This is a genomic window from Streptosporangium sp. LJ11, from assembly GCF_051918945.1.
Classification (GTDB): domain Bacteria; phylum Actinomycetota; class Actinomycetes; order Streptosporangiales; family Streptosporangiaceae; genus Streptosporangium.
The window spans coordinates 1-57,227 of record NZ_JBPXMB010000034.1; the positions used below are offsets into that span (position 1 = coordinate 1).

Consider the following 57,227-nt stretch of genomic DNA (forward strand, 5'->3'; position numbering starts at 1 on the left):
ACCAACCAGTTCTGGTCCGGCTCCAACGGCTCCCGCTGCTCCTCCTACACCGGCACCCTGAACTGGTCCTTCGCCGCCGACGGCCGCCTCGCCGTGACCTTCGGCGGCACGCCGGTAACGCCGTAACGGCCTTCGCCGCCCAGCCGCTCGTGACGTCCCCCGGTTCCCGCGGAGGTCACGAGCGGCCGGCCGGCTGGTGGGAGGAGAAGACCAGGACGGAGGCGGTGAAGCCGTGGACGTGGTTGTGGCCGCCCACGGGGCCCACCTCTCCGGCGGCGAAGAACCCGGCCACCCCGATGGGGCCCAGGGTGTCGCGGACGGCGACGGCGTCGTGGTCGGCGCTGCCGAACATGGCCGAGCCCCGGCCGTTGCAGGAGAACAGCAGGGCGCCGTCCACCCGGCCGAACTCCTCGCGGTGCGCGTCCAGCAGCTCGTACAGGTCCTCGTCGGCGGTGGCGGCGTCGCGGACCTGGAAGCGGACGGTACGGCCGATCTCCACGACGTCGCCGATGGCCACGGCCTCCCGCTCGGGGTCGATGCCGAGCACGCCGCGGATCAGGAAGTCGCCGTGCTCGTGCTTCTCGGCGTACTCGTCCATGGCGATGCCGATCTGCAGCCCCGAGGCGACCAGGTCGCGGTCGTCCTCGTCCAGGGCACTGACGATCTCCTCAAGCCGCGCCAGGGCGGGCTGTCCGGCCAGCTCGAGCAGGAGGTTGTCCTCGGCGGAGGTGACGGCCATCGTCGGGCCGATCGGGCGGCAGCCCTGGCTGACGACGGTGCTGACGTTGAGGGCGCCGCTGAGCAGCACTCCGACGGCTCCCTCGGTGTGGATCTCCCCGTTGACGAACAGCCGGACCGCCCCGCGGCCCTGGATGGCGTTGGCCAGGCCGCCGATCAGGGGGAGGTTGCCCATGACCTCCTCGGAACGCTCGACGAAGCCGTCGGTGGGGAAGCTGTAGGGGTCGGCGAGCAGGATGGCGGCGTGGTCGTCGGGGGCACGGTCGGGCAGGCCGACCACGACGAACCGGTCGTCGGTCCTCAGCGTGTCGAGCGCGAAGGTCGTCAGCCGGGCCCCGCCCAGGGAGGCGGCCCAGGCGCTCACCGCGGGGGTGACCTCGACCCCCTGCCCGTCGCCGATGACCCCGGTGGCGCTGCACCCGAGGACGGCGGCGCCGGGTGCCATGCTCATCGCGCGCAGCCCGGCGCGGGAGACGTCGTCGGGATCGTCCCCGCAGATGAAGAAGCAGAGCAGGTCGGCCGGTCCGGACAGGCCGGACAGGGCTTGGCGCACCGCGGTCTCGGCCGCGGAGACCAGATCGGACCCCACCGCGAGGCCGTCGGCGAAACGGCTCGTCATCAGCGCCACTCGTCTCGCCTCTCCTTCTTGATCCCTTGTCCGGTGGCTCACCGGGGAGTGTCCGGGTATCACCGGAAGCTCGCCCTGAAGCCCTGAGCCTTGGATCTTGCCGTGAATCCTGTCGCGGAGCCTGTCGTGAAGCCGTGAAGTCCCTCGGTGCCGGGACACCGTGAACTCCGGAGATCCCACGTGACGGCCCCTTCCAAGGTCGTCCCGGCCCCCCTGCCGGGGAGCCGTGCGATGCCTTGTCTTGGAGCGATTCTCCCCACTGGCGACACAAGCACTCACGTTGCCCCTCACGCAATATTGACTTCCTCCCGGCTCTGAAGGGCCGGGATTTCCCTTGCCGCCGGCGCGGCATGCTGCCGCGTGGCGGTTCGGGGTGGTTGACGCTTCACAGACCGCCCGACGGCGAGGTCTCCACGTCCTGAGACCGCCTGCCCGGCGGCCTTGATGTTCTTGGCGGCTTTCACGTCGGCATGCTCGACCTGGCCGCAGGAGGTGCAGGCGAATCGCGCTTGGCTCTCACGCGATGCCGCATCCACCGCCCTGCACACCGAGCACGTCTGAGACGTGTACGCCGCCGGAACTTTAATCACTTTGCTGCCCGTGTACCGGGCTGCGTTGCTCAGCGCGAGTTCGAGCCCGTACCAGCCCCTGTCCAAGATCGCCTTGTTGAGGCCGGACTTCTGCGCGACCCGCGAGCCGGGCTGTTCGATGGTGCCTTTCGCCCTGGCCGTCATGCTCTTCGTTTTGAGGTCTCCCAGGACTACCGCCCTGTATCGGCGGGTGAACGGGAAGGCCGGGGCATGCTCGCACCTTGAAGGGCACTCCCGCTCGGGCTGACCTCGGCCTGAAGGCTGGGCTTGCGCCCTTTGGATTCGGTCAAGATCTGAAAGAGGGATGAGAGTGCCGGATCGGGCGTTGTGGACGTAGGCTCGATCCCGTGCCTCACATCCCAGAGCCACGAACTCTGCGCGAGCTGCGCGCGAGCGGCCATATTCACCGTACGGTAAAGGCCGAGATCCGTGAGAATCTCCTGACCCGCCTGCGGGCAGGAGAGCCGCGGTTCCCCGGCATCGTGGGCTTCGACGACACCGTCCTGCCATACCTGGAGCGAGCGCTGCTCGCCGGGCACGACCTGGTCCTGCTCGGTGAGCGGGGTCAGGGCAAGACCCGGTTGATCCGCACCGTGACCGGGCTCCTCGACGAATGGACCCCCGTCGTCGAGGGTTGTGAGATCAACGACCATCCCTACGAACCCTCGTGCGTCCGCTGCCGCCGCCTGGCCGGCGAGGCGGGCGAGGAGCTGCCGATCTCCTGGAAGCACCGGGACGAGCGGTACGGCGAGAAGCTCGCCACCCCCGACACCTCCGTCGGCGACCTGATCGGCGACATCGACCCGATCAAGATCGCCGAAGGGCGCACGCTCGGCGACCCGGAGACCGTCCACTACGGCCTGGTCCCCAGGAGCAACCGCGGGGTGTTCTCCGTCAACGAGCTGCCCGACCTGGCCGAGCGCATCCAGGTGTCGCTGCTCAACGTGCTGGAGGAGCGCGACATCCAGGTCAGGGGCTACAACCTGCGCCTGCCCCTGGACATCCTGCTGATCGCGAGCGCCAACCCCGAGGACTACACCAACCGCGGCCGGATCATCACCCCGCTGAAGGACCGCTTCGGCGCCGAGATCCGCACCCACTACCCGCTGTCGATCGAGACCGAGCTGGTCCTGATCCGCCAGGAGGCCGCGCTCGGCCAGGTGGGTGCCGACCTGCCCGACCACCTGATCGAGGTGATCGCCCGGTTCACCCGGCTGGTCCGCGAGTCCACCGCGGTGGACGCCCGCTCGGGGGTCTCGGCCCGCTTCTCCATCGCCGCCGCCGAGACCGCGGCGGCCTCCGCCGTACGGCGTGCCGCGCTGACCGGCGAGGACCACGCGGTGGCCAGGGTCGCCGACCTGCCGGGGATCGTGCACACGCTGCGCGGCAAGGTGGAGTTCGAGGTCAGCGAGGAGGGCCGGGAGACCGAGGTGCTCTCGCACCTGCTGCGCAGGGCGGTGGCCGAGACGTTCCGCGGCACGCTCGGCGGCACGGACCTGAACCCGCTGCTGGAGAAGTTCTCCGAGGGCATCCAGGTGGAGTCGGGGGTGACGGTTCCCGCGGCCGAGCTGCTGCGCAGGATCGGCCCGGTTCCGGGTCTGGCAAGGATCATGTCCCAGCTCGGCATCGGCGACGAGTCCCCCGGGCACGCCGCCGCCGCGCTGGAATTCGCCATGGAGGGTCTTTACCTCCTGCGCCGGCTGTCCAAGGACGAGGTGGACGGCACGACGGTTTACCGCACCTGAGGTGTCTGCATGAGCTATCGCTATGGCGAGTACCGGGACGGGCCCGACCCGCTCGCCCCGCCGTACGACGTCCGTTCGGCGCTGGACCGGATGGGCGACGCAATCCTGTCCGGTTCCAATCCCGCGCACGCCCTGCGCGACCTGCTCAAGGAGGGCCTGCCGGGCGCGCAGGACCGTCGCGGCCTTGAGGATCTTCTCCGCGAGGTGCGGCGGCGGCGCCGCGAGCTGCGCGAGCGCGGCCGTCTCGACGGCACGCTGGAGCGGGCCAGGGCGCTGCTGGACAAGGCGATCGGCCAGGAACGGGCCGAGCTGTTCCCCGATCCCTCGGACGAGGCCCGGCTGCGCGAGGCGGAGCTGGCCGCCCTCCCCGACGACACGGCGAGCGCCATCCGGGAGCTGGGCACCTACCGGTGGCGTTCGGCCGCCGCCCAGCGGACCTTCGAGGAGCTGCGCGACCTGCTGCGCAGGGAGGTGCTCGACAGCCAGTTCCGCGGCATGCGGCAGTCTCTGGCCAACCCCGACCCGGCCGCCATGGAGCGGGTCAGGGAGATGATGTCCGATCTGAACGACATGCTCGACCGGGATTCCCGGGGCGAGCACACTCAGGCCGACTTCGAGCAGTTCATGTCGAAATATGGGGACATGTTCCCGGAGTCGCCGCGGAACCTGGAGGAGCTGGTCGACGCCCTGGCCCGGCGGGCCGCGGCCACCCAGCGCCTGCTGGCCTCCCTGACCCCGGCCCAGCGTGAGGAGCTCGACCAGCTGATCGAGCAGACCCTCCAGCAGGCCGGGCTGGACGAGCAGATGCGCCGCCTGGGCGAATCCCTCTACGCCCGCCGCCCCGACCTGGCCTGGAACACCCCGGAGCGGCTGAGCGGCGACGAGCCGATGGGGATGTCCGACGCCGTGGGCGCGCTGGACGAGCTCGCCGACCTGACCCAGCTGGAGGCCGCGCTCCGCCAGGACTACCCCGGCGCCCGCATGGACGACATCGACGAGGCCGCGATCCGGCGTGCCCTGGGCCGGTCGGCCGTCGACGACCTGGAGGCGCTCAAGCAGATCGAGCGCGAGCTGGAGCAGCAGGGCTACCTCCTGCGCCGGCGCGGCAAGCTGGAGCTCACCCCCAAGGCCGTACGGCGGCTGGGAGAGACCGCGCTGCGTCGCGTCTTCGCCTCCCTTGAGAGCGGGCGCCGCGGCGACCACGACCAGGTGGACGCGGGCTCGGCCGGTGAGCTCACCGGCTCCACGCGGCCCTGGCGGTTCGGCGACGAGCAGCCGATCGACGTGGTCCGCACGGTGATCAACGGCGTCCGGCGCGGCGGGAGCGGCGGCACGGTGACCCTGTCGGTCGACGACTTCGAGGTGGCCGAGACCGAGCGGCGCACGGCGGCCGCGGTGTGCCTGCTGGTCGACCTGTCCTACTCGATGGCGCTGCGCGGCACCTGGGCCGCCGCCAAGCAGACGGCGATGGCGCTGCAGGCGCTGGTGGCCTCGAAGTTCCCCCAGGATTCGGTGCAGATCATCGGCTTCTCCAACTACGCCCGGGTGCTGCAGCCCGACGAGCTGGCGGGGCTGGAGTGGGACATGGTGCAGGGGACGAACCTGCACCACGCCCTGCTGATCGCCGGACGCCACCTGGACCGCCACCCCGACTTCGAGCCGGTCGTGCTCGTGGTCACCGACGGTGAGCCCACCGCCCACCTGCGGCGCAACGGCTCGGCGGCCTTCGAGTGGCCGCCCACCCAGGAGACGCTGGAGCTGACCCTCGCCGAGGTCGACAAGATGACCCGGCGCAGGGCGACGCTCAACGTCTTCATGCTCGCCGACGACGAGCGTCTGAAGGATTTCGTGAACGAGGTCGGGCGCCGCAACGGCGGCCGGGTCTTCTCCCCCGGCGCCGACCGCCTGGGAGAGTACGTCGTCAGCGACTTCCTGCGGTCCCGCCGCACCCGCTGAGCTCTATGAGGGATCAGGCGTTGACGTAGGCGACGTAGCCGTCGAGCGCCAGATCGAAGCCGTCGCGGTGGTGGCGGTGGGAGCGGTAGCAGGGCCGCCACGCCGTGCTGTTGCCGACGCCCGCGCGGGCGTCGGCGATCGCGGAGGGGACCCGCTCGGGGGAGAGCAGGAGGCCGCCGCCGAGATAGCGGTCGTCGGTGAGGACCGTGGGGGTCGCGGGGTCGCCGCTCGCGTAGCGGCCACGGCGCCAGCCGCTCTCCTCGTCCCAGACCAGCGCGTCGCCGTCGATCAGGCGGATGGTGACGGTGCGCGGGTCGCAGGGCCCCTGCCACCAGCTCTCGACCTGGTCGCCCAGCGCCTCGACGACGAGGCGGGCGTAGCGGGACGGCTGCTCCCGCCACTCCTCGGTGTACGGCTCAACATGTTTGACACCCACGGCGGGCACTCCCTTGTGCCGTCTTACTCTGTCCGATGGAACGCCCGCCCGGCACGACCACGACTTCACCGCCGCCGGTCTCATCACACGGGTACGAGCTCGCCCACGATCCTACTAACCCCGCGGACGTGCTCCGAGCGGAATGCGAAGATCGAAAATCTCGTACGCCGGACATCGCCCCCTCAACCGTGACCCTTCCGTAACAACCACCTCGAAACAAACGCCGTCTACCCAGTAATGGAAAAACACGGTTCTCGAAAGGGGAGGAAGTGAGCCCGATGCTCGCGGGAATTCTCGTGGCGCTGATGCTCATCGTCTGCGTCTGTTTCGAGTTGTGCATGGTCCCGCCCACGCGCGACAGGAACGACACCGTCGAAGGTGAGTGACCCCGCGCGAGCCGTACCCAGACGAGATCACCGGATACTAATGTCTGGCGCATGACAGACCTGCTGCTCTGGCTGCACATCGGTTTTGCGATCTTCGCTCTGGGGCCGATCACCGCCGCCACGATGTCCACCCCCAGATTCATCCGTGCCAAGAACGTCGGCGTCCTGCGTTATCTGCACAAGACCACGCGTCTCTACGGTTTCGCGTCCGTCGGGGTCTTCCTGTTCGGGCTGCTGCTGGGCCGCGAATTTCTCGGAAAGCCGTACCTGTCGGTGTCCATGACGCTCTTCATCGTCGCCGCGGTACTGCTGATCATGGTGGACCGGGACCAGAGCACCGCCATCCGGGTCCTCGCCAGCGAGAACCCGGACGACGATGCCAAGGTGCAGGTGGGCCGGATCGCCGCGCTCTCCGGTGTGATCGTGCTGATCTGGATGGTCATCCTGGTGCTGATGGTCTGGGGCGACCCGGTCTGAGCCGCCCGGCCGCCCCGCGGCTCGGTCAGCGCCCGTCCCCGGGCCCGCCCGGCCCCGTCGGACACGTGGCCCCGCCCGGCCCCCTCACGGCCCGTGCCAGGCCCGTCGCGACGACCCGGCCGGAGCCCGCGCCCGACTCCCCGTGCCTCCCCTGCGCCTCCCGTGCCCGTCCCTACCCCAGCGCCTGGGTGAGGTCGGCCAGCAGGTCGTCGATCGACTCGATGCCGACCGACAGGCGTACCAGGTCTCCGGGAACCTCCAGCGGCGAGCCCGCCACGGAGGCGTGGGTCATCCGGCCCGGGTGCTCGATCAGCGACTCCACGCCGCCGAGCGACTCGCCCAGGATGAACAGCCTGGTCCGGTCGCACAGCTCGACCGCCTCGGCCTCACCCCCGGCGACGCGGAAGGAGACCATGCCGCCGAAACGCTTCATCTGCTTGGCCGCCACCTCGTGGCCGGGGTGGTCGGCCAGGCCCGGGTAGAGCACCGAGGTCACCCGCGGATGGGCGAGCAGCAGGTCCACCACCCGCTCGGCGTTGTCGCAGTGACGGTCCATCCTCACGCCGAGCGTCTTGAGGCCGCGCAGCGTCAGCCAGGCGTCGAACGGCCCGGCCACCGCGCCCATCGCGTTCTGGTGGTAGGCGAGCTCCTCGCCCAGCCCGGCGTCCCGCGCGACGAGCGCGCCGCCGACCACGTCGGAGTGACCGCCCACGTACTTGGTGGTCGAGTGCACCACGACGTCCGCACCCAGCGCCAGCGGCTGCTGCAGGTACGGGGAGGCGAAGGTGTTGTCCACCACCAGCAGCGCGCCGCACTCGGCCGCGAGCTGGGCCAGGGCCGCGATGTCCGCGATGCCGAGCAGCGGGTTGGTGGGCGTCTCCACCCAAATAATCTTGGTCTTCTGGGTCACGGCGGCCGCCACCGCCGCCAGGTCGCCCAGCGGCACCGGGTCGTAGTGCAGCCCCCAGCGCTCGTGGACCTTCGCGAACAGGCGGTAGGTGCCGCCGTAGGCGTCGTTCGGGATGATCACGTGGTCACCCGGCCTGCAGATCGTACGGAGCACCGTGTCCTCGGCCGCCAGACCCGAGGCGAAGGCCAGGCCACGGCTGCCGCCCTCGACGGCGGCCATGGCCTCCTCCAGCGCGGTCCTGGTCGGGTTGGCCGACCGGCTGTACTCGTATCCGGCGCGCAACCCGCCCACGCCGTCCTGCTTGTAGGTGGACACCGCGTAGATCGGGGGCACCACGGCCCCGGTGTAGGGGTCGGGCTCCTGACCTGCGTGGATGGCCAGCGTCTCGAATCCATGGTTCATGGGGTCAACGCTACTCGCAGCAGCGGGGGCCCCAGGGCCGTGGGAGCCGCTCCCCACGGCCCTCCGCCGCCTACTCGGCCTACTCGGCGCGTTCCCCGCTGATCCGCGAGAGCAGGAGCGGGTCGGCGAGCGTCAGGGCCGCGCCGACCACGAGCCCCGCGACCAGCAGCACGATCCCGATGACGGTCATCTCTTTCCCCCTTCGACCTCTCAAGGATCGGTCACGGGCTCCCGGCGCCGCCTCCGCTGAAGAGCCGGTCCCGGCGGGGGCGGTTCGACCGAACGGCCGATATGACATCTCCTCCTCGAGGCCTAGGCTCGGGGACCGTGGGAGAAACGAGCCGGTTGGTCTACTGGGTCAAACGCCTCAGCGAGATAGCGTTGATCGGCTGGCTTGTCCTGCTCCTGCTGATCGACGTGGTCGCGGCGACGAACGGCCTCAATCCGGCGATACTGCTGAGCCCCGTGTGCGGCCTGGTCGGCGTCGTGGCGGTGGTGCGACGCCGCCGCCGACGGGTCGGCGGGCTCGTCACCCTGCTGACGGTGTCGTTCCTGTCCTCCCTGCTCATCGGGATCACCAACGGCGACGGCAGTCCCGGCGCGGCCGAGATCGGGTCGCTGCTGGTCCTCACCGTCGGCGGGCTGCGCGCGATCGAGCCGGTACGGCGGGCCGCGCTGCTCTCCCTCGCGGCGATGGTCGTGCTCGAAGCCTCCACCGCCCGCATGAACTCCATAGGCCCGGAGCCGGCGATAGCCGTCGGCTTCCTGCTCTTCGTCTGCTGGTCCTTCGCCGCCGGGATCGGCGCCTACCTCCGCTTCCAGCTGGAGCGCCGCCGGGAGGCCGTCAACACGGTGCGGCGGTCCGAGCGCCTGGAACTGGCCAGGGAACTGCACGACCTGGTCGCCCACCACATCACCGGGATCGTGGTGCAGGCGCAGGCCGCCAAGGTCGTCGCAGAGCAGAGGCCGGAGGCCGTGGTCCCCTCCCTGGAGGCGATCGCCAACGCCGGGGCCGACGCGCTGACCTCGATGCGCCGCCTGGTCAGCGTGCTGCGCGCGGAGGACCAGGCGGCCCGCTCACCGGGCAGCACCCTCATGGACATGCGCACGATGGTCGAGCGCTTCTCCGCCGCGGGCCCCCAGGTCACCTTCGACATCGGCCAGGGCATCACCGACGACACCGTGGCCCAGGAGGTGATGACCACCCTCCACCGGGTCCTCCAGGAGTCGCTGACCAACGTCCGCAGGCACGCCCCGGGCACCGGCTGGGTCGAGGCGGACCTGAAGCTCACCGACGGATCCGACCTGCGCGCGTGGGCCGAGAGCGTGCGCGCGAGAACGAGGAACGGCCAGGACCCGCGAAGCCGGCGTGCCGCCTACGCCTCCGCGAGCACCTCGACCGGCGCGGGCGTGGGCGGCGCCTCGGCCACCGGGGGCGCCGTGCGGCTGCGGGTGCGCAACTACGGCTCGACGGCCGACGTCAGGATCTCCCGCCTCGGGGGCGGCTTCGGCCTGGTGGGCATGGCCGAGCGCGTCGAGGCGCTCGGCGGCCGCCTCATGGCCGGGCCCACCCCCTCCGGGGCCTGGGAGGTGATGGCGGAGTTCCCCCTCTGACCTCGGAGGCCTCCGTCCCGGGAGACCCTCGGATCCCCGGACGGCGCGGAGCCGGGAGACCCCCGCGTCCCCCGGAGGGCCGGGGACCCGGCCGGGAGCACGGCTAGCGGCTAGCGGTTGGCGAGGAAGGCCAGCAGGTCCTGACGGGTGATCAGGCCGACGGGCTTGCCGTCGTCGAGGACGACCGCGGCGTCGGCCTTCTCCAGCGCCTCGACGGCGATGGAGACCGGCTCCCCCGCGCCGATCGTCGGCAGCGGCTGCGACATGTGGGCGGCCAGCGGGTCGGTCGGCCGCACCCGGCCCCGGTAGAGGGCGTCGAGCAGGTCGCGCTCCAGGATCGAGCCGACCACCTCGGCGGCCATGACCGGCGGCTCCTCCTTCATCACCGGAAGCTGCGACACGCCGTACTCGCGCATGATCGAGATGGCCGTGTCGACCGACTCGTGCGGGTGGGTGTGCACGAACTCCGGCATGCCGGAGCGCTTCTGGGTCAGCACGTCCTTGACCAGGCCCTCCTCGCTGGAGGTGGTCAGGAAGCCGTAGTCGGCCATCCACTCGTCGTTGAAGATCTTCGACAGGTAGCCCCGGCCGCCGTCGGGCAGCAGCACCACGATCACGTCGTCCGGCCCGGCCCGCTCGGCCACGCGCAGCGCCGCGACCGTCGCCATGCCGCAGGAGCCGCCCACCAGCAGCGCCTCCTCGCGGGCCAGGCGACGGGTCATGTTGAAGGAGTCCCTGTCGGAGATCGCGATGACCTCGTCGCAGATCGTGGTGTCGTAGTTGGCCGGCCAGATGTCCTCGCCGACCCCCTCCACCAGGTACGGGCGCCCGGTGCCCCCGGAGTAGACCGAGCCCTCCGGATCGGCTCCGATGACCTTGACCCGGCCGCCGGATACCTCCTTGAGGTAGCGGCCGGTGCCGCTGATCGTGCCGCCGGTGCCGACACCCGCCACGAAGTGGGTGATCCTGCCCTCGGTCTGCTCCCAGACCTCCGGGCCCGTGGAGTGGTAGTGGCTCTCGGTGTTGTGCGGGTTGGAGTACTGGTCCGGCTTCCAGGCGTTCGGCGTCTCCCTGGCCAGCCGGTCGGAGACGGAGTAGTAGGAGTCGGGGTGATCGGGGGCGACCGCCGTCGGGCAGACCACGACCTCGGCACCGTAGGCGCGCAGAACCGAGATCTTGTCCTGGGCCACCTTGTCCGGCACCACGAACAGGCAACGGTATCCCCGCTGCTGGGCCACGATGGCGAGGCCGATCCCGGTGTTACCCGAGGTGGGCTCCACGATCGTGCCCCCCGGGCGCAGCTCCCCCGAACGCTCGGCGGCGTCGATCATCCGGACCGCGATGCGGTCCTTCACCGATCCCCCCGGGTTGAAGTACTCCACCTTCGCGAGCACCTGGGCGGAGATGCCCTCCGTCACCTTGTGCAGCCGGACGAGAGGGGTGTTGCCCATCAGCTCGACGAGCGAGTCATGTACGCGCACCGGGATATCACCTCGAAATACCAAAGCTTGGTCGGCTTGTTGTTGTGGTCGCCGTGATCCCATGGGGGTGGCGGGGACTCGGCTGTGTTGCCAAGGGCAACGCTACCGCCCTGTACGGAGGGAGCGACGCCACGTGATCTGGACACCGGGAGTGGCGAGGACCGCCCGCCGCATCGCCGCGGCGGCCGCGCTGGGCGGAGGGGGCCTCACCGCGCTCGGCGCGGCGACCTACGGCCTGCTGCTGGCCGAGGCACTGGTGGCCCGCCGCGCCGTCGGCCGCCCGCACGGCATGGAGGGACCGCCGTCGGACGGCGTGTACGGGGCGTTCGGCGGCGAGCCGCTCAGGATGGCCATGCTCGGCGATTCCATCTCCGTCGGCCTGGGCACCTCCGACCCGGCGGAGACGCCCGCCGTGCTGATCGCCCACGGGCTGTCCGTGATCGCCGAGCGGCCGGTGCGGCTGACCGTGGCGGGCAGGTCGGGAGCGACCTCCGCGGAGCTGGGCGAGCAGGTGGACACGGCGCTGAGGGCCCGTCCCGATATCGCGGTCATCTTCGTCGGGGCCAACGACGTCACCTCGCAGAGCAGGCCCGCCCACGCCGTACGGCATCTGCAGAAGGCGGTCAGGCGGCTGCGGGAGGCGGGGGCGGAGGTGGTCGTGGGCACCTGCCCCGACCTCGGCACGGTCCGGCCGATCGCGCAGCCGCTCCGCTGGGTGACACGGCGGTGGAGCCGCCAGCTGGCCGCCGCGCAGACCGTCGCCGTGGTCGAGGCGGGCGGGCGGACGGTGGCCTTCGCGGACCTGCTGGGGCAGGAGTTCGACACCAACCCCGCGGAGATGTTCGGCCTTGATCGTTATCACCCATCTGCTCAAGGTTATCTCCAGATTGCTTACGCGGTGCTACCTTCCGTATGCAGTGCGTTGGAACTCTGGCCCGAGCCCCGGGCCCGGCGCGCTGAGTCGATCTACCTCGCGGCGGCCAAGGCCGCGGAGGAGCCCGGCGCCGAGGTCTCCGCGACCCGTGTCGCCGGACGAGCGACCGGACCTCACGGACGGTGGGTGACCATGCTCGGCCGCAGGCCGGGGATGCGGCCCAACGACGCCTGAACACGGTCACCCTCCGCTGCGAAGCCGTAACGCCTCGCCCGCATTGGAGTGGAATACCCGTGATCCGGCCCCTCGCGAAACCGGCCCTGGTGCTCGCCGGAGCTCTGGCCCTGGGCGGCTGCTCCGGCACAGAAGCGGCCACCCCGGACCATCCCACCTGGCACAACACCGAGATGAACGCGGTCAGCCGCACCACCACCGCCGGTGGCGTCGCCACGACGACCTCCATGAAGCCCGACGGCACGCTGGAGACGGTGGCCCTCGACCTGGCCACCGGCAGGAGGCTGTGGGCCCATCCCTCGACCATGGCGGGCCGCCTGCCGGGGATGGGGGTGCCCGCCCCCGCGATCGTCGAGACCTCCGCGGGACAGGCCGTCGCGGTGACGATCGACCCCGCCAGGCGGGGCCGCTGGAAGGCCACGCTCGTCGGCCTCGACGGCAGGACCGGGACGCGTAAGTGGAGCCGCCCGGTGCACTCCACCTTCGGCCCGCAGCGGTGCGGGGCGTTCGTGTGCGTGCCCGAGAACACCGCGCTCGCGAGCGCCCGCGTCGTCGTCCTCGATCCGATGACCGGCAAGGTCATGTGGAAGATCCCCGGCATCGCCGAGGCCGAGTGGTCCGACGCCTCGCGCGTGGTGTTCCTCCGCCTGGCCCGCCACCCCGTCCTGGAGGCGCGCGACCTGAAGACGGGCAAGGCCGTCTGGCGGGTTCCCGTCGAGCAGCCCCTCGGCGCCGGGGTGGACCTGTCGGGAGGCTGGTCCTTCGGCGCGACCGCGGGGAACCTCGTCGGATACGTCGCCCCCTACACCAATCCGAAGACGAGCAAGGTCTCCGCCTTCGGCCTGTTCTCCGTCAAGCTCGCCGACGGCACGGTCAACTGGATGCGCCCGTCGGTGGTCCGCGTCTACCCCAGTGGCAGCCCCGGCTTCGCGCCGGTGGTCCGCCCGGTCGACCAGGAGGGCCGCTACGGCGGGTTCGCCCGGCTGGAGGCCGACAGCGGCCGGGTCCTCGGCCAGATCTCCGCCGAGCAGGTTCCCGAGTCGGGCTGGTGGCTGGCCTTCCCGACCCGGATGGAGAAGGTCGGCTTCCTGCGGCACGGCAAGCCGGGCAACGTCTTCGACCTGCCCACCGGCCGCAACGCCGACGTCAAGGACGAGCGGGCCTGGTCCTTCTGCGTGACCGATCCCAAGCCGCTCGCGCTCAAGGGCCAGAACTCCGGCTTCTACTCGGTGGCCTCGCTGTGCCAGTTCAGGCTCGCCGACGGCACGCGGGTGTCCGGCGCGGGCGCCCCGCCCCTGTGGTTCACCGGCAGCCAGAACGGCTGGCGGATGTGGCGTGACGAGAAGGGCGGCCTCCACGGGATCAAGGACGGCGACGGCACCTCCCCCGGCATGTACGGCTGATTCGTGGCCGAGCCCCCTCCCGCCGGGCGGGAGGGGGCCTTGTGCTTCCCGTACAAAGTTCTGTTACACCGCCCCCGGGGCGTGGCTTCGGGCATACCGCGCGGTACGCTCCGCTGGAGGAGCAGACACGAACCCAGGAGAGCCACATGCCCGAGGCAGTCATCGTCGCGACCGCGCGCTCGCCCATCGGACGCGCCTTCAAGGGGTCCCTCAAGGACATCCGCCCCGACGACCTGACCGTACAGATCATCCAGGCCGCGCTTGCCAAGGTCCCCCAGCTCGACCCGACCACGATCGACGACCTCATGCTGGGCTGCGGCCTGCCGGGCGGCGAGCAGGGCTTCAACATGGGCCGGGTGGTCGCCACCCTGCTCGGCCTGGACGGCGTGCCGGGCACCACCGTGACCCGCTACTGCTCGTCCTCGCTGCAGACCACCCGGATGGCCCTGCACGCGATCAGGGCCGGCGAGGGCGACGTGTTCGTCTCCGCGGGCGTGGAGTGCGTCTCCCGCTTCGCCAAGGGCAGTTCCGACTCGCTGCCCGACACGATGAACCCGCTGTTCGGCGACGCCCACGCCCGCTCGCTCAGTGCCGCCGAGGGCGGCAAGGGAGTCTGGCACGACCCGCGCGAGGACGGCCAGGTGCCCGACGTCTACGTGGCGATGGGCCAGACGGCGGAGAACCTCGCCGGGCTGAAGGGCGTCTCCCGGCAGGAGCAGGACGAGTTCGGCGTCCGCTCCCAGAACCTGGCGGAGAAGGCCCTCGCCAACGGCTTCTGGGAGAGGGACATCACCCCGGTGACCCTGCCCGACGGGACCGTGGTGAGCAAGGACGACGGCCCCCGCGCGGGGACCACCTACGAGGCGGTCTCCCAGCTCAAGCCGGTATTCCGGCCGGACGGCACGGTCACCGCGGGCAACTGCTGCCCGCTGAACGACGGCGCCGCCGCCGTGATCGTGATGAGCGACACCAGAGCCGCCGAGCTCGGCATCACCCCGCTCGCCCGGATCGTCTCCACCGGGGTGACCGGCCTGTCCCCCGAGATCATGGGCCTGGGCCCGGTCGAGGCCTCGAAGCAGGCCCTGGCCAGGGCGGGCATGGCCATCGGCGACGTGGACCTCGTCGAGATCAACGAGGCGTTCGCCGCCCAGGTCATCCCGTCCTACCAGGACCTCGGGATCGACATCGACCGGCTCAACGTCAACGGCGGCGCCATCGCGGTCGGCCACCCCTTCGGGATGACCGGTGCCCGCATCACCTCCACGCTGATCAACAGCCTCGCCTTCCACGACAGGTCGATCGGCCTGGAGACCATGTGCGTCGGTGGCGGCCAGGGCATGGCGATGGTCCTGGAACGCCTCAGCTGAGACGGCTGGACCCGGCCGGGCGATCGGAGACCCCGATGCCCGGCCGCGGTGTCTCCGCGCCGGGGACGGCCGGTCAGCCGTGCACGTCGGGGCCGGCGCGGGTGATCGCGATCTTCAGGATCACCCGCCGGTCCCGCTCCATGGCGGCCCGGTAGTCGTCCCAGTCGGGGTGCTCGCCGGAGATGTCACGGTAGTAGCCGACCAGGAGATCCATCGCCTCGGGCAGGGAAACGATCTCCGCCACGCCGTCGATCTGGATCCACTCGCCGAAGAATTCGTCGGTCGTCACGCAGAGCGACACCTGCGGGTTCCTGCGGAGGTTGCGCACCTTCGCCGCGGTCTCCCGGGTGCTGACGATCGCGTTCCCCTCCGCGTCGAGCCCCACGGTGACCGGGGAGAGTTGCGGGCGCCCGTCGGCGTGCGAGGTCAGCATGACCGCGCGGTGGTTGGCGCGGATGAACCCGCGCGCCTTGTCATGATCCATGCGCTCATCATCGCGCACATCAAAGCCCGCACCACCGGAAGTGGCGCGGGCTTCACGGCGATAGGCGACTTACAGGTAACGGGTACGGCGATGCCGCTCGTGCTCGTGCACAATGGCGGCGGCGTAGCCGTGGGTCAGCCCGTGCTCATCGGCGAGCCAGGTGGCTCGCTCATCGCAGCGAAGGAACGACGGGCCGTTGTCGATTGCTTGGAACCACTCTGGGAGTGCGCGTCCCGTGATGTCCGGGACCCTTGCGATCAGCTTGCTCTGCGTCTCCAGTGAGTGGTTCAACGACATGGGCACCTCCACGGATAGGCTCCTTTGCTCGACAGTGCATCACGAAAGCCCAGATAGCAAGCCCCGAGATGCTCTCTTCCGTCGCGGTTCGTCTATCCCCCGTTGCCTTCCGTTCACTCACGTGTCCGCCAAGAAAAACGGAAGGCCCCGCCGGAACGTGTCCGGCGGGGCCTCCCTGCGCTGTTCGTCAGTCGCTACTCGAGAAGTAGCTCAGCAGGCGCAGGATCTCCAGGTAGATCCAGACCAGGGTGACGGTCAGGCCGAAGGCCATCAGCCAGGAGTACTTCTCCGGGGCACCGTTCTTCACCCCGCGCTCGACCTCGTCGAAGTCGAGGAGCAGGAAGAAGCAGCCGATGAGGATCGTGGCGATGCTGAACACGTAGGCCAGCGGGCCGCCCGACCGGATGCCGATGCCGTCTTCGATGAAGAAACCGGCGACCAGGTTGATGAGCATGAGGCCCATCAGGCCCAGCCCCGCGGCCACGACGAACTTGGTGAACTTCGGCGTCACGCGGATGATGCGCAGCGAGTAGACGGTGAGCATGGCGGCGAACGCCAGGGCCGTACCGACCACCGCCTGGAAGACGATGCCGCTGTACAGATCGTTGTAGACGTGGCTGATCACGCCGACGGCGACGCCGTAGGCGACCGAGTAGCCGAGGATCAGCACGGGGTTGGTGCTGGACTTGAACGAGATGACCAGGGCGAGGATCAGGCCGACGATGACACCGGCGATCGCCGCGACCATGCCGAGATTGAGCACCCAGGCGACCGCCGCCGAGACGACGAGCGTGCCAAGTGTGATGAAACCACGCACGACCACGTCGTCGATCGTCATCGTCCGCTGTGCGGGCGGCGCGTATGACGGCGTGTTGTACATGCCCTGAAGCTGCTCAGGGGTGGGGGTCGGCGCGCCCCAGCCTTGCTGCTGGCCCTTGGCCTGCCGACTGAATACGGGGTTCTTGCTCTCCATCGCTGCCTCCACGCTGCGACCTACGCGATCAGCGTATTAGATCGGTTGTCACACGGCCGTATCGTGCCGATATCTATGTTGTCCAAGTGACCGTACGGCTACCGCCGATGTTGTCAACGAACGGGTAGCACGTCCGGTTCCCGAGCCTCACATCTGTTTCGCCGATCGCTCGTCGAAAAGCCGCTGCGACGCCTCGACCTCGTCGAGATTGCGGCGCGCCCACTCGCAGATGCCGGTCACGGCCACCGACAGGTCCCGCCCCATCCGGGTGAGCACGTATTCCACCGTGGGCGGCGAGGTCGGATAGACGTTGCGCTCGACGATGCCGTCGCGCTCCAGTGCCCTGAGCGTCCGGGTGAGCATGCGCTGGTTGATCCCCTCGATCCGCGTCTTGAGCCGGGAGAACCGCTGGGCCCCGTGCCCCAGCGCCGCGATCACCAGCAGGGACCACTTGTCCCCGATGTGACCGATCACCTGGCGGGCGATCCCGTTGGCCCGGAGCATGGGCTCCAGGTTCGCCTCGTCCCTCATGGTTACTATTTTATACCTGGGACCCTTCCGAATCCCAGGCCGTGCGGCACATCGAACCGTGATCACATCCGCGCCGATCACCGGCCGATCGTCGGACGGGCGACGCGGTGCCCGCCCAGGGACGCGCGCCCTTTCACGGGAGGCGGGTCGCCCCCTACCCCTCTCGCCGTTCGTCGCCGGCCGGGCGGGTCCCCTCAACTCCGGCGAGCCTTCTCAGCGCGTCGAAAGCGCGTTCCGAGGTGGCGTCCGGGTCGGGCTGGCCGACGACGAGCTGCTGGCCCGCGAGACCGCCGACGCGGAACACCTCATAGTTGAGAGTCATCTCCCCGATCTCGCCGTGGCGATACGGAACGGACCTGTACGTCCTGCTACGGACGTCGTAGCGGGCCCACAGCCGCCGGAAGGCCTCGCTCCCCCGTGAGAGATCCTTGACCAGTTCCAGCACGAACGGGTCCGCGTGGCCCGTTCCCCCGATGGCGCGGAGATGGGCCACCAGGTCACGGGCCTGCTGTTCCCAGTTCAGGTAGAACTCGCGTGCGACGGGGTTGAGGAAGGCCAGCCGCAGCGCGTTGTCGCAGCCGCCCACTCCTCGGTAAAGGGCGGTGGCCAGTGGATTCCGGGCGATGAGGTCGAGCCGGCGGTTCAGCACGAACGTGACCGCGTGATCACACCCCTCCACGAACCGCCGCACCGCCGGACGCAACCGGTCGGTACCGCCGACCGGCTCGTGGTCGGGGCCCCTGCGGTGCGCGAGATCGTGAAGGTGTTCGGCCGCCTCGGGGCCGAGCTGGAAGACCCGTGCCAGGGCCTCGAGCACCCGGACCGACGGATTGCGCTCCCGCCCCTGTTCCAGCCGGATGTAGTAGTCGGTACTCACGTCGGCCAGCATCGCGACCTCGTCCCGGCGCAGTCCGGGTGTCCGGCGACGGGTCCGCGGCAGCCCCACCTGGTCGACGGTCGTGACCTCGCGTCGAGCACGGAGAAACTCCCCGAGGGGATTTTTACCGTCCATATTTCCAATTTACGGTCAGACTGGCCAGGAGGTGAAGCGCGGTGGGTGTCCGGCCCCCGCCGGTGCGCCCGCCGCCGAGACCGCCGAGCGGGCGGGCCACGGCGGCGCCGTGGCCCGCCCGCCCACATCCCTCCACGCGAAGGGCGCCGAGATGCGGGGCTCCGCGCCCGGCGGCGAATCCCGAACGCGCCCGGGAAAACTGATCACATTTGGGTAACCGCAAAAGTTTCGCGGACGCATTTGGGATGGACGGCCGTGGCCGTTCGGCACCGGTCATGGACGTCCGGATAAACGAGGAAAGGCCCACGACCCAGTTTTCACTGGTCATGGGCCTTGTCCGGCAGATCGTCATGAGTGCCCCCGGAGGGACTCGAACCCTCACTCGAACCCTTTTAAGGGGTTTGCCTCTGCCATTGGGCTACGGGGGCGCCGTAATCATACGTAACGGACCACTCATGCGTAACTGCTCAAGGCAACCGTCGCATCACTTTCATTGGAAACCCACGGATCGCCTCGGCTTCGGAGGGGCCCGGTCAAGGAATAGCACACCGCGGGGAACGGCGAACCCGGAGGTGGGCCTCGTCGCCCACCTCCGGGTTCGGGAGTCGGTTCCGCCCTCCGGGGCGGGGGTTCAGTTCGTCGCCGCGGCGCGGAACTCCGTGCGCGGCTCCTCGATCTCCCCCAGGGAGACGGTCTCGCGCTTGAAGAAGAGCGCCAGGGTCCAGTCGGCCGTCACGCGGACCTTGCGGTTGACGGTGGGCACCCGCGACAGGTGGTAGGTGCGGTGCATGAACCACGCGGCGAGCCCGCGGAGCTTGATCCCGTAGACGTTGGCGACGCCCTTGTGCAGGCCCAGACCGGCGACGGAGCCGACGTACCTGTGCCGGTAGTCGGCGAGCTCCCGCCCGCGCAGGCTCCGGGTGATGTTGTCCGCCAGGACCTTGGCCTGCCGCACGGCGTGCTGCGCGTTGGGCGCGCAGTACTGGCCGGGGTTGGTCAGGTCGGGCACCCCCGCCACGTCTCCGGCCGAGTAGGCGTCCTCGACGCCGACCACGGTCAGGCGGGAGGTCGTCTTGATCCGGCCGCGCTCGTCGAGCGGCAGGTCCCCGGCGTTGACCACCGGGCTGGGCTTCACCCCCGCGGTCCACACGATGGTGGCGGCCTCGAACTCCTCTCCGTCGGAGAGCTTGACCAGGCCGCCCTCGCAGGACTCGAGGCGGGTGTTCATCTTGACCTCGATGCCGCGCTCGCGCAGCTGCTCGGCGGTCCACGCGCCCATCTCGGGGCCGACCTCGGGAAGGATGCGGTCGGTGGCCTCGACGAGGATCCAGCGCATGTCCTCGCGGGAGATGTTCCGGTAGTAGCGGGTGGCGTCGACCGCCATGTCCTCCAGCTCGGCGAGCGCCTCGACGCCCGCGAAACCCCCGCCGATCACGACGAAGGTCAGGGCACGCCTGCGCAGGGCCTCGTTCTCGTCGCTCTCGGCCCGGTCGAGGAGCTCGAGCACCCGGTTGCGCAGCGCGATCGCCTCGCCGACCGTCTTGAAACCGATCGCGGCGTCGGCCAGGCCGGGGATGGGAAGCGTACGGGAGATCGATCCGGCGGCCATGACCACGATGTCGTAGTCGATCTCGTGCGGCGTGCCGACGTTGGGGGCGAAGGTGACGGTCTTGGCCGCGTGGTTGACCTTGGAGACCTTGCCGTTGAGGATCGTCGCCTTCGAGAGCACGCGGCGGAGCGGGACGACCACGTGCCGGGGCGAGAGGTTCCCCGCGGCGGCCTCGGGGAGGAAGGGCTGGTAGGTCATGTGGGATTCGGGGGTCAGGACGGTGATGCGCACGCTTCCTTCGCGGAGTTCCTTGCGGAGGGTGTGCTGCAGGCGCAGCACGGTGTAGAGGCCGACGTAGCCTCCACCGACGACCACGATGTGCTTGGAGTTGCGGTTCACTTCGACGCCATCCTTAAGTTTCATAGCTTGTGAAACCTTTCACAAGCATACGCTCGGGCCTCCGATCGCGCCAGCCGCCCATGTGGCAACCTGACCAGAATTTCCGCTACCGGCTAGAAACACCTGCTCTTCTCGACAGAATTCCCACCGATCTTCTCTTTGTGATCGAGTTCACAAGCCGCGAAGCGCGTTCGCCCTGGTGAAGAGGTCGTCGAGCATCCGCGCGGTCACCCGGCCGGTGAAGGTGTTCTGCTGGCTGGGGTGATAGCAGCCGAGAAGATGCGCGGAACTTCCCCGGGGAGAGGTGATCTCCACCTCGGCGCCGTGCCCGAAGGGCGGTCTCGGCCGCGGCAGGGCGTACCCGGCGTCCTTCAGCGCGGGCCAGATCGCCTGCCAGGCGAAACCTCCCAGCGCGACGACCACCCGTACGTCAGCCGAGACCAGGGCGACCTCGCGGGACAGCCAGGGGAAGCAGGCGGACCGCTCGGCGGGCTCGGGCTTGTTGGCGGGGGGAGCGCACCGGACCGCCGCCACCATCCGCGCGCCGACGAGCCGCTGGCCGTCCCCCGCGCGAAGGCTGGTCTCCTGTACGGCCAGGCCCGTCCGGTACAGCGAGGCGAACAGCCAGTCGCCGCTGCGGTCGCCGGTGAAGATCCTCCCGGTCCTGTTGCCGCCGTGCGCCGCCGGCGCCAGCCCGACGATGAGGATCTCGGGCCTCTCGTCGCCCCACCCGGCGATGGGCCGGCCCCAGTAGGTCTCCTCGGCGAACGCCCGCCGCCTGACCCTCGCCACCTCCTCACGCCACTCCACCAGGCGCGGGCAGGCCCGGCAGACCGACTGCGCGGCCGTGAGCTCCGCGAGGGTACGGCTCTCCCCCGCGAGTTTCCGCACCTCTGCGGGGTCGTGCGCGACCGGGGTGTCGGGACGGGCGGGATCGTCGGGCCAGCCGGATCCGGGAGGAACGTGGGTCATCCTTCGATGGTGCCCGACGCGGGAGACCACGAGGTCCCCACCCCGCCACCCGCGCCGCACGGCCTCCGGAACCCGGGCGCCGGAAGACGGGCGCGGAAACGCGAGAGGCGGCGCCCGCTGGATGCGGGCGCCGCCTCTCGTCTCACTCGGGACGCGGCCCGGCGTCAGCCGCCGGGCGCGCTACCTCGACCTACCGTGCCGTCAGGCGGTGGTGGTCGGGGTGGGGGTGGGAGTGGGAGTGGGGGGAACCGGGCTGGGGGTCGGCGTGGGGGTCGGAGCGACCTTGCAGACGACCTTGGCCACCACGCTGCCGGTGGTCGGGCCACCGGCGATGTCGATCGCGCGCTTGGACTCGCCGGAGACCGAGGTGGTCCAGCTGTCGAACACCCGCTCACGCTGCGGGCCGTGACCGCTGAAGTAGGCGTGCTTCCAGTCGCCCGCCACACCGTCACGGATCCAGCGGTACTTCACGGTGGTGCGACCACTCGCACTGAGCACGGCGCTGAACGTACGGGTCGTCGGGCAGGCGCCCTCGTAGGCGGCCGGAGCGTCGACGGAGGCCCAGACCTTCGGCGACGTGTCCTTGCACCAGATCTTGAAGTAGGCGCGGTTGGAGGAGGCCTCCACCGGGCCGACGATCTGCAGCGAGGCCCAGCCCCTGAAGTCGTCACGGGGCCTGATCACGTGGAAGACCTTGCGCGAGCCGTCGACGCGGACGGAGTCACGGTCGACGACGCGGCCGTTGACGACCCAGCGGTAGTGCACCCAGCGGACGCCGGAGGCGTGGATGCGACCGACCAGGACGGCCTTGCAGTTGCCCTCGTCGACCCACACCTGAGCGCCGACGCGGGGGTTGATGATCTCGTGCTTGTCCTCGTCAGAGCCACAGGCGACCGAGAAGTAGCCCTTCGAGGACTTCACGCCGCGCGGGGCCAGGACCTGGATGGCCTGCCAGCCCTTGACGTTGCCCTTGAAGGTGGCCTTCTCCTTGACGATGAAGCTCTTGACGCCCTTGCCGCGGAAGGTGAAGGACTTCACCTTGCCCTTGGAGCCGTCTCCACGCAGCCACCGGTAGGCGACCGTGGTCTTGCTCTTGACGGCCTTCACCTTGATCTTCGAGGAGAAGGTCACGTTGACGGGGCACTCACCCGCGTACTTCGCGGGGGAGGCCTTGGGGGTGCCGGCAGAGACGGCGGGCCTCGGCTTGGCGGCGACCGAGGCCACCTTCCCCGCCTGGCTCGATCCACTGGCCGCCGCCGCGGGCGTGGCCAGCATGCCTACTGCCATGGTTGCCAGCATGGCCGCGCTGGCTCCTGCTGCGGCTAGCTTGCTTGCTAGTCCGGACTTCATGAGGGGATGCTCCGTTCGTTGGGAGGCAAGATCGCTCAGGAGACGGTTGCCGCCCCGACAACAGCTGTGCCGGGCCCCACGGCAAAGCCTCACTAAAGCTTCTTTACCTAACCATAAACGGGAAGCTTTCCTCAATACTCCCTAAACAGGTGAATTGTCTAGGTGTTGTTATGAATCGGCGAGCGACCACGCGATGCCGTCGAGGATGTCGTGCTCACTGGCGACGACATCGCCGAAGCCGTACCGGGTCACTATCCGGTCCAGGATGAGCGCGCCCGCCCCGATCACGTCGACCCTTCCGGGATGCATGAGGGGAATCGCCGCCCGGCGTTCAACGGTCATTCCAAGCAACCGCTCGGCGATGTCATGCACGTGACCTGCGGAAATTCGCGAATGGTGAATTTTCCCCGGATCGTATTCCGGCAGGTCGAGCGCTATTCCGGCGACGGTGGTGACGGATCCGGCGAGCCCGACCATCGTCAGCGCCCGCTCCACGGGCACCTCGGCCGCGACCCGGTCGAGCGCGTCGTCGATGTCGGCGGTCATCGCCTCGATCGCCTCCGCCGACGGAGGGTCACCCGCGTCGCGCAGGTGGCGTTCGGTCAGCCGGACGCACCCGATGTCGACCGACAGCGCGGCCTCCACGTGCGTCGAACCCAGCACGAACTCGGTCGAGCCGCCGCCGATGTCGACCACGAGATACGGCGGGCGGGTGCCGTCGGGGGCGGGCATGCCCGTCTCGTACGAGAACCGCACCAGGTCGCGGGTGGCCCCGGCGAACGACAGCTCCGCCTCCTCCGCGCCGGTGATCACCTCGGGCTCGACCCCGAAGATGTCGCGTACGCCGTCGACGAAGTCCTGCCGGTTGGCGGCGTCCCTCGTCGCGCTGGTGGCGACCACGCGGACCGCGGAGGCCCCGTGCCGGTCGATGAGACCGGCGTAGCCGCGCATCGCGGCGAACGTGCGCTCCAGGGCCTCGGGCGCGAGCCTGCCGGTCTCGTCGACCCCCTGGCCCAACCGGACGATCTCCATCCGGCGTTCCAGGTCGATCAGCCTGTCCCTGCCGATGTCGGTGACGAGCAGGCGGACGGAGTTGGTGCCACAGTCGATCGCGGCGACGCGGATCACTCGGTCTCCTTCGTGGTCGGTGCCGCGGCTCGGGCACACGGTGTTACGTCCCGGGCGACGCACGGCCCGGCGGACCACCAGTCGCCGAGCGCGTCGAGGGCCTCGCGGCCGAAGGGGTTGCTCCCCGGAACCGCCAGCTCGTGCCCGACCAGGGCGTGCAGGCACTTCACCCGGGTGGGCATGCCCCCGGTGCTCTGCATGTCACGGGGCAGCGGCTCCAGGCCGTCCTCGGCGGCCGCCCTGTCGCGGCGCGCCACGTAGTCGTCGTGGGCGGCCCGGTACGCCTCGGCCAGCTCCGGATCGTCGGCGAGCCTGGCCTGCATGTCCCGCATCAGCCCCGAGGTCTCCAGCGTGCCGATGGCCGAGGCGGCCCGGGGGCAGGTCAGGTAGAACAGGGTCGGGAAGGGCGATCCGTCGGGCAGTCTCGGGGCGGTCTCGACGACGTCGGGAAGCCCGCACGGGCAGCGGTGCGCCACCTCGCGCAGTCCTCGTGGCGCCCGGCCGAGCTGTCGCTCCACCGCCGCCACGTCGCGATCATCAACCATTCGTGACACCCCCTGAAAGACGACACCCAGGGTATCGGCGTCATCCGGCGGCCTTGGCCGCCTTCTGCCCCCTGCCGCTGTCGGCGGCCTTGACCGAGTCCCACAGCGTCTCGTACCACGGTGGCCTGGCGACGGCCTTCCGCTCGCCGGCCGTGCCCTTACCCGGCGAGGGAGAGCCTCCCATGACGACGTAGCACTTCTGCCCGGGGTCGCAGTAGAAAAGGCGCTCCCTGCCCTGCCGCTTGATGAAGCCGGGGTCGAGAAGCTGCTTGGCGCGGTCGTCCAGGGCTTTGATCGCGGCGATCTCCCTGGCCTTCTCCTGCTCCAGCTGGGCGATCTGGCGACGCTGGGCGACGTACTCCCTGATGGGGTAGGCGAGGCTCATCGCGATCGCGCACACCACGATCGCGAGCACCGCGGCCCGTCCCGTCAGCTGCGGCCGTGTCGCCATGCGCCCTCCTCCGTCTCCACGCTCTCGTGGCGTCGGCCACCGTGCCCCGCACGGTGGACGCGACACCGGCGGGGACCGATCTCCCCGCGTCGATCCGGTATCGATCTTCTGTGCCGGCCTCTCCGCGCCGGTCCCCTCGTCGGGATCGGGGCGGGGGATCGGCACTCGCGCACGGTGCGGCCGGCGGTGCGGCTCGCGCCCGAGCGGGCGCGAGCCGCCAGACGAAACTACCGCCGGAAGCGCGGGAAGGCGGCGCGACCCGCGTAACGGGCCGCGTCGTCCAGAAGCTCCTCGATGCGGAGCAACTGGTTGTACTTGGCCACCCGGTCGGAGCGGGCCGGGGCGCCGGTCTTGATCTGGCCGCAGTTGGTGGCCACGGCGAGGTCGGCGATCGTGGTGTCCTCGGTCTCGCCGGAACGGTGGCTCATCATGCAGCGGTACCCGCTGCGGTGGGCCAGGTCCACGGCGTCGAGGGTCTCGGTCAGGGTGCCGATCTGGTTGACCTTGACCAGCAGCGCGTTGGCGGTGCCCTCGGCGATGCCGCGGCCCAGGCGCTCCGGGTTCGTCACGAACAGGTCGTCGCCGACCAGCTGGACCTTGTCGCCCAGGGCGCGGGTGATGGCGTTCCAGCCCTCCCAGTCGCTCTCGTCCAGCGGGTCCTCGATGGAGACCAGCGGGTAGTTCGCGACCAGGTCCTCGTAGAAGGCGATCAGCTCGGCGGCGGACAGGCCCTTGCCGTCGATGGTGTAGACGCCGTCGGAGTGGAACTCGGAGGCGGCCACGTCGAGGGCGAGCCCGATGTCCTCTCCCGCGACGTACCCGGCCTTCTCGATGGCGACCAGGATCAGGTCGAGCGCGTCGCGGTTGGAGGGCAGGCTCGGCGCGAAGCCGCCCTCGTCGCCGAGGCCGGTGGCGTAGCCCTTCTCCTTCAGCACGGACTTGAGGGCGTGGTAGACCTCGGTGCCCATGCGTACGGCCTCGCGGAACGTCTCCGCCCCGATCGGGGCGATCATGAACTCCTGGATGTCGACGTTGCTGTCGGCGTGCGCGCCGCCGTTCAGGATGTTCATCATCGGCACCGGCAGCACGTGCGCGTTCGGCCCGCCGAGGTAGCGGAAGAGCGGCAGCTCGGCGCTCTCCGCGGCGGCCTTGGCCACGGCGAGCGAGACGCCCAGGATCGCGTTGGCGCCCAGGCGGGCCTTGTTGGGGGTGCCGTCCAGGTCGATCATGACCTGGTCGATGCTGCGCTGCTCGGCGGCGTCGAACCCGAGGATCTCGTCGGCGATCTCGTCGGTCACGCCGAGAACGGCCTTCTCGACCCCCTTGCCGCCGTAACGCTCGTCGCCGTCACGCAGCTCGACGGCCTCGAACTGGCCGGTGGACGCGCCGCTGGGAACCGCGGCACGCCCCTGGCTGCCGTCGTCCAGGAGGATGTCGACCTCGACCGTCGGGTTGCCCCGGGAGTCAAGGATCTCTCGGGCGGTGACGCCCTCGATGGAAGCCACGAAGCGCTCCTAAAGTCGCAGGACAGTTTGCCTCAGAAGCCTACCGAGACCTACTTACCGGTACGGCGGCCGGGACGTTTCCGAACGATGATCGCAAAGGGTCCGGAAGGCGTCGCCCGGCGGGGGCGGGGAGACGACCCGGCCGCGCACCGCTCCAGGACCCGCGGAGCGCCCGGCCTCGCCTCGGGGTCCTCCGGAGCCCCGCGAACCCCCGGAGCGGCCTCAGGGCGGCCTCAGAGCGGCTGGGCGCGGACCTGGTCGCGGTAGGCGCGGGCCACCGCGCGCAGCTCGGCCTCCGGGTCGAGCCCGGCCTCCCCCGCCTGCCGTACGAGCTCGAAGAGCCTGGCCCCCAGCCCGTCGGCGGGAACCCCTTCGGGGAGGGTCGCGGGGGCTCCGGCGCGCTCGGCGCGGCGCAGGAGCTGCGCGGCCAGGGAGAGCGCGGGCTGGCCCATCGGGACGCCGTCGACGGCCGAGCCCGGGTCGCCGCCGTTCTTGGCCGCCCGCTCGGCGGCCTTGATGGTCTCCCAGTTGGCGCTGACCTCGCCCGCCCCCTCCACCCGGGTGTCGGCGAAGACGTGCGGGTGGCGGCGGACGAGCTTGGCGACGATCCCCTCGGCCACGTCGTCGACGTCGAACCCGTCGGGCCGATCGCTCGCGACCCGCGCGTGGAAGGCCACCTGCAGCAGCAGGTCGCCCAGCTCCTCGCGCAGCGCGGTGTGGTCGCCCTCCTCGATGGTCTCCAGCACCTCGTAGGCCTCCTCGATGAGGTACGGGGCGAGGGACTCGTGGGTCTGGCGGGCGTCCCAGGGGCACTCGACCCGGAGGCGGTCCATCACCGAGACCAGGTCGAGCAGCCGCGCGCCCGGCAGGTCGTACGAGCCCGGCACGACCTCGATCACCGGCGGGTCGTCGAGCGCCACGGCGGCGTAGCCGATGGAGCGCATCAGCGCCTCGTCGGCCTCCAGCCACACGACGGTCGCCGCCCCGGCCTCGCGGACCAGCGCGGCCGGGTCGGGGACGACCACCTCGACGTCGACCCCGGCCTCCGCCAGGTAGGGCAGGTGCGGGTGGTCCGCGGACCCGGTGCGCACCGGGCCCTCCTCGAGGACCCGCCACGCGCGGCGGCTGAGCAGCCCCGGGGCGACCCGGGGCGAGGTGGTGACGACGATCAGCGGCATGCCCGGAGGCTACTGCTGCGGCGGCGCGGGCGGCGCGTCGGCGGGGCCGGGAGCGGCGGGGGCGCCGAAACGGCCGGCGTCGACGAAGACGCTCGGCTGCTGCTCGCTCCGCTGCTGGTTCGGCGTGCCGTACCGGGGGTTCCAGGTGATCGGCACGGCCTGCAGGTCCTTGATCGCCTGCTCCTGGCCGCGCTGCAGGGCGGCCTCGTCCGTGCCGCCGCCGTACTGGGTGATCAGCTTGCGGAACAGGAGCTGCGCCCGGATGAAGGGACGCATCTGCGAGGGGGCCACGGCGTTCTGGAGCAGCTGCTGTTCCAGCTTCTGCTGGCCGCCCTGGCCGGCGACCAGCTGGTCGATCTCGCCCTCGGTGACCGTCATGCCCTTTCTCTCCGCGACCTTCGCGAACTGCTTGGCGTTGGCCAGCTGGAAGAGCACGAGCTGCGGGACGCTGTCCTTGAACTGCAGGTCCGCGGGGGTGACCTTGGCCTTGGCCAGCGCCGCCTCGTACTCGCGCACGTTCCTGTCCAGCTCACCGGAGCTGATGCGCTCCCCGCCCACGACGGCGGCGGCGCCGGCCTGGTTCGGAGAGCAGGCGGTCAGCGCGACACCGGCGGCGGCGACCGCCAGGATGACGCGAATTCGAGTCGACTTCACATGCGTTCCCTTCACGACAAACGCCGCTTACTCTACCCGCACCGCTTCGAGGAACATCGCCTCGACGAGATCACCGCACCACTTGAGCAGGTCCAGATCGCGCAGCGGCTGGCCGCCGAGGGGCCTGGTCTTGGGCACCGGCACCAGCAACGTACCGGCCGCCTGCTTCAGCAGCGCCTTCGGGTAGAGCCTTTGCAGCCTGACCTGCTGGGAGTCCTTCAGGTCCACCGGCGCGAACTTGATGTTCTGCCCCTGCAGGGTGACGTCGGTGAGCCCGGCGCGGCGGGCGCGGATGCGGAAGCGGGCGACCTCCAGCAGGTTCTCCACCTGCTGGGGCGGCCGTCCGTACCGGTCGACGAGCTCGTCGCGCACCGCACTGATGTCGGCGTCGGAGCCGATCGCGGCGATCCGCTTGTACGCCTCCAGCCGCAGCCGCTCGGAGGTGACGTAGTCGTGCGGGATGTGGGCGTTGATCGGCAGCTCGACCTTGACGTCGGGCCGCTCGTCCTCCTGGTAGGTGCCCGCCAGCTTGGCCTTCTGCTCCTGCACGGCCTCGGCCATCATCCGGACGTACAGGTCGAAGCCGACGCCCGCGATGAAGCCCGACTGCTCGGCGCCCAGGATGTTGCCCGCGCCGCGGATCTCCAGGTCCTTCATCGCGACGTACATGCCCGCGCCCATCTCGGTGTGCTGGGAGATGGTGGCCAGGCGCTCGTGGGCGGTCTCGGTGAGCGGCTTCTCCGGCGGGTACAGGAAGTAGGCGTAGCCGCGCTCGCGGCCCCGGCCGACCCGGCCGCGCAGCTGGTGGAGCTGCGACAGGCCGTAGTTGTCGGCCCGGTCGACGATCAGGGTGTTGGCGTTGGGCACGTCCAGTCCGGACTCGACGATCGTGGTACAGACGAGCACGTCGAAGTCGCGCTCCCAGAAGCCCACCATGATCTTCTCCAGCTGGTGCTCCTGCATCTGGCCGTGCGCGACGGCGATCCTGGCCTCGGGCACGAGCTCGCGCAGCATGGCCGAGACCTTGTTGATGCTGGCCACCCGGTTGTGGACGAAGAAGACCTGGCCGTCGCGCATCAGCTCGCGCCGGATCGCGGCGCCGATCTGCTTCTCGTCGTACGGGCCGACGAAGGTGAGGATCGGGTGCCGCTCCTCGGGCGGGGTGAGGATCGTGGACATCTCCCTGATGCCCGTGAGGCCCATCTCCAGCGTGCGGGGGATCGGGGTGGCCGACATGGCCAGCACGTCGACCTGGGTGCGCAGGTGCTTCATGGCCTCCTTGTGCTCGACGCCGAACCGCTGCTCCTCGTCGATGATGATCAGGCCGAGTTGCTTGAACCTGACCTCGGGCGAGAACAGCCGGTGCGTGCCGATCACGATGTCGACCGAGCCCTCGCGCAGACCCTCCATGGTCGCCTTGACCTCGCCGTCGCTCTGGAACCGCGACAGCGGCCTGACGTTCAGCGGGAACCCGGAGAACCGCTCGGCGAAGGTCGACATGTGCTGCTGCACCAGCAGCGTGGTCGGCACCAGGACGGCCACCTGCTTGCCGTCCTGCACCGCCTTGAACGCCGCCCGCACCGCGATCTCCGTCTTGCCGTAGCCCACGTCGCCGCAGATCAGCCGGTCCATCGGGATCGGGCGCTCCATGTCGCGCTTGACCTCGTCGATGGCCTCCAGCTGGTCGCCCGTCTCGGCGTACGGGAAGGCGTCCTCCATCTCCCGCTGCCAGGGGCTGTCGGGCGCGAAGGCGTGTCCCGGCGAGGCCATCCGGGCGGAGTACAGGCGGATCAGCTCTCCGGCGATCTCCTTGACAGCCTTCTTGGCCTTGGTCTTGGCCTTGGCCCAGTCGGCGCCGCCCATCCGGTTGAGGGTGGGCGACTCGCCGCCGACGTAGCGGGTGACCTCGTCGAGCTGGTCGGTCGGCACGTAGAGCCGGTCGCCCTTGGCGTACTCGATCACCAGGTACTCGCGGGTGGCGCCCTGCACGGTCCGCTGCACCATCTCGACGTAGCGGCCCACGCCGTGCTGCTCGTGCACGACGTGGTCGCCGACCTTGAGCTGCAGCGGGTCGACCATGTTGCGGCGCCGGGAGGGCAGCCGCCGCATGTCCTTGGTCGACGCCTTCTGGCCGACCAGGTCGAGGTGGGTCAGCACGGCCAGCGTCGGGGTCACGAACCCGTGCTCGACCAGGCCCGTGGTGACGTGGACGACCTTCCTTTCGGGCACGGTGTCGAGACCCGGCTCCAGGCGCGCGGGCAGGTCGACGCCCTTGAGCAACTCGACCATGCGCTCGGCGGGACCGTGGCCCTCGCTCAGCAGGACGACGACCCGGTCGGAGTCGAGCCAGCCCTTGATGTCGGCCAGCGCCCGCTGGGTGTCACCCCGGTAGGACTCCACCTCGCGCGCCCTCAGCGCCTGCCCGCCGCCCGGGGCGATGTCATCGGTGTCGGCGCCGAACGGCGCGAGCGACCACCAGGGCTGGCCGAGTCCCCGCGCGTGGTCGCGGACCTCCTCCAGATCGCGGAACGCCGCCGCGCCCAGGTCGATCGGCGCCTCGCCGCCGGACGCCGCGTTGATCCAGGACGCCTCCAGGAACTCCTGGCTGGTCCGCACCAGCTCGTCGGCGCGCCCCCGGATGCGCTCCGGGTCGCACACGAAGATCGCCGCCTGTCCCGGCAGGTGGTCGACGAGCAGGTCCATCTCCCCGGCGAGCACCGGCGCGAACGCCTCCATGCCCTCCACCGGCACGCCCTCGGCCAGTTGCTCCAGGATCTCGGCCAGCGAGGGGTGCGCCTCGGCGAGCTCCCTCGCCCGTTCCCTGACGTCGGCGGTCAGCAGCAGCTCCCGGCAGGGGGCGGCGAACAGCCCGTCCTCGGCCACCTCCAGCGAACGCTGGTCGGCGACCTTGAACCAGCGGATCTCCTCGACGGTGTCGCCCCAGAACTCCAGCCGCAGCGGGTGCTCCTCCGTAGGCGGGAAGACGTCCAGCAGACCGCCCCTGACCGCGACCTCACCGCGCTTCTCCACCATGTCGACCCGGTGGTAGCCGTTCTCCACGAGGCTGTGGACGACGGTGTCGAGATCGGCGTCGTCCCCGGCGCGCAGCCGCACCGGCCGCAGGTCGCCCAGCCCCTGGACGATCGGCTGGAGCAGCGCCCTGACCGGCGCGACGACCACGTGCAGCGGTCCCGCCGAGTGGTCGCCCTCGACCGGGTGCGCCAGCCTGCGCAGCACCGCCAGCCGCTGCCCCACGGTGTCGCTGCGCGGCGACAGGCGCTCGTGCGGGAGCGTCTCCCAGGCGGGGAAGACCGCGACGGTGCTCTCGTCCAGGAGGCTGGTGAGGGCCGAGGCGAGATCCTCGGCCTCGCGCCCGGTGGCGGTCACCGCGAGAACGGTCCTGGCCGCCCCCTTGGCCCCCTCCCTGGCCAGCGCGGCCACCGCGAAGGGGCGCAGCGCCGGCGGCGCGACCAGCGACACGTCGGACGAGTCGCCCCCGCGCACGTCCTGAAGAAGGGAAGCCAGCTCAGGCTCCCCGGCGACAAGGTCCAGAAGTCCGGAAAGACTCATCAGATTCGCCCACAGCCCCACGACGGCAACACGACAACCCCGGGCCGGGAAGACACGGGGGGTACCTGCTCAAGGCTACTTGCCCGGGCACCCGCTCTCGCAAAGAGTGGTAAATGCGCGACGAATCGTGCTGAGTTGACTACTCTCGGTTACATGTCAGAGGTGAGGTCGGTCGTCGCTCGCGACGACTTGTTGAGTCAGCGGATCAGGGAGCAGTGGAGCAGCCAGCTCGGCCGGCGGCTCGACATCCTGATCGCCGGGTGCGGATGGCCGGAACCGCTCGATCTGGCGCAGACGGAGTCCAGGGTCATCGGGATCGACGAGGACCTGCCCGTGTTGCGCAGGAGCACGTCCGCCCGCAAGGACCTGGACTCCTGGGCGCTGGGCGACCTGCGCTCGGTGCCGGTGCCCCCGCGGGCGTTCGACATCGTCTACGTGTCGTTCCTGCTGGAGCGGATCGAGCACTCCGAGCTGGTGCTCGACCGGTTGCTGACCGGTCTGCGCCCCGGCGGGCTGCTGCTCGTCAGGATGCGCGACCGGGCCTCGGCGTACGGGGCGTGCGACCGGCTGGCGCCGGCGAGGCTGCGGCGGGCGGTGTGGCGCAGGTTCGCCCCCGCCGGGACCGTGGGCCCGCTGCCCGCCGTCTACGAGCAGATCGCCTCGCGCGAGGGGATGCACTCCTTCTGCCTGGTGCGCGGGCTGATGGTGACCGAGGACATCTCCGCCAGCAGCGGGTCCGCGCTCCACGGGCCTCTCGGTAAGCTTGCCCGCGCCGCCTGCTCGGTGGTGGAGGCCCTCTCCAGGGGAAGCCGGCCCGCGTCTCACGACGAGATAACCATGGTGATCCGCAAGCCCCAGAGCCATTTCGCCCGGTTGATCTGAGATCCACCGGGCCGGGGCGCCCGGGATTCACCGGACCGGTGAATCCCAGGCTCGCCGGACAGGGGCCCATCGTGAGCGGGCGAGGCAGGAAAGTCCGACGATCACGATGGTGGAGCAGATGACGGCGCCTTTCGAGTGGACCCCCGACGCCCGCGAGCTGGCCGATCTCGAGCTGCTGCTCTCCGGCGCCTTCAGACCGCTGGCGGGCTTCCTGAGCTCGGCGGACGCGCACGCCGTGGACGAGCGCGGCACGCTCGCCGACGGCACCCCGTGGCCCGCGCCGGTCACGCTCACCCTTCCGGACGACCACCCGGCCGCCCCCGGTGACCGGATCACCCTGCGCGACCCCGAGGGCGCGGCGCTCGCCGTGCTGACCGTCACCGGGCGCGAGGACGGCTTCGTCGCCGGCCCCGTCGAGCCGCTGGACGCCCCCGAGCACGGGCCGTTCGCCCGGCTGCGCCGTACCCCGGCGCGGGTCCGCGAGGAGCTGGGCGGGCGGGAGTCGGTCCTGGCCGTCACCATGCGCGGGCCGCTGGGCGACCTCGGCGAGATCATCGCGACCGCGCAGGAGCTGGAGGCGTCGATCCTGCTGCTCCCCCTGGCGTACGGCGAGGGCGGGCCCGCGGTGGTCCGCGCCGCGCTCAAGGCGCGCGACGGGCTGCCCGAGGACACGCTCGTGGCGGTGGTGCCGCTGGCGCCCAGGGAGCCCGCCATCGACCTGGAGCTGCGCGAGCGCGTGGCCGAGGCCTACGGCGCGACCGAGCATCTGGCGGGCCCCGAGCCCGTGACGCTCCCCGGCCCCCCGCACCGCCGCGGGCTGGTGGTCTTCTTCACCGGCCTGTCCGGCTCCGGCAAGTCGACCGTCGCCCGGGGGCTGCGCGACGCGCTGCTGGAACGCGGCAGCCGCACGGTGACCTACCTCGACGGTGACGTGGTCCGCCACCTGCTGTCGGCGGGGCTGACCTTCTCCAAGGAGGACCGCGACCTCAACATCCGCCGCATCGGCTTCGTCGCCGCCGAGGCCGCCAGGCACGGCGGACTGGCGATCTGCGCGCCCATCGCGCCCTACGCGGCCACCCGCGAGGAGGTGCGGGAGATGGTCGAGGCCGTCGGCGCCGACTTCCTGCTGGTCCACGTGTCCACCCCCCTGGAGGAGTGCGAGCGCCGCGACCGCAAGGGGCTCTACGCCAAGGCCCGCGCGGGGCTCATCCCCGGGTTCACCGGCATCTCCGACCCGTACGAGGAGCCGGACGACGCCGATCTGGAGATCGACACCACCGGCATCAGCGTGGACCGGGCGGTGCACCAGGTGCTCGACCCGCTGATCCAGGGCGGCTGGATCCGATGACCCGAGTCCGGCGGCCCGGGGTGCGGCGGTTCGGGCCTGCCGGTTCGAGCCCGTCGGTTCGGGCTCGATGACCCAGCGTTGACGCCCCGCCGGTCCCCCGCCGCTCGCCGGTCCCCCGCCGTCGTACGGGGCGGCCCGGATCCGCGCCCGCGGTGGGGCCCGGTGGCCGTGGCCGGCCGGTGCGGCGGGGGACCGGCGGGGCTCAGCCCGCGGGGACGGCGGCGTTGAGGCGCGCGTCGCGGGCGAGCTCGCCGAAGGCCCTCCGGCCGCCGGGCGTGGTGTCGAACCGGGTGTCGCCCCGGGGTGCGCGCGGCGAGTCGAAGTAGATCAGGGCCTTGATCTGCGGGTACTCGCCGATCTCCCGGCGTACCGAGGTGAAGAACGACTCCTTGAACCCGGGCCTGTCGTGACGCTCGAAGACGCCCCACTCGGCGAGCATGACGGGTTTGTCCGGGAAGCGTTCCCGCATCCACCGGTAGAACCCGTGCCACCGGGGAAACTCCGGGCGGGTCTTGTTGACCAGCCCGTCGAAGCTGTGGACCCGGTGGTCGACGTAGGGGTCCATCGCCACCCAGTCGACCACGTCGTCACCGGGGTGGAGCTTCTCGAACCAGGGTTCGGACGCCCAGTTGGGCGCGCCCATGTAGGTCATCACCGTGACCGCGTTGGTCACGCCCCCGTGCCGCAGGCGCGTCACCACGTGCCGGAACATGGCGGCGTAGTCGGCCGCCGTCATCCCCTTGCCGCGGGCCTCCCGCACGTCGTCCTCCGGCTCGTGGTGGACGGTGAGGAAGAACTTCTCGGGGAAGGTCCTCACGATGTGGGCGGCCAGCCGGTCGATCCGCGCGTCCAGCGCCCCGTGGGCGATCTGCTCCCAGGTGTGGTCGAGGGACGGCTTCCAGTTGACCAGCAGGAGCCTGCGGCCGTCCGGGTCGCGGGCGATGGCGCGCTCCGCGGGGGTCGGGAAGAGCTCGTCGCCCCGGTGGTAGACGTGCATGACGTCGGCCGTCCGGCCCATGCGCTTCTCCGCCCTCTCCAGGGCCCGCCCGGGAGGCCTCCCCGTGAAGATCTCCGGCGCGATGCCCCACCAGGCGCCGCAGGAGGGGACGAGCTTGCCGCTGACCTCGCAGGCCACCCGGGACGGCTCGGCGGACGGGTCCGGCGCACCTGCGACTCCCGGCGCGTCCGAGGTTTTCCCGGCGCCCGCGGCGTTCGAGGCCCGACCGCCCCCGCTCAGCCCCGCGATCCCCAGCGCGAGGGTGCCCAGCCCCAGCGCCAGGACGAGGCCGGAACCGGCGATTCTTACTACTCGCGGAATTACGTCTATAGCGGCATTTGTCTGATGCACCGGTTCCTCACAGCTGTCGCGCGTACGCATTCGTGGACGGTCCTCGACCATCACGGGGGAACACCTTCCCATCGCCCGGACGTGCCTCGTCCCAGACTTTGCCGGTCCGTGCCGTAGCTGCCTGGCGGACGACAGGAAATATCGGATAAACAGCTGTTATCTACCTGTGATCAGCGGGAGCAACGCAAAGAAAATCTTGTGTATTCGTTCGGGGAAATGGAAACCCGACCTATAGTTCCTAAGGTTCCCAGCGTCTGTTCGCCGGAGAGGCACCAGCGATATATGAGCCCGTCACCGGACGCTCCCGTCCGCCGCGGACACGAGGATCTGGCGGACTACGCGTCGCTTCTCCGTCGGCGGTGGCCGATCGTCCTCTCCTTGTTCCTGGCCGGAGCCGGTTGCGGCCTCGCCCTGCTGTGGCTCACCCCGGCCTCCTACACCGCCTCAGGGCAGGTCCTGGTGACCGCGACCGGCTCGCAGGAACAGACCAACCAGGTCACCGCCCGCCAGCGCGAACCCCTCAACCTCGACACCGAGGCACAGGTGGCCCGCTCCGCGGTGGTCGCGGCGAAGGCCCGCCGGCTGTTCGGCGGCCTTCCCTGTGCCGCGGAGGTCTCGGTGCCGCCCAACACCTCGGTCCTGGAGATCTCCTGCAGCGCCGCCGACCCGAAGGCCGCGGCCTCGGGCGCGAGCGCCTACGCCCTCGCCTACCTGGCCCAGCGCCGCGAGTCCGCCACCCAGATGCTCTCGGCCCAGCTCAAGGCCGTGTTGCTCAAGCTGAGACAGGCCAACGCGGGTCTCACCAAGGTCGCCACCGAGCTTCCCGATCTCGGCAGGGGGACCACCGAGCGGGCCCTCGCCCTCCAGCGGCAGAACGTCCTCGCCCGCCAGGTTCACAGCCTCACCGCCAGGTACGACGCCCTCAAGACCGTCGCCGTCACCCCCGGCTCCGTGATCAGCCAGGCGGTGGCGCCGACCGGGCCCGCCACCCCCCGGCCGCCCCTCTACCTGGGCAGCGGCCTCATGGCGGGGCTGCTGTGCGGGGTCGGGGTCGCCTGGCTCCGCGACCGCCTCGACACCGCCCTGCGAACCGCCGCCGACGTCAGGCGCCTGACCGGCCTCGACGCCGTCAACAGCGGGGAGACGCACGACCTGGCGGGCGCGGTGCTCGTGGTCGCCGTACCCGGCACCTCCTCGCGCGAGGTGAAGGACGCCGTACGGGCCCTGAACGAACGCGGGGTTCCCGTGGTCGGCGCGTTCGTCATCGGCGACGAGGCCCCGTCGTTCACCGTGTCTCCGTCTCCCCCCGCGCGGGTCCCGGGCGTCTCGCAGGCGCCGCAGATCCCCCACCTCCCGCAGGCTCCGCAGGGCTCACAGGCTTCCCGCCTCTCGCAGACCCCGCACGTCTCGCAGACCCCGCACGTCTCGCCCGCGCCGCGGTCCGGAGGGGCGCGAGACCGCGAGAGCCTCCCGAGGAGAGCCGGGCGGCCTCTCGCCGGCCTGGCGAGCAGCGTGCCGGGCGGCGGCACGGCCGTCCCCGAGCCGCCCTGCGAGAAACCGGAGGCACCCGCCCGCCCGGGAGCGCACGGGATGAGCGGGACCGGGACGAGCGACGCGAGCGGCGACGGAGCACGCGGGGCGAACGGGGCGCACGGATCAGCCGGTGCTTCGGAGGCGCTGCTCGCGCCCCGGGTGTACGGGAACGTTCCACCCGCCCGGCAGACGGCGGGCGGGCGGAGGGGGCGCAGGTCGTGAGGGGTCCGCGTCCGGCCGTCTGGCCGATCGCCGCGCTCCTGGTGGGGTACCCGGCCTGGTGGGCGCTCGGTTTCGGGGGCCTGTCGGTGATCGTGGTGGCCCCGGCGATGGCGCTGGTCCTGTGGCGGAGACGGCCGATCAGGGCGCCGCGCGGCTTCGGCCTCTGGCTGCTGCTCCTGGCGGGTTACCTGATCAGCGCGCTCATGCTCGGCGAGATGCCGCCCGGCACCTACGGCGAGTTCGGCGCCGGACGGCTGATCGGCTACCTGATGCGCCTGTGCCTCTACGTCTCACTGTTGATCATGGTGCTCTATCTGGGGAACCTGACGGAGGAGGAGCTGCCGCAGCTCACCCTGGTGCGGATGCTCGGCGCGCTGTTCCTCACGACCGTCGCGGGCGGCCTGCTGGGCGTGTTCGCCCCGCGCGCCGAGTTCACCTCGCCGGTCGAGATGGTCCTCCCGGGCTGGATCAGCGGCAACCCCTTCGTCCACAACCTGATCCACCCCACCGCCGCCCAGATGCAGCGGGTCCTCGGCCACGCCTCGCCGCGCCCCGAGGCGCCGTTCGAGTGGGCCAACGCCTGGGGTGGCAACCTCTCGGTGCTGCTCGTCTGGTTCGTGGTCGGCTGGTGGGTGTACGGCGGGCCGCGCAGGCGCCTGGCCGTGGTGCCGCTGGTCGCGCTGGCCGCGATCCCCGTCGTCTACTCGCTCAACCGCGGCCTGTGGATCGGGCTCGGGGTCGCCGCCGCGTACGTCCTGCTGCGCCTGGGCGCGCGGGCCCGCGTCGCGACCTGCGCGGCCCTGACCGCCGGGGCGCTGGCGTTCACCCTCAGCCCGCTGCAGGCGGTGGTGGCCCAGCGGCTCGACAGCCCGCACAGCAACGACATCCGCGCCTTCACCGTCTCGGCGACCCTCGCCGCCGCGGGCACCGCGCCGCTCGTCGGGTACGGCAACACCCGCAACGCCACGGGCAACCACCGGACGATCACCACCGGCAAGAGCGGGTGGTGCCCCACCTGCGGCCACCCGCCGCTGGGCGGGGACGGCCAGCTCTGGCACCTGATGATCACGCAGGGTTTCGCGGGGGCCGCGCTCTACGTGGCGTTCTTCGCGGGGGCCGTCCGCCGCCACTGGCGTGACCGGAGCCCGATCGGCCTGGCCGGGGTCCTCGTGATGATCCTCACCCTCCTCTACATGTTCGTCTACGACGGGCTGGTCACCCCGCTCAGCCTGTACCTCGTCTCGTTCGCGCTGCTCTGGAGGAACTCGATGGCGAGCACGGCTTCATGAACGACGCCCGCGCCCGTCTGCGCTACCTGGACCAGACTCTCGACCTGCTGTTCCCCGGCCCCGGCGACCCGAGCCCGTACACCCTGCTCCCGCACCGCCTGCTCCCCCGCAGGCTGGTCCCCCGCGCGTGGTGGCACCCGGGCGGGCGGGTCACCGTGCCGTCGGGCCGGGACGGCATCGAGAGCCACCTGAGCGAGGTGTTCGGCACACCCGTCCGCGTCACGCTGCGCGTGCGACCGGCCAGGCGGGCCAACCGCAAGCCGATCCTGGAGGCGCGCGCCGCCGACGGGCCGATCGCCTTCGTGAAGATCGGCGACACCGACCTGACCCGGGAGCTCGTCGCCCACGAGGCGCGGACGCTCGGCCTGCTCGCCGGGGTTCCGCTGAAGACCGTCGTCCCGCCCGCCGTGCTGCACCACGGATCCTGGCGTGGCCTGTCCGTGCTGGCGCTGACCCCGCTTCCGGTACGGCGGGGACGGATACCGGGCGAGGTCCTCACCGACGCGATCGCCGAGATCGCCCGCATTCCCGGGGAGCATGCCCCGGAGCGCGCTCCGCTCGACGGCCGGGCGCGGGGGAACCCGGCTCCGGAAAGCTCGCCTCCCGAAGCCGCCGCCCGCACCGGACAGGCCCCCGAAGCCTCCCGCACCGGACAGACCCCCGGAGACCTCGCCCGCACCGGACAGACCCCCGGAGGCCCGGCTCCGGGGGACCCGCTTCCCGGAGACACGAGCCGGGGGCCCGGGGAACCGTCCTGCGGGCGAGGGTTCTCCTGGCACGGCGACCTGACGCCGTGGAACATCTCGCGCGGGCCCGACGGGCGGCTGCTGGTCTGGGACTGGGAGCGGTTCGGCACCGGGGTCCCGCTGGGCTTCGACGCCGTCCACCACTTCTTCCAGCGGGCGCTACGCCGCGACGACCCGGCCACAGCGGCCAGGGCCTGCGTGGCGCGGGCCCTGCGGATCCTGGCACCGTTCGGGCTGTCGGCCGCCGAGTCCCGGCTGACCGCGCTCCGCTACCTGATCGCCCTCGCCGACCGTCACGCGGCCGACGGCCACGCGCCCCTCGGACCGCCCGAGGTCTGGCTCACCCCCCTCGCCGACTCCCAGGAGACGCTGCTGTGAAGCCCGCGTTGAAGCGTTCGGTCCACGCGGCGTCGGGGGCCATAGGTCGCCTCACCTCGGGAAGCCGGGTGCTGCCCTCCTTCCTCATCATCGGGGCGCAGCGCTGCGGCACCACCTCCCTGTACCGCGTCCTGTCCCAGCACCCGCTCGTCCTGAAACCCGTCCTGCGCAAGGGCGTGCACTACTTCGACACGGCGTACGACCGGGGCCTGTCCTGGTACCGGGCGCACTTTCCGCTGCGGGCGTCGGCCTCCCGGCTGGCCCGCAGGTACGGCTGCCGGCCCCAGGCGTTCGAGTCGTCGCCCTATTATCTGTTCCACCCACTGGCCGGCCCCAGAATCGCCCACGACCTGCCGGGCGCGAAACTGATCGTGCTGGTCCGCGACCCCGTCGAGCGGGCCTTCTCCGCGCACGCCCACGAGCTGGCCAGGGGCTTCGAGACGGAGCGGTCCTTCGCCAGGGCCGTACGGCTGGAGGAGGAGCGGCTGGCCGGGGCCGAGGAGGCCCTGATCGCCTCGCCGCACTCGACGAACCTGGCCCACCGCCACCACGCCTACCTCGCCAGGGGCCGTTACGCCGAGCAGCTCGCCCGGCTGGAACCGCTGGTAGGCCGCGACCGGCTGCTCGTCCTCGACAGCGGCCGGTTCTTCGCCGAACCCGACCTCGTCTACGACCGCGTGCTGGCGTTCCTCGGGTTGCCGCACCTCGGCGACCCGGTTTTCGAGCGGCACAACAACCGGGCCAGGCCGGGCCCCATGTCCCGCAAACTCCGCCGCGAGCTGACGGCCCACTTCGCGGAGCAGGACACCCTGCTGACCTCGTGGCTGGGCGCGGAGCCGTCGTGGCGCCGCTGACCACCACCCGCCTGGCGGACCTGACGGGCTTGAGGGGGGCCGCGCGGGGCGGGGTGGCGGGGCTGGCGGGAGCGGGGGCGGGGGCCGCCGCGCAGTTCCTGACGGTCGTGCTGGTCACCAGGGGGGTGGGGCAGGAGACGGCAGGTCTCTTCTTCTCGGGAACCGCCCTGTGCCTGATGGTCGCCGCTGTCCTGCGGCTGGACGCCGGGAACGGGCTGGTCTACTTCATCGCCAGGTCCAGGTCCTTCGGCTACCGCCGCGCCTGCGGTCACGTCCGAGCCGCGCTCGTCCCGGTCGCCTCGCTCTCGCTGGCGGCCGGCGCGGCGGTCATCCTCACCACCTCCGACCCGGTGCCGCGGGTGCTGGCGGTGGCCCTGCCCGCGGTGGCGTGCTCGGGCGTCGTGGTGGGCGCGACCCGCGGGTTCGGCTCGATGCGGCCGACCGTGCTGCTGGACGGGGTGCTGCAGCCGGTGACCCAGCTGCTCCTGGTCGGGGCGGTGGTGCTTGCGGACCGCGACTCCGTGCCGCTGCTCGCCGCGGCGTGGGCGCTGCCGTACCTGCCGGTGCTGCTGCTGGCCTCGATCTGGCTGCGCCGGCGGTTGCCCCGGACCCCCTGCCCGCCGGGTACCGCGCGCGACCTGTGGCGCCACACCTGGCCCCGGTCGATGGCTGCCGGGATCCAGGCGGTGTTCCAGCGGCTGGACGTCGTGATCGTGGCGCTGCTGGCCGGGCCGGCCGAGGCGGCCGTCTACACCGCCGCCACCCGTTTCAAGATCGTGGGCCAGCTGGCCGGTCAGGGGCTGGCGCAGGCCACGCAGCCGAGGCTGGTGCGGGCCCTGGCCGGGGGCGACCTGCCGCGCGCCCGCGAGCTGTACCAGTCGGCCACCCTCTGGCTGGTCCTGCTGACCTGGCCGGTCTGGCTGGGGTACGCCGCGCTCGCGCCCTGGCTGCTCGGCGCCGTCTTCGGGGACGGCTACACCGGCGGCGCGCCGGTGGCGTTCGTGCTGGCCGCCACGATGATGCTCGCCACGGCGTGCGGGATGGCCGACGTGGTGCTGACCTCCGCCGGGCACACCGGGTCCAGCCTGGCCAATCTGGTCGCCGCCGTCGCGACGGCGGTGGCGCTGGACCTGCTGCTGATCCCCTCGATGGGCTCGCTCGGGGCCGCCCTCGGCTGGGCGGGGGGCACGGTGGTCAAGAACCTGCTGCCGCTGTGGCGCATCCACCGCCTGTACGGCCTGCGCCCCTTCGGCACGCACAGCCTGACCGCCCTGAACCCCCGGCGGACCCCGTGACCGTGCGGCCCGGCCGCTCTCAACCCCCGGCGGACCCGGTGACCGCGCGGCCCGGCCGTCCCGGACGCCGTGCCCGCACGCGGCCCGGCCGTTCCAGGAAGCTGGACGGGCGGTGGGGGCCGTGACGCCCGTGCTGGTCACCGGGCTGCCCAGGACCGGGACGAGCTGGACGGGCAGGATGCTCGCGGCGAGCGGGGAGCTGGTCTACGTCAACGAGCCGCTCAACCCCGAACACCCGCCGGGCCGCTCCCCCGGCGTCCTCGACGCCGTGGTCGGCCACCGCTTCCAGTACATCTGCCCGGACAACGAGCGGGCCTGGCTGCCCGCCTTCGCCCGTACGGTCGCGCTGCGCTACGGGTTCCTGGCGGAGCTGCGCCGCAACCGGTCACCGTACGACCTGGCGCGGATGGTCCGGTACGGCACCGCGTTCACGCTGGGGCGGCTGGGCGGGCGCCGGGCGCTGCTGGACGACCCGTTCGCGCTGTTCTCCGCCGGATGGTTCGCCGACCGGCTGGGCTGCCGGGTGATCGTCCTGTTGCGCGACCCGGTGGCGTTCGTCGGCAGCTGGCAGCGGCTCGGCTGGACGGTCTACTTCCACGAGCTGCTCGAACAGCCGCTGCTGGTGCGTGACCAGCCGCACCTGGAGGCGTTGCGCCCGTTGATCGGCTCCCAGGACCGCGTCGCCAAGGCCGTGGCCCTGTGGCGGGTGGCCGGGATCACCGCCGCCGACCTGGCCGACCGGCACCCGGGGATCATGCTTGCCCGCTACGAGGACCTGGCCCGTGACCCCCTGACGGGCTTTCGCCACCTGTACGAGTGGGCGGGCCTGACCTGGTCGGCCCGAGCCGAGGAGCGCGTCCGCCGTGCGTGCACGACCAGGTCGGGCGTGACCGCGTCGGGCACGGGCCCCGGCGGCTTCGCCTGGAGCGGCCTGTCCCGCACGGCCTACCGGCCGATGGACTCGCGCCGCGCCCTCGCCGAGGCCGGTGCCCGACTGAGCCCCGAGGAGGCCCTCCGGGTCAGGGAGCTGATCTCCGCGAAACGCTGACGGCCGATCAGGACGATGACGGTCGGGAAGCTCGGCGAAGCCCCCGGCACCGGCGCCTCAAAGCTTCACGGCTCAGAGCTCAGGACTCAGGAGAAGAGGCCTCGTACGAGGGAGACCGTGAGGAGCCGGAGCGCGTACGGCAGGTCGTCGACCAGGTAGCGGCGGGCGAGCCTGCCCGGTTCCCGCGTCAGCCGGAAGATCCACTCCAGGCCACCGCGGCGCATCCATGCCGGCGCCCGCCGGACGGTGCCCGCGGCGAAGGAGATCGCCGAACCGCAGCCGACGAACCAGGTGCCCGGCAGGTCCCGGCGAAGCGAGGCGATGAGCCGCTCCTGCCGGGGGAAGCCGAGCCCGACGAAGACCAGCCGGGGTGCTGCGGCGATCACGGCGTCGCGCACCCGGGCGTAACTCTCAGGATCGTCCTCGAACCCGTACGGCGGGGCGTCGACCCCGGCGATCATCAGCGTCGGATGGCGGTTCACCAACTCGCGGGCCGCCTGCGCGGCCGTGCCCCGGGGACCGCCCAGCAGGTATACGGGATGGCGGTAGAAGGCGGCGGCCTCCGACAGGGACCAGATCAGGTCGGCGCCGGTGACCCTGCCGGGGATGGGGGTGCCGAGCAGTCTCGCCGCCCACACCAGCGGCATGCCGTCGGCCACCGCCAGGTCGGCGCGCTCGACGAACCGGCGGGCCCGGGGGTCTCGGGCGACGGTCCGGCTGATGTCGACGTTCGGGGTGACGAGGTGGCCGCCCTCACCGCGTTTCAGGGCGGCGACCACGTGGTCGACGACCTCGCTCTCGGTCATCGGGTCGATCGCGACCCCCGCCACGTGCACGCGCCTGCGCAGACGCCTGCGGGTGGCCTTGTCGGGCCGGGGCCTCCGGCGGGGGACGCCCGGGGTCGTCCCCCGCCTGGCGACCGGCGTTCCGGCCCGCCCTGCGACGGCGGGCAGGCCGGGCACCGGATCGCGACCGGTGGTCGCGGACCGGTGGTCGGTGAGGGGCGGGGCCGGCGTCACGGTGTCACGGGTGGCCGGGACCGCGGCCCGCCTCACCACGGACGACATGACCTGCGAGTCGTGGCGCATGACCGCCAGCGGCGGCTCGGCGGCGCGCCCCGGCGCGGGCGGAAGGACCGGCAGGCCGTAGCGAGCGGTCGCGCGCGGGCGCTCGACGGCCTGCCCCGCCGCGGACGGAGCGAGCACCAGACCGTGAGCGAGCACCAGACCGTGGCGGGGGAACACCGGCGGGCGCTCGACGGGCTGTCCCGTCAGGAGCGAGGCGACCGGCGGGCCGTGGCGCGCGGGTACCGGCGGGTGCTCGGCGGCCTGGTCCGTCATGGACGGCACGATCCAGGCACCGTGGCGGAGGGTCACCCGTGGCTGCTCGGTGATGGGCGCCATCAGATGCCGTGCCCTCGGTGGTTCAGGACACTGAGCATGATCCTCGCGGGGATCAGGCCCGCCGCCACCGCGAGCGCGATGGGCGCGCGGGGCTCGCCGTGGCGGGCGGTGAACGCCCGCCAGGCCCAGCGGCCCGCCTCCCGCCGCTGGCCGAGGGCCGCGTGGTGGAAGGCGAGCTGACCGTAGACCCGCGCCGCGCCGCGCGGATCCACGGCCAGATCAGGGTGCCGGGCGAGCATCCACTGCAGCCCGGCGATCCGGTCGGCCCAACGGGCCACGTACGAGGAGCCACCCCAGCGCACCCGGACCAGGGGCCGGTCGACGTGCACGATGGGGTGTTGGGCGGCGGCGCGCAGCGCCAGGTCCCAGTCCTCGTTCTGGCCCTTGGGGGCGCTCTCGTCCACCCAGAGCCCGCCGCGCCGGAACAGGAAGGTCGAGGAGTGCACCATCACCATCCGCGAGCGCACCAGGTGGCGGTAGGTGACGCGGCTGGTCCCGGCCAGCCGGGGGATGCGCCGCGAGCCGTACTCGACCTCGATGGCGCAGCTGCAGAAGCGCGCGTCCGGCTCCGCCTCCAGGGCGGCGACCTGGGCCTCGATCTTGCCGGGCAGCCACTGGTCGTCGTCGTCGCAGAAGGCGACCATGTCGGTGCCGAGGGCCGCGATGCCGGTGTTGCGGGCCCCGGGCAGGCCCGGGGTGAGCCGGTTGGCCATCACGCGCACGCCGCGTGGGGGCGCCTCGCGCCGGCCGGGCGCCAGTGCCCGGCCGGCCAGGAGGTCGGCCACCTGGTCGGCGACCCAGGCCGGATCACCGCCGTCCACGACGACGACGACCTCGACGGGGCCGGGGTGGTCCTGACCGAGCACGGCGAGCGTGGCCGCGCGCAACTGGTCAGGCCGGTGTCCCCGGGTGGGGATGACGACACCCACCGATGTGTTCACCAGGACCTCCCGAGGATGCTCTGGCCTTCAGGCCGGTGAGGAATCGGGAGCGACAGAGCCGTCATGGCCCGAGCGTGCTCTGAACGTTCAGTCATTTCGATCGGCTTCTTTCTGAGTCGCGTAGCCGTAGCCGTCCGCGCGCTGAAGATGACGGACATGCCGGTGGTTGATTCCGGTGACGCGACCGTGCCGGGTGGTGATGTCGAATGAGCCGGAGGAGCGGACCAGGACTCGCCCGGCGTGAAGCCCGGCCTTCTTGCCTGCCGGGACGTTCGCCCGGACCAGGTCGCCGGTCTGGAAGCCGTGGTGCAGCTTGATCCGTGGCCGGACAAGACGGGGGAACCCGTATCGATCAGGGGTGGTGCGGGCGTAGGTGCCGCGCCCGGCCGCCAGCAGGCGACGGGCACGGGCGGGGTGGCAGGGGTCGAGCGGGTGGCCGTGCCTGTCCAGGACGAACACGACGGGGTGAACCTCACGGTTCGCTCCCTCGGGCGCCGAAGCGTCCTCGGGGTGACGCCGAACGGGCCAGGTGCCGGTCCGCTCGATCTCCCCTCGCCCAGGTTGAACACCAGGGACCGCCGCGAGGCGGTGTCCGTGAGCCGTTTCGTGCCCACCCTCGGGCGTGTCTGCTCCCACGGATTCCGGAGCGGCAGGCTGAGGAAGCACCCGCCGGTGGGTCTGCGATCTCGTGTTCAACATAGCCATCAAAACGCACCTCCTTGAACTGACGGCCAGGGCTGGTCAACACGGGGCTTCAAAGCGCATCGTCGCGCCTCAAGCCCTCTCCTTCAGGAGGGGGCCGTTGACGCGAGTCTCCTGTGATAGCCATACTTGATCATGAGGGGCCAGGTCAGCGCGGTGACCAGGCGCGACTGCCGGGACGACGCGACGGCGCGCCAGCTGTCGTCCCTGGTCAGCTCCGTGCGGCCGACCGTGAAGCGCACGGGGTTGCCCGAGGCCGTGTGCGCCGTCGAGAGCTCCGCCCAGTTGCCCGACAGGAAGTCGAGGCGGCACGGGAGTCCGATCCTGGCGACCACGCGCCTGAGCGTGTCGGCGGGGGCGTCGAGCAGGTCCTCGTAGCGGATCCGGGTGACCGGTACGCCCCTGCGGGCGAGGAGTTCGAGGCTCAGATTCTCGCTCAGCCAGTGCAGCGAGGTGCGAGAGGGCGACCAGTGGGTCATCGGGCGCCCGTCCTCGGGACGCGCGACCCTCCTGCGCCAGGAGTGCGCGACCGCGCGGGGGTCGCGGACCACGTGGACGACCTGGACGTCGACCCCGGCCGCCGCGAGGCAGAAGGCCAGCGAGGCGTGCTTGCTGGAGTCGATCACGACCGGGCAGTCGGCGACCTCGCCCGCCGCGTTGTACAGGTCACGGTGGACCGCGGCGTACTCGTCCAGCTCGGCGGTGCCGGGCGTCGGCCACCTGCCGGTGCCCGCCTGCTCCTCGGCCAGCAGCCTGGCCAGGGTCGGGATGCGCCGGGTGCGGTCGACGCGGGACCTGAGCGCGATCATCCGGTGCGCCAGACCCTCGGACCAGCCGCCGAACGCGCGCTCGCCGACCTTCTCCCAGAAGGGGCACGACCCGAAGGGCTCGCCGCACCCGCAGGACTCGTCCGCGAGCGCGCTCCTGGCCCAGAGGTGGACGACCTCGCCGAGCGGTGCGATGCCGGGGACCTCCCCCAGCAGGCGCTCGAGCAGCGTGGTCCCGCTGCGGCCGAGGCCGCCCAGGAATACCACCCGAGCAGGTGACGGACTATCAGACACAGGCACGAATCCTTACCCGACGGATACGGAACGTGCCGAGGCTAGCGCGGAGCGTAACGGAGGAGTCAGAGAACGGACAAAGGATCTACCCAGCGGGTGTAACGCCGCCCGTCTCCTGAACGGGAAAGGGCCGGAACCTCGCAACCCGGTGCCGGGCGGGCCCATGGCCGGGTCACGGGCGCGAGGGGATGCGCGGTTCCACGAACGACGACCGGCACCTCGGGAAGGGCTCCGCACCGCCGGACGGGCTTACCCGGAAGGGTTCGGAAAGAACGATCCGACCGGCACCGTGGACGGCTTCAGGGACGGCTCCGGGAACGGCGAACCGCCCGCGGTCCGGCGTGGCCCTCCCGTCGCGCACGGGGAGGGGCCACGGCGGCCCGCGGGCGGGCAGGCGGGGCGTGCCTACCGGGCGTCGACGATCATCCCGGCGCCGACCGTGTTGTTGGTGGACTCGTCCACGAGGATGAATCCGCCGGTGAGGCGGTTGCGGGCGTAGTCGTCGACGAACAGGGGCTGGGTGACGCGGAGCGACACCCGCCCGATCTCGTTGAGGCCGAGCGACTGGGCCGTCTCGTCCCGGTGCAGGGTGTTGACGTCCAGCCGGTAGTGCAGGTCCTTGACCAGGGCACGGGCCGTGCGGGTGGTGTGCTTGATGGTCAGCTTGGTGCGCGGGGACAGCTTGGCGGTGTCGGCCATCCAGCAGATCATCGCCTCCAGCTCCTGGGAGACCTGCGGCTGGTTGTTCGGGCGGCAGATCATGTCGCCGCGCGAGATGTCGATGTCGTCCTCCAGTCGCAGGGTGACCGACATCGGCGGGAACGCCTCGTCGACCGGCCCGTCGAAGGTGTCGATCGACGCGATCCGCGTGGCCAGGCCCGAGGGCAGGTGCATGACCTCGTCGCCCGGCTTGAGCACCCCTCCGGCGACCTGGCCCGCGTAGCCGCGGTAGTCGTGCAGGGAGGGGTCGGTGGCCCGCTGCGGGCGGATGACGTACTGCACGGGGAAGCGTACGTCGACCAGGTTGCGGTCGGAGGCGATGTGCACGTGCTCCAGGTGGTGGAGCAGGGAGGACCCGTTGTACCAGGGCGTGTTCTCCGAGCGTGACACCACGTTGTCGCCGTGCAGCGCCGACATCGGGATGAACGTGAGGTCCGGGGCGTTCAGCTTGGAGGCGAACGCGGTGAACTCCTCGCGGATCTCCTCGAACCGTTCCTGGGAGTAGTCGACCAGGTCCATCTTGTTGACGGCCAGCACCAGGTGCGGCACCCGCAGCAGGGTGGTGAGGAACGCGTGCCGCCGCGACTGCTCCAGCACGCCCTTGCGGGCGTCGATCAGGACGATCGCCAGGTCGGCGGTGGAGGCGCCGGTGACCATGTTGCGGGTGTACTGGATGTGCCCGGGGGTGTCGGCGATGATGAACTTGCGCTTGGGAGTGGCGAAGTAGCGGTAGGCCACGTCGATCGTGATGCCCTGCTCCCGCTCGGCCCGCAGGCCGTCGGTGAGGAGCGACAGGTCGGTGTACTCGGTGCCGCGGTCGCGGGAGGTGCGCTCGACGGCCTCCAGCTGGTCCTCGAAGATCGCCTTGGAGTCGAAGAGCAGCCGCCCGATGAGGGTCGACTTTCCGTCGTCGACACTTCCCGCCGTGGCGAAGCGAAGAATGTCCATTAGCGCTGCTCTCCAGAGGTCGTACGGCGTGCGCGGCGGGACCGCGCGGGAAGGGGCTCGCGGGAGGCCGGGTGGGCCGGGTGGCACGGGGAGCCGGGGAGACGGACGCTCACTAGAAGTACCCCTCCCGCTTGCGGTCCTCCATGGAGGCCTCCGAGGCGCGGTCGTCGGCGCGGGTGGCGCCGCGCTCGGTGATCCGGGTCACCGCGATCTCGTCGATGATCGCCTCGACCGTCGCGGCACTCGACTGGACGGCGCCGGTGCAGGTCACGTCGCCGACCGTCCGGTAGCGGACCGTCATGTCCAGGAGCGATTCGTCGTCGTCGCGGGTGATGAACTCGCTGTCGGCCAGCAGCATGCCGTCGCGCTCGAACACCTTGCGGGTGTGGGCGAAGTAGATCGAGGGAATCTCGATCCCCTCGCGCCGGATGTAGTCCCAGATGTCGAGTTCGGTCCAGTTGGACAGGGGGAACACCCGGATGTGCTCGCCCTTGCGGATCCTGGCGTTGTAGAGGTTCCACAGCTCGGGGCGCTGGTTCTTGGGATCCCACTGGCCGAAGTCGTCGCGGAAGGAGAACACGCGCTCCTTCGCGCGGGCCTTCTCCTCGTCGCGGCGGGCGCCGCCGAACACCGCGTCGTACTCGTTCTCCTCGATCGCGTCCAGCAGCGTCGTGGTCTGCAGCCGGTTGCGCGAGGCTCTGCGGCCGGTCTCCTCGACGACGCGACCGGCGTCGATGGAGTCCTGGACGCTGGCGACGACCAGGCGGGCGCCCAGCTCGGCGGCGCGGCGGTCGCGGAACTCGATGACCTCGGTGAAGTTGTGCCCGGTGTCGACGTGCATCAGCGGGAAGGGAATCGGCGCCGGCCAGAACGCCTTCTCCGCGATGCGAAGCATGACGATGGAGTCCTTGCCCCCCGAGAAGAGCAGACAGGGACGCTCGAACTCCGCCGCGACCTCGCGCATGATGTGAACAGCCTCTGCCTCGAGGACGTCGAGCTGCGACGTGGTGTAGTCGCGCTGAAGCATCAGACTCTCCTAGCGGGGATTAGCGGTGCAGATCCCGGATTCCAGCGAGCAACGTTGGCGCCAGTCCCGGTAGGGATACAAGAATATCCGGCAGCGAGGGGTCAGGCTGGTTGTAGACCAGCGGCGAGCCGTCGATACGGCTCGCGTGGACCCCGGAGGCGAGGGCCACCGCGACGGGCGCGGCGGAGTCCCACTCGTACTGGCCTCCGGCGTGCACGTAGGCCTCGACCTGGCCGGTGAGCACGGCGGAGATCTTGGCGCCCGCCGAACCGATCGGTACCAGGTCGGCGCCGGCGAGGCGGGCCAGGTTCTGCACGAACTCCGGCGGGCGGGTCCTGCTGACCGCGATCCGCGGCCTGGCGCCCGCCTCGGGAGCGGGCGGCACGGGGGGTTCGAGGGTGGAGAGCGTACGGCCCTGGGCGGGCAGCGCGACGGCTCCGGCCGTCAGCGTGCCGCGCTCCCAGAGCGCCACGTGGACCGCCCAGTCCGCGCGGCCCTCCTCGGCGAACTCGCGGGTGCCGTCCAGCGGGTCGACGATCCAGACCCGATCGGCGCGCAGCCTGCGCGGGTCGAGACGCTCCTCGCTGGTCGCCTCCTCGGACAGCACGCTGTCATCCGGGCGCAACCGGGACAGCGCATCCATCAGGAACACGTGGGAGGCGGCGTCACCCTCCCTGCGAAGCTCGGACGGGTCGCCGAAGCCCCGCTCCGCGCGCAGGGCGGCCAGCTTCTCGCCTGCCGTCGTCGCCAGCTCCGCGGCGAGTACGTGATCGTCGCGAACGGTCATCAGTATGCTCCAGCTCCTCGCGCGACAGCCGACCAAGTCTTCCACAGGATCTGCAGGTCCAGCATGAGGGACCAGCTCTCCACGTAACGCAGGTCCAACCGTACGGATTCCTCCCAGGAAAGGTCGGAACGACCACTTACCTGCCAGAGGCCGGTCATCCCGGGCTTGACCAGTAATCGGCGGCGGACGTCGTCACCGTACCTGGCGACCTCCTCGGGCAGTGGCGGCCGAGGGCCGACCAGGGACATGTGTCCCAGGACCACGTTGATCAGCTGGGGCAGCTCGTCCAGCGAGTGGCGGCGCAGCCAGGTGCCCAGCGGGGTCACCCTCGGATCGTCGCGGATCTTGAAGAGCATGCCGTGCCCGTCACCGGCCAGGGCGATCTTCCGGCGCTCGGCGTCGGCGTGCATCGTCCGGAACTTGTAGATCGTGAACTCGGCGCCGTCGCGGCCCACCCTCGTCTGCCGGAAGAACACCGGTCCCGGCCCCGAGGCCCGTACGGCCACCGCCACCCCCGCCAGCAGCGGCAGCAGGGCCGCCAGCAGCAGCCAGGCGCCCACCCGGTCGAACAGGTTCTTGAGCACCTGACGCAGGCCGGAGATCTCGGGGTGGTCCACGTGCAGCAGCGGCAATCCCGCCGCCGGGCGAATGGTGATCCGCGGCCCGGCCACCTCCATCAGCGCGGGGGCGACGATCAGGTCCGTGTGGGTCTTCTCCAGCTGCCAGGCCAGCCGCCGCAGCGCCACCCCGTCCATCTCCGGGCAGGCGAGCACGGCCACGGTGTCGGCCGAGACCTGCCCGACCACGAGCGCGACATCGGTGAAGTCGCCCAGCACCGGCACGCCCTCCACGTCGCCCGTCCCGTCGTGCGGGGCACACGCCGCGACGACCTCCATGCCGTGGTAGCGCTCCCGGCGGAACCTGCGGACCAGCTCGGCGACCGCCGCCCGGTGGCCCACGGCCACCACCCGCCGCATGCACCCGCCCCGCGCCCGTCTGCGGTGCAGGGAACGGCGCAGGGCGTAGCGCGAGAGGAGGGTGAGCAGCGTCGTCAGCGGGAGCGCCAGCACCACGTAGCCCCGGGCCACCTCGATCTTGGTGAGGTAGGCGCAGACGGCGAGGGCGGCGGTGAGCATGAAGCCGCACTGCAGGATCCGCTGGAACTCCTCCGAGCCCAGGCCGATCAGCCGGGGCTCATAGGCACGGTTCAGCGCGACCACGCAGACCCAGACGGCGGGCAGGGCCGCGCTCAGCATGACGTACGGGAAGACGTAGGCGGTAACCTCGCCGAATCGAACGAACAGCGCGAGGGCTCCGGCCAGGGCGGCGCAGGCGGTGTCGGCGGCGACGGCCGTCGCGCGGTGCTCCCGCACCCAGGCCGGCATGCGCCGGCGCGCGGCCGGAACGGCTCCGGGCCCGGTTTCCTGTGCGGTCTGGACTGCGGTCACGTCGCGCACGCGCTCCCCCTGCGTAACCGTTCACGGACAGACAGTTATGGAATGGTAGCGGCGGCGGGAGAGGCCCGAAGGTTGAAGACCGAAACGTACATCTCTGTGGATGTCGAAGCCGATGGTCCCATTCCGGGGGCATATTCAATGGTCAGCTTGGGGATGACCGTTGCCGGGCGGATGACCGGAAAGGTCTTCGAACCGGTGGATCCGCAGACTCACACGCACTACGTGGAGCTGCGGCCGATCAGCGACGACCACGTTCCCGAGGCGCTCGCGGTGAGCGGGCTGGACCGGGAGACGTTGCTTCGCGAGGGCCGGGACCCGGCCGAGGCGATGCGGGAGGCCGCCGCGTGGATCCGCGAGGTGTGCGGGAACAGCTCGCCGGTGCTGGCGGCCTACCCGCTCTCCTACGACTGGATGTGGATCTACTGGTATTTCATGCGCTTCACCGGCGTCTCGCCGTTCGGACACTCGCGCTGCGTCGACCTCAAGACGCTGTACGCGGCCAAGGCGGGCGTGCCGATCGGCTGGGCGACCAAGCGGCAGATGCCCGAGCACCTGCGGTCCCGGCGGCCGCACACCCACAACGCGCTGGACGACGCGATCGAGCAGGCCGAGCTGCTGCAGAACCTGATGGCGTTCGACCCGCCGCGCCCCTGAGCGGGCCGATGCCCGAACGGGCCGGCGGCCGAGCGGGCCGATGCCCGAACGAGGGCCGGATCACCCGGGCGTGACCGGCTATCTGGGCGGGCCGGAGACGTTCAGGTCGCCGGTGTGGAAGGCGTTCTGGGTCGGCTCCAGGCCGACCCTGATCAGCGACTCCACCACGTCCGAGGCGCGGTCGACCAGGAACGCGAGGTCCTTGCGCTCGGCGGTGGCGAAGTCGCGCAGGACGTAGGCCGCGGCGTCCATCCGGCCGGGCGGGCGGCCGATGCCGAACCGCACCCGCAGGTAGTCCTTGGTCGCCAGCGACTTGGTGATCGACTTCAGCCCGTTGTGGCCGTTGTCGCCGCCGCCCAGCTTCGCCCTCAGCGCGCCGTACGGGATGTCCAGCTCGTCGTGGACGACGACCACGCGGGCCGGGTCGACCTTGTAGAAGTCGGCCAGGGCCTTGACCGGCCCGCCGGAGAGGTTCATGAAGGACAGCGGCTTGGCCAGCACGGCGGGGACGCCCGCCAGGCGGCCCTCCAGCACCTCCGCCCGCGACCGGTGCGCCTTGAACCGTCCCCCGGCTCGCGCGGCGAGCTCGTCCAGGACCATGAACCCCGCGTTGTGCCGGTTCCCGGCGTACTCCGGCCCGGGGTTTCCCAGGCCCACGACCAACCAGCGGTCCACGATCGGCATCCCTTCACACGCGCGTCAGGGCGGCCCGGTCCCGGGCCGCCCTGACAGATCTAGCAGAGAAAACTACTCGGCGCTCTCGGAGCTCTCGCCCTCGGCGGCCGGAGCGGCCTCGGCGGCCTCGCCCTCCGGCTCGGCGGCCGTCATCCCGGCGACGATGAGGACCAGCGCCTCGGGGTCGGCGGCGAGCGTCGTGCCCTTGGGCAGCTTCAGGTCGGCGGCGGTGATCTGGGTGCCGACCTCCAGGCCCTCGACGTCGACCTCGACGCCCTCGGGGATGTGGGTGGCCTCGGTCTCGACGGAGATGGAGACGAGCTGCTGGTCGAGGATGCCGTCGGCGACCTCGCCCACCACGGTGACGGGGATGTCGACGGTGACCTTCTCGCCGCGACGGACGAGGATGAGGTCGACGTGCTCCAGGAAGCCCTTGATCGGGTCGCGCTGGACGCCTTTGGGCAGGGCCAGCTCGGCCACCGCGCCCTCGAGGCGGATCAGCACGTTCGGCGTACGCAGGGCGAGCAGCAGGTCGTGACCCGGCAGGGACAGGTGCTGGGGGTCGGTGCCGTGCCCGTAGAGGACGACGGGCACCTTGTTCTCACGACGGATCTTGCGGGCGGCGCCCTTGCCGAACTTGTCACGGAGTTCGGTGGTGATGACCACTTCGGACATGGCTGATCTCCTAGGGATCTTGGGAATCGGAAAGGTGCGCTCCCCCTCACCCGCCCTAGCGGAAGGCGTTACGAGCGCACGCAATCCCACAACCCTACCGTGTCAACGGTGACGCCGACGCGCCGCGGCTCCGGCCGCCCCCGGGAACGCGTCGGCGACGGGTTCCCGGGGGCGGGGCGGGATGTCAGCTGTCGCCCTCGAAGAGGCTGGTCACCGAGCCGTCGCTGAAGACCTCGTTGATCGCGCGGGCGATCAGGGGGGCGATCGACAGCACGGTGAGCTTGTCGAACCGCTTGTCCTCGGGGAGCGGCACCGTGTTGGTGACGATGACCTCGGAGATCCTGGAGTTCTTCAGCCGGTCGACCGCGGGGTCGGAGAACACCGCGTGGGTGGCGGCCACGACCACGTTGGTGGCGCCCTGCTCGTACAGCGCGTCGGCCGCCTTGCAGATCGTTCCCGCGGTGTCGATCATGTCGTCGATCAGCACGCAGGTCCGGCCCCTGACCCGGCCGACGACCTCGCTCACCTTCACCTGGTTGGCCACGTCGAGGTCGCGGCGCTTGTGGATGAAGGCCAGCGGGGTGCCCAGCGTGTCGGCCCAGCGCTCCGAGAGCCGCACCCGGCCGGTGTCGGGCGAGACGACCGTGGTCGTGGCCAGGTCGAGCTTGTCCTTGAGGTAGTTGACCAGGACGGGCATGGCGAACAGGTGGTCCACCGGGCCGTCGAAGAAGCCCTGGATCTGGGAGGTGTGCAGGTCGATCGACATCAGCCGGTCGGCCCCTGCCGTCTTGAACATGTCGGCCATCAGGCGGGCGGTGATGGGCTCGCGGCCCCGGCCCTTCTTGTCCTGGCGGGCGTAGCCGTAGAACGGCATGATCACGGTGATCCTCTTGGCGGAGGCGCGCTTGAGGGCGTCCACCATGATCAGCTGTTCCATGATCCATTGGTTGATCGGCCAGGTGTGGCTCTGCATGACGAACGCGTCACAGCCGCGGACCGACTCCTGGTAGCGGGCGTAGATCTCCCCGTTGGCGAAGTCGCGCAGCGTGGTCGGTGCCGCGTCGACCCCCAGGTGGCTCGCCACCTCGTCCGCCAGCTCCGGGTGCGCGCGCCCGGAGAAGAACATCAGGTTCTTCTCACCGGTCTTCTTGATGCCGCTCATGCCGTCCCCCTCGCCTGACGGCACACCGATGTCCGCGCGACGCTGCCGTGCCCGCCGGGCCGCTCGCTTCGCTCACTCACGTCTGGCTCCCCTGCTGTTTCCCGGTCTCGGCGGCCCGTAGCGCCGCCTCGGCCGATCTGGTGCCCGCGCGCCTGCGCGCGACCCACCCTTCGATGTTGCGCTGCCGTCCGCGGGCCACCCCGATGGCCCCTGGGGGGACATCCGCGTCGATGACCGAGCCCGCGGCCGTGTACGCGCCGTCGCCGATGGTGACCGGCGCGACGAGCATGGTGTCGCACCCGACGAAGGCGTGCTCGCCCACCGTCGTGTGGTGCTTGTCGACCCCGTCGTAGTTGACGAAGATCGCCGAAGCGCCGATGTTGGCGCCCGCGCCGATCGTGGCGTCGCCCACGTAGCTCAGGTGGGGCACCTTCGCACCCTCTCCGACCTGCGCGTTCTTCATCTCAACGTACGTCCCCGCCTTGGCCTTGCGCGCCAGGACCGTGCCGGGGCGCAGGTAGGCGTACGGCCCGACCAGGGCCTCGGGGCCGATCACGGCGTCGACGCAGACCGCGTTGCGCACCAGCGCCCCCTCGGCGACGATCGTGTCGGTCAGGGTGCTGGCGGGCCCGACCTCGGCGCCCTCGGCGACCGTCGTGCAGCCGAGCAGCTGGGTTCCCGGGTGGATCACCACGTCCGCTTCGAGGATGACGTCGACGTCGACCCACGTGGTGGCCGGGTCGATCACGGTCACCCCGGCCCGCATGTGGGCCTCCAGCAGGCGCGCGTTGAGCACCTTTCGGGCGAAGGCCAGCTGCACGCGGTCGTTGACGCCCTCCACCTCCACGTAGTCGGCCGCGATGTGCGCGCCGACCCGGTGGCCGTCCTCCCGCAGGATCGCGAGGACGTCGGTGAGGTACTCCTCGCCCTGGGCGTTGGAGGCGGACACCCGCTTGACCGCGTCGGCGAGCAGGAGGCCGTCGAAGGCGTAGACGCCGGAGTTCATCTCCTTGATCGCCCGCTGCGCGGGGTCGGCGTCCTTCTCCTCGACGATCTCCAGGACCGCGCCCGAGCCGTCGCGGACGATCCGGCCGTAGCCGTAAGGATCGGGGACCTCGGCCGTCAGCACGGTGACGGCGTTGCCGTCCTGGCCGTGCCGTTCGAGCAGGGCCGCGAGGGTCTCGGTGCGCAGCAGCGGCGTGTCGCCGTAGGTCACCAGGACGGTGCCGTCGATGGTGCCGGACGCCTCCAGGGCGGTCCTGACGGCGTGGCCGGTGCCCTTCTGCTCGGCCTGCACGACGGTCTGCGCGTCGGGGTCGGTCTTGGCCAGATGCGCCTGGACGCGCTCCCGTTCGTGGCCGATGACGACAATGAGCCGCTCGGGTTCGAGACCCCGGGCGGCGACGAGCATGTGGTCGACCAGGGTTCGGCCGCACAGCTCATGGAGGATCTTCGGTGTTCTCGACTTCATCCGGGTGCCCTCGCCTGCGGCGAGGACGATGACGGCTGCCGGGCGCGGCACACTCACGGACGAGGCTCCCTCGGCGTCGCGGCTGAGACATGGCGAAGCGCGATGACGGATGGCCACCCCCAGGGCGCGGCATCGTCACCTGCTCGACAACGTGAGGATACCTTCCCGCCCGGGAACCCACTCAGCCGACCAGCCGAGTGAATAAAACAGACACAAGGGATGGCTCCGGCACCAGGACTCGAACCTGGACAACAAGGACCAAAACCTTGCGGGCTGCCAATTACCCAATGCCGGACCGACCAGGCGATCGGGACGGTTCCCGCGCACCCGGCACCCCTACGATACAGAGCCCGCGCCGCCGAACGCGCCTCGTTTACGGACCCGTCTCGGCGCTCCGCCCCGGGGCCCGCACACCCGTGACACACGCCCGCGCGACCATGCGCGCGCGAGGCCCCCCGTTTAGCAGGTCAGCCGGGGGTAGAACAAGTGATGGACCCGCTACGACCTTAATCCCGAAGAGTCATGTTCCAGACATTCAGTTCTTAGGTGTTCCTAACTTACGATGGCGTAGGTTACGGTGGCGTAGCCGCACACGAGTCCTTGGCCCTTTCGAGCCACCGCGAGGTAGCGCATGACCCTCATCGAAGAACGCCCTGCTCAGGGCCCCAAACCCGACGTCGACCCCGAGCGGAAGACCCTGCCCGAGATCATCACCTTCGGGGTGGTGGTCGGCGCCCCGCTGATCGCCCTGGTGGTTGCCGT

Annotated in this window: 50 protein-coding genes and 2 tRNA genes (1 of these 52 running past the window's edge); 17 read left to right on the forward strand and 35 right to left on the reverse strand. The window is 71.1% G+C overall.

What is annotated here, in order from left to right:
* Positions 1–175: 175 nt before the first annotated feature.
* Together ACTOQ3_RS37035 and ACTOQ3_RS37040 are read right to left on the reverse strand one after the other, a co-directional pair.
* Positions 176–1,357, reverse strand: coding sequence for an FIST signal transduction protein (locus ACTOQ3_RS37035; RefSeq protein WP_440088307.1), 1,182 nt, complete (start codon positions 1,355–1,357; stop codon positions 176–178).
* Between the two features lie 296 nt (positions 1,358–1,653).
* On the reverse strand, positions 1,654–2,100 hold the full coding sequence (locus ACTOQ3_RS37040) for a zinc ribbon domain-containing protein (RefSeq protein WP_440088230.1): 447 nt from the start codon (positions 2,098–2,100) through the stop codon (positions 1,654–1,656).
* A gap of 203 nt (positions 2,101–2,303) precedes the next feature.
* On the opposite strand from ACTOQ3_RS37040, the gene ACTOQ3_RS37045 reads away from it, so the two are divergent.
* Positions 2,304–3,701, forward strand: a complete 1,398-nt coding sequence (locus ACTOQ3_RS37045) for a sigma 54-interacting transcriptional regulator (protein ID WP_362848497.1) — start codon at positions 2,304–2,306, stop codon at positions 3,699–3,701.
* 9 nt (positions 3,702–3,710) lie between these two features.
* Complete coding sequence (locus tag ACTOQ3_RS37050) at positions 3,711–5,657, forward strand: vWA domain-containing protein (RefSeq protein WP_440088231.1); 1,947 nt, start codon at positions 3,711–3,713, stop codon at positions 5,655–5,657.
* A gap of 13 nt (positions 5,658–5,670) precedes the next feature.
* Here the strand turns inward: ACTOQ3_RS37050 and ACTOQ3_RS37055 are convergent, their stop codons facing one another.
* Complete coding sequence (locus ACTOQ3_RS37055; RefSeq protein ID WP_440088232.1) at positions 5,671–6,093, reverse strand: DUF6292 family protein; 423 nt, start codon at positions 6,091–6,093, stop codon at positions 5,671–5,673.
* A 437-nt stretch (positions 6,094–6,530) separates the two neighbouring features.
* Here ACTOQ3_RS37055 and ACTOQ3_RS37060 point away from each other — a divergent pair, with 437 nt between their 5' ends.
* The gene (locus ACTOQ3_RS37060; protein WP_350971812.1) at positions 6,531–6,956 is read left to right on the forward strand and encodes a hypothetical protein; all 426 of its coding nucleotides are present in this window, start codon (positions 6,531–6,533) and stop codon (positions 6,954–6,956) included.
* A gap of 172 nt (positions 6,957–7,128) precedes the next feature.
* Here ACTOQ3_RS37060 and ACTOQ3_RS37065 read toward each other — a convergent pair whose 3' ends face one another.
* A complete protein-coding gene (locus ACTOQ3_RS37065) occupies positions 7,129–8,268 on the reverse strand; it encodes a cystathionine gamma-synthase (protein WP_440088233.1) in 1,140 nt (379 codons plus the stop codon).
* Between the two features lie 327 nt (positions 8,269–8,595).
* On the opposite strand from ACTOQ3_RS37065, the gene ACTOQ3_RS37070 reads away from it, so the two are divergent.
* Positions 8,596–9,882 carry a sensor histidine kinase gene (locus ACTOQ3_RS37070; protein WP_440088234.1) on the forward strand — a complete coding sequence of 429 codons (1,287 nt, stop codon included), beginning with the start codon at positions 8,596–8,598 and terminating at the stop codon, positions 9,880–9,882.
* A 110-nt stretch (positions 9,883–9,992) separates the two neighbouring features.
* Here the strand turns inward: ACTOQ3_RS37070 and ACTOQ3_RS37075 are convergent, their stop codons facing one another.
* Positions 9,993–11,363 carry a cystathionine beta-synthase gene (locus ACTOQ3_RS37075; RefSeq protein WP_440068241.1) on the reverse strand — a complete coding sequence of 457 codons (1,371 nt, stop codon included), beginning with the start codon at positions 11,361–11,363 and terminating at the stop codon, positions 9,993–9,995.
* Positions 11,364–11,496: 133 nt separating this feature from the next.
* Between ACTOQ3_RS37075 and ACTOQ3_RS37080 the strand changes: the two genes are divergently transcribed.
* From ACTOQ3_RS37080 to ACTOQ3_RS37090, 3 genes are all read left to right on the forward strand, one after another.
* On the forward strand, positions 11,497–12,471 hold the full coding sequence (locus ACTOQ3_RS37080) for an SGNH/GDSL hydrolase family protein (RefSeq protein ID WP_440088236.1): 975 nt from the start codon (positions 11,497–11,499) through the stop codon (positions 12,469–12,471).
* A 59-nt stretch (positions 12,472–12,530) separates the two neighbouring features.
* Positions 12,531–13,874 (forward strand): outer membrane protein assembly factor BamB family protein, encoded by a 1,344-nt coding sequence (locus tag ACTOQ3_RS37085; protein WP_440088238.1) that lies wholly within the window; start codon positions 12,531–12,533, stop codon positions 13,872–13,874.
* Between the two features lie 146 nt (positions 13,875–14,020).
* Entirely contained in the window at positions 14,021–15,241 is a 1,221-nt protein-coding gene (locus ACTOQ3_RS37090) for an acetyl-CoA C-acetyltransferase (RefSeq protein WP_440088239.1), read from the forward strand.
* Between the two features lie 73 nt (positions 15,242–15,314).
* Here ACTOQ3_RS37090 and ACTOQ3_RS37095 read toward each other — a convergent pair whose 3' ends face one another.
* The 16 genes from ACTOQ3_RS37095 to mfd form a co-directional block, all read right to left on the reverse strand.
* On the reverse strand, positions 15,315–15,725 hold the full coding sequence (locus ACTOQ3_RS37095) for a PPOX class F420-dependent oxidoreductase (RefSeq protein WP_440068234.1): 411 nt from the start codon (positions 15,723–15,725) through the stop codon (positions 15,315–15,317).
* Between the two features lie 69 nt (positions 15,726–15,794).
* Positions 15,795–16,022, reverse strand: coding sequence for a DUF4287 domain-containing protein (locus tag ACTOQ3_RS37100; RefSeq protein ID WP_329093696.1), 228 nt, complete (start codon positions 16,020–16,022; stop codon positions 15,795–15,797).
* A 187-nt stretch (positions 16,023–16,209) separates the two neighbouring features.
* Positions 16,210–16,995 (reverse strand): Bax inhibitor-1/YccA family protein, encoded by a 786-nt coding sequence (locus tag ACTOQ3_RS37105; RefSeq protein WP_362684943.1) that lies wholly within the window; start codon positions 16,993–16,995, stop codon positions 16,210–16,212.
* 147 nt (positions 16,996–17,142) lie between these two features.
* On the reverse strand, positions 17,143–17,526 hold the full coding sequence (locus ACTOQ3_RS37110; RefSeq protein ID WP_440088241.1) for a winged helix-turn-helix transcriptional regulator: 384 nt from the start codon (positions 17,524–17,526) through the stop codon (positions 17,143–17,145).
* 154 nt (positions 17,527–17,680) lie between these two features.
* Positions 17,681–18,538 carry a helix-turn-helix domain-containing protein gene (locus ACTOQ3_RS37115; protein ID WP_440088242.1) on the reverse strand — a complete coding sequence of 286 codons (858 nt, stop codon included), beginning with the start codon at positions 18,536–18,538 and terminating at the stop codon, positions 17,681–17,683.
* 355 nt (positions 18,539–18,893) lie between these two features.
* Positions 18,894–18,966: transfer RNA gene (locus ACTOQ3_RS37120), tRNA-Leu, on the reverse strand.
* 203 nt (positions 18,967–19,169) lie between these two features.
* The gene (locus ACTOQ3_RS37125) at positions 19,170–20,510 is read right to left on the reverse strand and encodes an NAD(P)/FAD-dependent oxidoreductase (protein ID WP_440088244.1); all 1,341 of its coding nucleotides are present in this window, start codon (positions 20,508–20,510) and stop codon (positions 19,170–19,172) included.
* Positions 20,511–20,657: 147 nt separating this feature from the next.
* Entirely contained in the window at positions 20,658–21,458 is an 801-nt protein-coding gene (locus ACTOQ3_RS37130; protein ID WP_440088246.1) for a uracil-DNA glycosylase, read from the reverse strand.
* Positions 21,459–21,659: 201 nt separating this feature from the next.
* The gene (locus ACTOQ3_RS37135) at positions 21,660–22,745 is read right to left on the reverse strand and encodes a hypothetical protein (RefSeq protein ID WP_440088247.1); all 1,086 of its coding nucleotides are present in this window, start codon (positions 22,743–22,745) and stop codon (positions 21,660–21,662) included.
* A 231-nt stretch (positions 22,746–22,976) separates the two neighbouring features.
* Positions 22,977–23,936 carry a Ppx/GppA phosphatase family protein gene (locus ACTOQ3_RS37140; RefSeq protein ID WP_440088248.1) on the reverse strand — a complete coding sequence of 320 codons (960 nt, stop codon included), beginning with the start codon at positions 23,934–23,936 and terminating at the stop codon, positions 22,977–22,979.
* Positions 23,933–24,481 (reverse strand): DUF501 domain-containing protein, encoded by a 549-nt coding sequence (locus ACTOQ3_RS37145; protein ID WP_440088250.1) that lies wholly within the window; start codon positions 24,479–24,481, stop codon positions 23,933–23,935. The genes ACTOQ3_RS37140 and ACTOQ3_RS37145 overlap by 4 nt, the downstream gene beginning before the upstream one ends.
* A 40-nt stretch (positions 24,482–24,521) precedes the next feature.
* On the reverse strand, positions 24,522–24,932 hold the full coding sequence (locus ACTOQ3_RS37150) for an FtsB family cell division protein (RefSeq protein ID WP_362684919.1): 411 nt from the start codon (positions 24,930–24,932) through the stop codon (positions 24,522–24,524).
* A gap of 227 nt (positions 24,933–25,159) precedes the next feature.
* Positions 25,160–26,437: a phosphopyruvate hydratase gene (gene eno / locus ACTOQ3_RS37155; protein WP_350971782.1), complete on the reverse strand. Its 1,278-nt coding sequence runs from the start codon at positions 26,435–26,437 to the stop codon at positions 25,160–25,162.
* Between the two features lie 233 nt (positions 26,438–26,670).
* Complete coding sequence (locus ACTOQ3_RS37160; RefSeq protein ID WP_440088251.1) at positions 26,671–27,615, reverse strand: MazG family protein; 945 nt, start codon at positions 27,613–27,615, stop codon at positions 26,671–26,673.
* Between the two features lie 9 nt (positions 27,616–27,624).
* Positions 27,625–28,269: a SurA N-terminal domain-containing protein gene (locus ACTOQ3_RS37165; protein WP_440088252.1), complete on the reverse strand. Its 645-nt coding sequence runs from the start codon at positions 28,267–28,269 to the stop codon at positions 27,625–27,627.
* A 27-nt stretch (positions 28,270–28,296) separates the two neighbouring features.
* A complete protein-coding gene (gene mfd / locus ACTOQ3_RS37170; protein WP_440088254.1) occupies positions 28,297–31,839 on the reverse strand; it encodes a transcription-repair coupling factor in 3,543 nt (1,180 codons plus the stop codon).
* Positions 31,840–31,992: 153 nt separating this feature from the next.
* On the opposite strand from mfd, the gene ACTOQ3_RS37175 reads away from it, so the two are divergent.
* Both ACTOQ3_RS37175 and cysC read left to right on the forward strand, forming a co-directional pair.
* Positions 31,993–32,721 carry a class I SAM-dependent methyltransferase gene (locus tag ACTOQ3_RS37175; RefSeq protein WP_440088256.1) on the forward strand — a complete coding sequence of 243 codons (729 nt, stop codon included), beginning with the start codon at positions 31,993–31,995 and terminating at the stop codon, positions 32,719–32,721.
* Between the two features lie 118 nt (positions 32,722–32,839).
* Complete coding sequence (gene cysC, locus ACTOQ3_RS37180; RefSeq protein WP_440088257.1) at positions 32,840–34,069, forward strand: adenylyl-sulfate kinase; 1,230 nt, start codon at positions 32,840–32,842, stop codon at positions 34,067–34,069.
* Between the two features lie 202 nt (positions 34,070–34,271).
* Here cysC and ACTOQ3_RS37185 read toward each other — a convergent pair whose 3' ends face one another.
* Positions 34,272–35,417 carry a glycoside hydrolase family 26 protein gene (locus ACTOQ3_RS37185; protein ID WP_440088259.1) on the reverse strand — a complete coding sequence of 382 codons (1,146 nt, stop codon included), beginning with the start codon at positions 35,415–35,417 and terminating at the stop codon, positions 34,272–34,274.
* 378 nt (positions 35,418–35,795) lie between these two features.
* Between ACTOQ3_RS37185 and ACTOQ3_RS37190 the strand changes: the two genes are divergently transcribed.
* From ACTOQ3_RS37190 to ACTOQ3_RS37215, 6 genes are all read left to right on the forward strand, one after another.
* Positions 35,796–37,172, forward strand: a complete 1,377-nt coding sequence (locus ACTOQ3_RS37190; protein WP_440088260.1) for a hypothetical protein — start codon at positions 35,796–35,798, stop codon at positions 37,170–37,172.
* On the forward strand, positions 37,169–38,461 hold the full coding sequence (locus ACTOQ3_RS37195; RefSeq protein ID WP_440088261.1) for a hypothetical protein: 1,293 nt from the start codon (positions 37,169–37,171) through the stop codon (positions 38,459–38,461). The genes ACTOQ3_RS37190 and ACTOQ3_RS37195 overlap by 4 nt, the downstream gene beginning before the upstream one ends.
* On the forward strand, positions 38,458–39,585 hold the full coding sequence (locus ACTOQ3_RS37200) for a hypothetical protein (RefSeq protein ID WP_440088263.1): 1,128 nt from the start codon (positions 38,458–38,460) through the stop codon (positions 39,583–39,585). Before ACTOQ3_RS37195 ends, ACTOQ3_RS37200 begins: the two co-directional genes overlap by 4 nt.
* The gene (locus ACTOQ3_RS37205; protein WP_440088265.1) at positions 39,582–40,439 is read left to right on the forward strand and encodes a sulfotransferase family protein; all 858 of its coding nucleotides are present in this window, start codon (positions 39,582–39,584) and stop codon (positions 40,437–40,439) included. The genes ACTOQ3_RS37200 and ACTOQ3_RS37205 overlap by 4 nt, the downstream gene beginning before the upstream one ends.
* Entirely contained in the window at positions 40,427–41,734 is a 1,308-nt protein-coding gene (locus ACTOQ3_RS37210; RefSeq protein WP_440088267.1) for a lipopolysaccharide biosynthesis protein, read from the forward strand. The genes ACTOQ3_RS37205 and ACTOQ3_RS37210 overlap by 13 nt, the downstream gene beginning before the upstream one ends.
* 121 nt (positions 41,735–41,855) lie before the next feature.
* Entirely contained in the window at positions 41,856–42,782 is a 927-nt protein-coding gene (locus tag ACTOQ3_RS37215; protein ID WP_440088268.1) for a sulfotransferase, read from the forward strand.
* A gap of 86 nt (positions 42,783–42,868) precedes the next feature.
* On the opposite strand, the gene ACTOQ3_RS37220 is transcribed toward ACTOQ3_RS37215, so the two are convergent.
* The 8 genes from ACTOQ3_RS37220 to ACTOQ3_RS37255 form a co-directional block, all read right to left on the reverse strand.
* The gene (locus ACTOQ3_RS37220) at positions 42,869–44,122 is read right to left on the reverse strand and encodes a WecB/TagA/CpsF family glycosyltransferase (RefSeq protein ID WP_440088270.1); all 1,254 of its coding nucleotides are present in this window, start codon (positions 44,120–44,122) and stop codon (positions 42,869–42,871) included.
* A gap of 62 nt (positions 44,123–44,184) precedes the next feature.
* Positions 44,185–45,126, reverse strand: coding sequence for a glycosyltransferase family 2 protein (locus tag ACTOQ3_RS37225; protein WP_440088271.1), 942 nt, complete (start codon positions 45,124–45,126; stop codon positions 44,185–44,187).
* 87 nt (positions 45,127–45,213) lie between these two features.
* The gene (locus ACTOQ3_RS37230) at positions 45,214–45,585 is read right to left on the reverse strand and encodes an RRXRR domain-containing protein (RefSeq protein WP_440088273.1); all 372 of its coding nucleotides are present in this window, start codon (positions 45,583–45,585) and stop codon (positions 45,214–45,216) included.
* Between the two features lie 329 nt (positions 45,586–45,914).
* On the reverse strand, positions 45,915–46,889 hold the full coding sequence (locus ACTOQ3_RS37235; RefSeq protein WP_440088275.1) for a sulfotransferase: 975 nt from the start codon (positions 46,887–46,889) through the stop codon (positions 45,915–45,917).
* A gap of 405 nt (positions 46,890–47,294) precedes the next feature.
* Positions 47,295–48,557: a sulfate adenylyltransferase subunit CysN gene (gene cysN / locus ACTOQ3_RS37240; RefSeq protein ID WP_440088277.1), complete on the reverse strand. Its 1,263-nt coding sequence runs from the start codon at positions 48,555–48,557 to the stop codon at positions 47,295–47,297.
* A gap of 112 nt (positions 48,558–48,669) precedes the next feature.
* Positions 48,670–49,584, reverse strand: a complete 915-nt coding sequence (gene cysD, locus ACTOQ3_RS37245) for a sulfate adenylyltransferase subunit CysD (protein WP_440068191.1) — start codon at positions 49,582–49,584, stop codon at positions 48,670–48,672.
* A 19-nt stretch (positions 49,585–49,603) separates the two neighbouring features.
* On the reverse strand, positions 49,604–50,371 hold the full coding sequence (locus tag ACTOQ3_RS37250; protein WP_440088278.1) for a 3'(2'),5'-bisphosphate nucleotidase CysQ: 768 nt from the start codon (positions 50,369–50,371) through the stop codon (positions 49,604–49,606).
* Positions 50,371–51,819 carry a sugar transferase gene (locus ACTOQ3_RS37255; protein WP_440088279.1) on the reverse strand — a complete coding sequence of 483 codons (1,449 nt, stop codon included), beginning with the start codon at positions 51,817–51,819 and terminating at the stop codon, positions 50,371–50,373. Before ACTOQ3_RS37255 ends, ACTOQ3_RS37250 begins: the two co-directional genes overlap by 1 nt.
* A gap of 162 nt (positions 51,820–51,981) precedes the next feature.
* Between ACTOQ3_RS37255 and ACTOQ3_RS37260 the strand changes: the two genes are divergently transcribed.
* Positions 51,982–52,482 (forward strand): 3'-5' exoribonuclease domain-containing protein, encoded by a 501-nt coding sequence (locus ACTOQ3_RS37260; RefSeq protein ID WP_440088308.1) that lies wholly within the window; start codon positions 51,982–51,984, stop codon positions 52,480–52,482.
* A 78-nt stretch (positions 52,483–52,560) separates the two neighbouring features.
* Here the strand turns inward: ACTOQ3_RS37260 and pth are convergent, their stop codons facing one another.
* From pth to ACTOQ3_RS37285, 5 genes are all read right to left on the reverse strand, one after another.
* Entirely contained in the window at positions 52,561–53,166 is a 606-nt protein-coding gene (gene pth / locus ACTOQ3_RS37265; protein ID WP_329086086.1) for an aminoacyl-tRNA hydrolase, read from the reverse strand.
* A 63-nt stretch (positions 53,167–53,229) separates the two neighbouring features.
* Entirely contained in the window at positions 53,230–53,832 is a 603-nt protein-coding gene (locus ACTOQ3_RS37270; RefSeq protein ID WP_440088281.1) for a 50S ribosomal protein L25/general stress protein Ctc, read from the reverse strand.
* A gap of 184 nt (positions 53,833–54,016) precedes the next feature.
* Complete coding sequence (locus ACTOQ3_RS37275) at positions 54,017–54,994, reverse strand: ribose-phosphate diphosphokinase (RefSeq protein WP_344743831.1); 978 nt, start codon at positions 54,992–54,994, stop codon at positions 54,017–54,019.
* A 76-nt stretch (positions 54,995–55,070) separates the two neighbouring features.
* Positions 55,071–56,522: a bifunctional UDP-N-acetylglucosamine diphosphorylase/glucosamine-1-phosphate N-acetyltransferase GlmU gene (gene glmU / locus ACTOQ3_RS37280; RefSeq protein ID WP_440088282.1), complete on the reverse strand. Its 1,452-nt coding sequence runs from the start codon at positions 56,520–56,522 to the stop codon at positions 55,071–55,073.
* Positions 56,523–56,685: 163 nt separating this feature from the next.
* Positions 56,686–56,760 (reverse strand) — tRNA-Gln (locus tag ACTOQ3_RS37285).
* 336 nt (positions 56,761–57,096) lie between these two features.
* On the opposite strand from ACTOQ3_RS37285, the gene ACTOQ3_RS37290 reads away from it, so the two are divergent.
* A protein-coding gene (locus ACTOQ3_RS37290) for an acyl-CoA desaturase (RefSeq protein ID WP_440088283.1) crosses the window boundary here: on the forward strand, positions 57,097–57,227 show its beginning. 811 nt of this gene lie beyond the right edge of the window; 131 of the gene's 942 nt are visible here — the first part of the coding sequence; the start codon lies at positions 57,097–57,099; its stop codon lies off the right edge, out of view.

Coding starts and splice junctions, on each gene's coding strand:
- ACTOQ3_RS37220 (WP_440088270.1), bottom strand. CDS start 44,122: ATGACGGACCAGGCCGCCGAGCACCCGCCGGTACCCGCGCGCCACGGC.
- ACTOQ3_RS37060 (WP_350971812.1), top strand. CDS start 6,531: ATGACAGACCTGCTGCTCTGGCTGCACATCGGTTTTGCGATCTTCGCT.
- ACTOQ3_RS37115 (WP_440088242.1), bottom strand. CDS start 18,538: ATGGACGGTAAAAATCCCCTCGGGGAGTTTCTCCGTGCTCGACGCGAG.
- ACTOQ3_RS37040 (WP_440088230.1), bottom strand. CDS start 2,100: ATGACGGCCAGGGCGAAAGGCACCATCGAACAGCCCGGCTCGCGGGTC.
- ACTOQ3_RS37035 (WP_440088307.1), bottom strand. CDS start 1,357: ATGACGAGCCGTTTCGCCGACGGCCTCGCGGTGGGGTCCGATCTGGTC.
- pth (WP_329086086.1), bottom strand. CDS start 53,166: ATGCCGATCGTGGACCGCTGGTTGGTCGTGGGCCTGGGAAACCCCGGG.
- ACTOQ3_RS37270 (WP_440088281.1), bottom strand. CDS start 53,832: ATGTCCGAAGTGGTCATCACCACCGAACTCCGTGACAAGTTCGGCAAG.
- ACTOQ3_RS37130 (WP_440088246.1), bottom strand. CDS start 21,458: ATGACCCACGTTCCTCCCGGATCCGGCTGGCCCGACGATCCCGCCCGT.
- ACTOQ3_RS37250 (WP_440088278.1), bottom strand. CDS start 50,371: ATGACCGTTCGCGACGATCACGTACTCGCCGCGGAGCTGGCGACGACG.
- ACTOQ3_RS37275 (WP_344743831.1), bottom strand. CDS start 54,994: ATGAGCGGCATCAAGAAGACCGGTGAGAAGAACCTGATGTTCTTCTCC.
- ACTOQ3_RS37105 (WP_362684943.1), bottom strand. CDS start 16,995: ATGGAGAGCAAGAACCCCGTATTCAGTCGGCAGGCCAAGGGCCAGCAG.
- ACTOQ3_RS37145 (WP_440088250.1), bottom strand. CDS start 24,481: ATGGTTGATGATCGCGACGTGGCGGCGGTGGAGCGACAGCTCGGCCGG.
- ACTOQ3_RS37125 (WP_440088244.1), bottom strand. CDS start 20,510: ATGAAACTTAAGGATGGCGTCGAAGTGAACCGCAACTCCAAGCACATC.
- ACTOQ3_RS37135 (WP_440088247.1), bottom strand. CDS start 22,745: ATGGCAGTAGGCATGCTGGCCACGCCCGCGGCGGCGGCCAGTGGATCG.
- ACTOQ3_RS37160 (WP_440088251.1), bottom strand. CDS start 27,615: ATGCCGCTGATCGTCGTCACCACCTCGCCCCGGGTCGCCCCGGGGCTG.
- ACTOQ3_RS37050 (WP_440088231.1), top strand. CDS start 3,711: ATGAGCTATCGCTATGGCGAGTACCGGGACGGGCCCGACCCGCTCGCC.
- ACTOQ3_RS37110 (WP_440088241.1), bottom strand. CDS start 17,526: ATGAGGGACGAGGCGAACCTGGAGCCCATGCTCCGGGCCAACGGGATC.
- ACTOQ3_RS37065 (WP_440088233.1), bottom strand. CDS start 8,268: ATGAACCATGGATTCGAGACGCTGGCCATCCACGCAGGTCAGGAGCCC.
- ACTOQ3_RS37095 (WP_440068234.1), bottom strand. CDS start 15,725: ATGGATCATGACAAGGCGCGCGGGTTCATCCGCGCCAACCACCGCGCG.
- ACTOQ3_RS37100 (WP_329093696.1), bottom strand. CDS start 16,022: ATGTCGTTGAACCACTCACTGGAGACGCAGAGCAAGCTGATCGCAAGG.
- ACTOQ3_RS37150 (WP_362684919.1), bottom strand. CDS start 24,932: ATGGCGACACGGCCGCAGCTGACGGGACGGGCCGCGGTGCTCGCGATC.
- ACTOQ3_RS37090 (WP_440088239.1), top strand. CDS start 14,021: ATGCCCGAGGCAGTCATCGTCGCGACCGCGCGCTCGCCCATCGGACGC.
- ACTOQ3_RS37175 (WP_440088256.1), top strand. CDS start 31,993: ATGTCAGAGGTGAGGTCGGTCGTCGCTCGCGACGACTTGTTGAGTCAG.
- cysC (WP_440088257.1), top strand. CDS start 32,840: ATGACGGCGCCTTTCGAGTGGACCCCCGACGCCCGCGAGCTGGCCGAT.
- cysN (WP_440088277.1), bottom strand. CDS start 48,557: ATGGACATTCTTCGCTTCGCCACGGCGGGAAGTGTCGACGACGGAAAG.
- mfd (WP_440088254.1), bottom strand. CDS start 31,839: ATGAGTCTTTCCGGACTTCTGGACCTTGTCGCCGGGGAGCCTGAGCTG.
- ACTOQ3_RS37200 (WP_440088263.1), top strand. CDS start 38,458: ATGAACGACGCCCGCGCCCGTCTGCGCTACCTGGACCAGACTCTCGAC.
- cysD (WP_440068191.1), bottom strand. CDS start 49,584: ATGCTTCAGCGCGACTACACCACGTCGCAGCTCGACGTCCTCGAGGCA.
- ACTOQ3_RS37260 (WP_440088308.1), top strand. CDS start 51,982: ATGACCGTTGCCGGGCGGATGACCGGAAAGGTCTTCGAACCGGTGGAT.